Here is a 57171-nt window from a genome sequence, read left to right on the forward strand (position 1 = left end):
AACAAGCCGAACAGCAGCACCAAGAAAACGAAAGCCGCGAATAGTCCCAGGCCACGACGCACAGGTTAAAGATCAAGCTAGCTGAGGCAGCCGAGGAGTCCCCGGTAGGCCTCGTCCACCCTGCCGTGCTCGCTGCGCACCACCCTGGTCCCGGGCCGGGCGGCGACGACCGCGAGCAGGCGGTCGTACATCGCCGCCAGCTCGGTGGTCCCGCCGTGCCGGTCGAGCAGGCGCTGGGCGTCGAGATGCGCCGGATCCGTGGAGGTACGGCTGCGTTCGGCGAATCGCCGCAGCGCGTTCTCCCTGCCGTCGAGCAGGACGATCTCGTGGAACCGGGCGCCGGTGTCGTGGGCCACGCGCTCGGCCTGTTCGATGAACTCAAGACGGCCGAGGAACTGCGGGACGATCACGTCGTGGTGGCCGGCCAGGTGCGCCCGGGCCGCTGCCAACGCGACGGCGCGGGCGAGCAGACCGGCGGGACCGGCATGGTCACGCCACTGCCCGATGAGATCACGGATCCGGTCGATGTCGAGGTCGAGCGCGAGAGGGTGGTCCTCGACGTACCTGCGGGCCAGCGTCGACTTGCCGCACCCGGGTGGCCCGTTGAGCACGATCAGGCGCGGCGCCGACGCGTCAGCCGGCTGAGCCTGTGTCACGACACGCCTCCTCGGTCGGCCCGGCGCCGCCGGCAGGCGCCGCCCGTACGGACGCCCACGATGGTACGTCCACGACCCGGAGCCCACGTGCGGCGCGGGCCGCCCCGGGGTTCGGGGGACGGCCCTCGCCGCACGCGCCGGCTCAGGAGGATTCGGGCTTCGTGGCGGCCGGTGGCGCGCCGGCGGTCACGAGGGCCCGCAGTTGCGGGGCCATCGTGGCGCTGTCGGGCTCGCGACGCAGCTCGCGTAGCAGCCCGACGACCATGCCGACCATCACGAACAAGAACGGCAGCGCGGCGAGGATGGTCAGCGACTGCAGGGCGGACAGCCCGCCGGCGAGCAGCAGCACCGCGGCCACCAGGCCGGTCAGGACGCCCCACATCGAGACCAGCCAGGCCTTCGGCTCCAGGTTGCCGCGCGAGGAGAGCGTGCCCATCACCACCGAGGCGGCGTCGGCGCCGCTGACGAAGAAGAGCGCCACCAGCACCATGACCAGGATCGCGGTGACGGTGAAGAACGGGAACTCCCGCAGGACCGCGAAGAGCGCCGCCTCCGGGCTCTCCTTCACCGCGGCCGACAGGTCCGTGCCGTTGAGTTGCAGGTTGATGGCGGTACCGCCGAACACCGAGAACCAGACGAAGCTGACGAGGCTCGGGATGGCCACCACACCGAGAACGAACTGGCGGATGGTGCGGCCCTTGGAGATGCGGGCGATGAAGGCGCCGACGAACGGGGTCCAGGAGATCCACCACGCCCAGTAGAAGATGGTCCAGCCCGCCATCCACTGCTCGCCGCCGAAGGCGCCGGTGCGGAAGCTCATCGGGATCAGGTCGTAGAGGTACCCGCCGGTCGACGCGGTGAGCGTGTTGAGGACGAAGACCGTCGGGCCCACCACGAGCAGGAAGAACATCAGCGCCACCGCGAGCACCATGTTGGTGTTCGACAGGAACTGGATGCCCCGCTTGACGCCCGTGACGGCGGAGACCACGAACGCCACGGTGAGCACCGCGATGATGCCGATCGCCAGCGGGGTGGACTTCGGCACGTCCCAGAGGTTCGTCAGGCCGCTGTTGATCTGCAGGGCGCCCAGACCGAGGGAGACGGCCGACCCGAACAGCGTCGCGAAGATCGCGAAGATGTCGATCGCCCGGCCGGGTCCACGGTCGGCGCGCTCCCCGATGAGCGGGAAGAAGGCGCTGCTGATCAGGCCGCGCCGACCCTTGCGGAAGGTGAAGTAGGCCAGCGCGAGGCCCACCACGGCGTAGATCGCCCACGGGTGCAGCGCCCAGTGGAAGAAGGAGTACTCCATGGCCACCCGCGCGGCCTGAGGTGAGTTCGGTTCGTTGAGGCCGCGCGGCGGGGTCGCCAGGTGCGACAGCGGCTCGGCGGCGCCCCAGAACATCAGGCCGATGCCCATGCCGGCGCTGAACATCATCGCCACCCAGGAGACGGTGGAGAACTCGGGTTCGTCGTCGTCGCGGCCGAGCTTGATCCGTCCGTACCGGCTGAGCGCCAGCCAGGCCGACAGCACCACGAAGCCGGTGCTGGCCAGCACGAAGACCCAGCCGAACGACCGGACCACCCAGTCGAGCGCGGTGCCGGTGACCGAGGCGAGGTTGTCGGTGGCCAGGATGCCCCACGCGACGAAGAGGACGGTCACCGCGGCGGCGACGCCCAGTACCGTCCGGTCGATGCCCTGCGCGGGGCGGCCCGGCCGGGGTGGCGCGTCGCCCGGCGGGGTGTTGTCGTCGGTTGCCGGACCTGTCGCGGACACGGTCATGGTCTGTGGACCTCCGTGGGCTGCCGGGCCCGCAGGCCGCGTTCCCGGCTCCGCGCGCGCCGGTCGGCCCGCATCTCGGGTTGTCCCCGCACCCCTTCTGGGCGCCCGGGAACTCGGAAAGTTGTCGCTGACGGTGCCGACGTCGTTCCGGCGGGCGTGTAGGTCCACCGGAGCTCGGCTGCCGCGGACGTCGGCGACGACCGGCGATTACTCTCGGCGTCGATGTTGGAGGGGACCCTGCGGTTTGATGACAGTCCGGTGACAAAACCGGCGGTCCGGCGATCTCCGGTTCCCGTTCCCGCTGAGTAGTCGTACTCAGGACCACGCGTGACGGTTGCGGAATTCTGACTCCATGATTCCGGTCGATGACATGGAGTGCCACGGGTCCGGGGCATCGACGACGCGACGGCCTCCTGTCCGACCGGAGTCGCCGGCCGGGCCCCGGATCAGGTCTGCCGTCGTCCGCCTCGCCCGGCAGGCGAACATCATGACCGCGGCCCGGTCCGCCCGGCGCCGCGATCGCGTGTACAGGGCCGTCACGCTGACCCTGGCGGTGGTGCTCCTGCCGGTGGCGTTCGTCGTCGCGCGCGGCCGGGCGAAGCATGTGGCCTGCCAGTGGGCACTGGCGGCGCGCTTCCCGGCCGAGGACCTGGCCGGCCTCACGCCCGCCACGCGCGCGGCCTTCGAGGCCGCCCGCGCGCAGGCCCTGTGGCGCGACGGCGAGTTGATCGGGCTCACCTCCGGGCACCGGACCGCCGAGGAGCAGGCACGCCTGTTCGCCGAGGCGGTCCGGCGCGCCGGTTCCCCGGAGGCGGCCCGGCTGCGGGTGCTGCCGCCGCACGAGTCGCGGCACGTGGCGGGCACCGCCCTCGACGTGCGGCCCACCGAGGGCGCGCGCTGGTTGGAGACGTACGGCCCGCGCCACCATCTGCACCGGGTGTACGACAACGAGTGGTGGCACTTCGAGTACCGACCCGGTCGTCGTCCCGGGCGGCTGCCCCACCCGGGTGCCTCGACGCCCCCGACGGTGGCCCACGCCCGGCCGTCGCGGCTGGTGCGGGCCGCCGACCGACAGGTGGTGAGGACGACCCCCGAGCGGGCACAGTGAAGCGGTGACGACCGACATCCGTACCCCCCTGGCCCGCTACGCCGACCGCCTGCACGCCGTGATCGGCGACGGGCACCACGTCGCCTCCCCGCTCGGCGCGTGGCTGCTGCTGGCGCTCGCCGCGCCGGCCGCCACCGGCCCGACCCGCGCGACGTTGGAGGAGGTGCTCGGCACCGACGTGGCGGCCGCCGCCGAGGCGGCGCACGGCCTGCTGGCGGCGCCGCACCCGCTGGTGCCCTCGGCGACCGCGTTCTGGCACCGGCCCGGCGTCGAGACGCCCGGGCTCGACGGGTGGCGGGCCGCCCTGCCCGCGTCGACCGGGACCGGGCCGCTGCCGGACCAGGCCGGGCTCGACGCGTGGGCCCGCGAGCACACGCTCGGCCTGATCGAGTCGTTCCCGCTGACGGTCACGCCGCAGGTGCTGCTGGTGCTGGCCAGCGCCCTGGCCACCCGGGTCTCGTGGGCGACTCCGTTCGAGGTGGCGCCGGCCGACGCGCTCGGGCCCGGCAGTGCCTGGGCCGGCGGGCTGCGCCGGGCGCTGCGCAGCCCGGAGCACGGCCACCGCTGCTGGATCGCCGACACCGCGCGGGCCGGCACCGTCGCCGCGCACGCCGCCCCCGCCCAGCCGGCGCGGACCGCCGACGGGGCGGCCGGGCTGCTGGTGGTCTCCGTCGTCGCGGCACCCGACGTGCCGGCCGGGGACGTCCTCGCGGCGGCCCACGAGCTGGCGACGGCCGCCGCCGACACGCCCGAGCGTGAGCTGCCCGCACGGCGGCGTTCCCTGTTCGACGTGCCGTTGGGCGAGGGCCCGCTGTGGACGCTGCGCGAGGAGCCGACCCGGACGTACGCGCCAAACGGCCGGGAGGAGCGGGCGACGGCGGTGCTGCCCTGCTGGTCGGCCCGCAGCCGGCACGAGCTGACCGCGCCCGGGCTGGGCTTCCCCGCCGTCGCGCGGGCGTTCGGCGAGTTGCTGGATTCGCCGGGGCTCGAGTTCGAGGCGGCCCAGGCGGCCATGGCCCGCTACGGCCGGTACGGCTTCGAGGCGGCGGCCGTCACCGCCTTCGGCGCGACGCTCAGCCTGCCGCCGGAGGGGGTGGCCCGGGTCGCGGAGCTGCGCTTCGGCCACCCGTACGCCGTGGTGGCGGTCGCCACCGACGAGCGGACCGGCGACGGCGCGGCCGGCCCGTGGCACGCGGTGCCGGTCTTCTCCGCCTGGGTCGCCGACCCGGAGGAGCTGCCGGAGGCCGACGTCGCGGACCGCTACGAGGTGTAGCCCGGCCCGGGACGCGACCCGGATCAGGGGGTGTGCGGCTCGGCCATGGCGACGGCGATCTTGCGGGGGCCGGTGAACGGCTCCCGCCCGTGCGCGGCGGTCATGTTGTCCACGACCAGCACGTCGTCGCGCCGGTAGTCGAAGCGGACACTGGCCGCCCGGTACGCGGCCCGCAGGTGGTCCACGACGTCGGCGGGGATCTCGCCGCCGTCGCCGTAGTACGTGTTGGCCGGCAGCCCCTCGGTGCCGAACATGGCCAGCAGCCCCTCCTGGAGGTCCTCGGCGAGGGTGCTCACGTGGAAGAACGTGGCGTGGTTGAACCAGCGCGGGGTGTCCGAGCCGGGCCGGTGGTGCACGACGTCGCGCACCGCGCGGGTACGCAGCCCGTCGGCGCCCCGCCACTCCAGCTCGATCCGGTTCGCCGCCGCGTACGCCTCGACCTCGGCACGGTCGTCGGTGCCGAAGACGTGCTGCCACGGGGTGCCGAAGTCACCGTGGAAGTTGCGCACCAGCATCCAGCGGCGGCGGACGAACTCCTCGCGTACCGCCGGATCGATCTCGGCGTACACCCGGCGGACGTCGGCCAGCGGGGTGGCGCCCCGCGTCTGCGGCGGGGTGAGGCAGTAGAAGAACAACGTCAGCGGCCAGCGGGCCTGGTACGAGTTCTCGTTGTGCAGGAAGATCTCCTCGTTCGGCGGGTAGTCGGTCGAGGTGTAGACCCGGCCGGCGATGGCGTGCCGGGGCGACGAGCGCTCGGTGTAGACCAGCGGCTCACCGGACAGCGCCCGCACCGCCCGGTCGAAGCCCTCGACGCCGCCGACGTCGAACCCGCGGAACAACAGCCCGCCGTGCTCCACCAGGCTCGCCCGCAGCTCCGCGCGGCGGGCGGCGATCAGCTCGGTCAGCTCGCGGCCGTCGTTCTCGACGACGACCGGCAGCGTGGCGGTCCGGTCACTCATGCTCTCACTCCTGTCGTCGCCCGCCGTCGCCGCGGGCGGTCGCGGGACAGCGGGATGGCTGCCCCGACGGCGGCCGGGGCGGGCGGCTCACCCGTTGTGGCGGGTGGCCGCGTCGGTGCGGGCGGCGGTGAGGTCCGCCCGGATCACGGCGAGCAGATCGGGCAGCCGCTCGTTGAGGAAGAAGTGCCCGCCGTCGATCTCGTGCAGGGTGAAGCCGGCGGCGCTGTGCTCCCGCCAGCCGTCGCTGTGCTCCCGGCTGACGGTGTTGTCGCCGCGGCCGCTGAACGCCACGATCGGCATCGGCAGCGGCTCCTCGGGGGTGTAGCGGTAGTCGTCCACCTGGGCGAAGTCGGCGCGCAGCAGGGGTAGCAGCAGCTCGACCAGCTCCGGGTACTCCAGCAGCCCGGCCGGCATCCCGCCGCCGGCCTCCAGGCGGCGCAGCAGCTCGTCGTCGTCCACCCGGGACAGCCCGTCGAAGTGGCTGGGCGCGTGGACGTGCGGGGCGCGGGCGCCGCCGACGTAGAGCCGCAGCGGCAGTGGACGTCCGGCGCGGCGCAGTTCGCGGACGACCTCGAAGCCGACCCGGCCGCCCATCGAGTGACCGTAGATCGCGTACGGGCCACGGATCCGTTCGGCGATGGCGTACGCGACGTCGACGACCTCGAACACCGGGCTCTCGCCGATCCGGTTCTCGCGGCCGGGCAGTTGCACCGGCAGCACCTCGATGTCGGGGCCGAGCCCGTCCTGCCAGCGCCGGAAGACGGTCGCGCCTCCGCCCGCGTAGGGCAGGCAGAACAGTTGGACCGGCGCCGGGTGCCGGCCGCCGGCGGAGAGGAACCAGGTCACCGCGCGCCTTCCGTCGAGGGGGACCGCTCCGGTGCCGCTGCCGCCGGAACGGGTGACGGGTCGGTCCGGCGCGCCGGACCGACCGAGGTGCGGCGCCCTCCGAGACATCGGCGGGCCGACCGCGATCGGGCCGCTCGCCATGCTCCACGAGGGGCCTCATGGTCTGCCTATACCTTCACGTCGGAAGCAGCATAGGGCTCGATGCCAGCGCCCCGCGAGGATCCGCGTGGCATCCCGCGGCGACGGGTGAGCGGACGGTGACGGGGTGGCCGGTCAGGCGTCGTCCGGCCGGGGGATCGGTTGGGTCATGCCGTCGAAGTCCCGGGGCAGCCGGGCCACCATCTCGCGGAACTCGTCGACGGTGACCGCCTCCCGCAGGGTGGCGAAGACGGCACCGGTTCCCGCCCGGGCGGTGGCCTCGTCCGTCCCGGCCCGCTCCCCCACCCGACGCACGAAGTCCGCGGGACCGGGCGCGCTGCCCGGGCCGCCGCCGGAACCGGTCCCCGCGAGATAGCCGTCGAGTTCGTCGGGGAGGCGGCCGGCCGCACCGCCGCTCATCCGCTCCACCATGGTCTGCAACACGGCACGGGCGATCGTGGCGGCCTGGGCGGTGGGCAGTCCGGCGCGGCGGGACACCGCATCGACGAATAGGGGAAACCGCACGGCAGGCTCCTGTCGTCACCGGGCCCGCGCTTACCCGCCCCCGGTGCCGGCAAACGGCCTCCCCGCCGGGGCGGGCGTCGCGCGTACGGAAAGGTGCGCCGCGCCACCGCCGCTTGACACCGACCGAATAGATCAGCGATGGTTGAGTCAATGAATGCTGAAGCTTCCCTGGCTGCGCGCGCCCGGATCCACGCCGCCCTCGGCGACCCGGCGCGCCTGGCGATCGTGGACGCGCTGCTGCTGGGCGACTCCTCCCCCGGCGAGATCGCCCACGCCCTCGACCTGCCCACCAACCTGGTGGCCCACCACGTCAAGGTGCTCACCGACGCCGGCCTGGTCACCCGCACGCGTTCCGAGGGCGACCGGCGCCGCACCTACCTGCGGCTGTGCCCGGCGGCCCTGTCGACGCTGGCCCCGCCGCCACTGGCCGAGGCGGGCCGGGTGGTCTTCGTCTGCACCCACAACTCGGCCCGCTCCCAGCTCGCCGCCGCCCTCTGGACGCGGCGCACGCACGCCCCGGCCGCGTCGGCGGGCACCGACCCCGCCCCCCGGGTGCACCCGCGCGCCGTGGCGGTGGCCCGCCGCCACGGACTGCGCCTCGACCCGGTCGGCACCGCCCACGTCGACGACGTCGTCCGCGCCGGGGACCTGGTCGTCGCCGTCTGCGACAACGCGCACGAGGGCTTCGGCGGTGCGGCCCGGCCCCGCCTGCACTGGTCGGTGCCAGATCCCGTCCGCGTCGACACCGACGAGGCGTTCGAGGCGGCGTACGCCGAACTCGAGGCCCGGGTCGACCGGCTCGCCCCCGCCGTCACCGCCGGAGCGCCGAGCTGACCGCCGGCCGCCCGCACCACCCGACCGCCGCACGCACCGACGACCCGAACGGGAGCCCCGTGAGCACCACCACCCACGACGATCCGGCCGACGTGGCCGTGGTGGGACGCCTGTCCCGCCTCGACCGGTTCCTGCCGCTCTGGATCGGCCTCGCGATGGCTGCCGGCCTCCTCCTCGGCCGGCTGGTCCCGGGCCTGGACGCCGCGCTGGACGCGGTGCGGATCGGCGGCGTCTCGCTGCCCATCGCCCTCGGGCTGCTGATCATGATGTACCCGGTGCTGGCCAAGGTCCGCTACGACCGGCTCGGCGCCGTCACCGGCGACCGGCGGCTGCTGCTCTCCTCGCTGGCGCTGAACTGGATCGTCGGGCCCGCGCTGATGTTCGCGCTGGCCTGGTTCTTCCTGGCCGACCAGCCGGAGTACCGCACCGGCCTGATCATCGTCGGGCTGGCCCGCTGCATCGCCATGGTGGTCATCTGGAACGACCTGGCCTGCGGCGACCGGGAGGCCGCCGCCGTGCTGGTCGCGCTCAACTCGGTGTTCCAGGTGCTCGCGTTCGGCGTGCTCGGCTGGTTCTACCTCGCGGTCCTGCCGGGCTGGCTGGGCCTGGAGGGCGCCGAGCTGACCGTCTCGGGCTGGGACATCGCCCGTAACGTGCTGATCTTCCTCGGCGTCCCGCTGCTCGCCGGCTACCTCACCCGCCGTCTCGGCGAGCGGGCCCGGGGCCGCGACTGGTACGAGCGCCGGTTCCTGCCGAGGATCGGCCCCACGGCGCTGTACGGGCTGCTCTTCACCATCGTCGTCCTGTTCGCCCTCCAGGGCGAGGCGATCACCGACCGACCGCTGGACGTGGCCCGCATCGCCCTGCCGCTGCTGGTCTACTTCGCGGTGATGTGGGCCGGGTCGTACGCCCTCGGCCGGGCGGTCGGCCTCGGCTACGCGCGCACCACGACGCTGGCCTTCACCGCCGCCGGCAACAACTTCGAGCTCGCCATCGCCGTCGCCATCGGCACCTTCGGCGTCACGTCCGGGCAGGCCCTGGCGGGCGTGGTCGGGCCGCTGATCGAGGTGCCGGTCCTGGTCGCCCTCGTCCACGTCTCGCTGTGGGCACGCCGCCGGTTCTTCCCGTCGCCCGCCCCGGGCCGGCCCACCGTCCCCGTCGCGCGCTGAGAAGGAGCACCTTCCATGACCACGAAGCCCACCGTCCTCTTCGTCTGCGTACACAACGCCGGCCGTTCGCAGATGGCCGCCGGCTGGCTGCGGCACCTCGCCGGCGACGCCGTCGAGGTGCGCTCCGCCGGGTCGGCGCCGGCCGGGACCGTCAACCCGGCCGCCGTCGAGGCGATGCGGGAGGTCGGCATCGACATCAGCGCACAGACGCCGACCCTGCTGGAGTACGCCACCGCCGAGTCCTCCGACGTCATCGTCACGATGGGTTGCGGCGACGCCTGCCCGGTCTTCCCCGGCCGGCGCTACGAGGACTGGCAGCTCGACGACCCCGCCGGCCGCAGCGTCGAGGACGTCCGGCCGATCCGCGACGAGATCCGGGCGCGGGTGCAGCGGCTGCTGCGGGAGCTGGTCCCGGCCGGCTGACCGGGCGGGTGGGCTCAGCCGGCGGGGACGGATCGACCGACCCACCGGGAACGGGTCGGCTCAGCCGGCCGGGTCGTCGGCGAGGACGTCGAGCAGCAGCGCGGCCGTCCAGCCGAACGCCGGCGAGCCCAGCCCGGCCCCGGAGTCCGGGTGGAAGTACTCGTGGCAGCCGGAGCGGGCCACCAGCTCGATCATCGAGTCGCGCAGGCCGGCCGCCAGGTCCGGGCGGCCGTGGCGCAGCAGCCCCCGGCGCACCAGCCAGTTGACGTTCATCCAGCTCGGCCCGCGCCAGTAGCGCAGCGGCTCGAAGTCCGGGGCGGTGCGGTCGTGGCTGGGCAGCGGCCGGTCCATCCGGGCGGCCAGCCCGAAGCGCGGTGAGCACGCCTCGGCGACCAGCGCCGACACCTGCCGGGCGGGCAGGTCGGGCAGGATCAGCGGGGCCAGGCCGAGCACCGTCCGGGCCGGCACGAGGCGGTCGGCGCGCAGGTCCCGGGGGTGGAAGGTGCCGGTCGTCGGGTCGTACAGCCGGCGCACCAGGGCCTCGGTGATCCGCGCGGCGCGCTCCCGGTGCGGGCCGGGGTCGGCGCCGACCAGCGGCGCGATCCGGACGAGCGCGTGCTCCGCGGCGCCCATGGCGGCGTTGACCAGCGGGCACTCCACCAGGAACGGGTGCCGGCCGGCGAGGTCGTCGTCGCGGTAGCGGCGCTCGCGGTAGGCCGCCACGATCGCGACGTAGCGCGCGTAGTCGAGGTCCGTGGGGCGGTGCGCGGCGTCGGCGTGCGCGGTGTCGTGCCGGCGGTACGCGCGCATGACGGCCACGTCGGCGGGCACCGCCGCCATCGACGCGTCCCAGGCGGGGCTGTTGTCCAGCCCGGACTCCCACGGGTGGACGATGCAGGCCAGCCCGCCCCCGCCGACGTCCCGGCGGGTGGCGAGGTAGCGCTGCTGGCCCACCAGCCGGGGATAGAGCCGGCGCAGCGCCGCCCGCCCGGCCCCGGAGGGGGACCGCCGGTACGCCAGCCAGGCGGCGGGCGCGTGCACGGGCGGCTGGATCAGCCCGGAGGTGGCGGCCGCCGGGGCGCCCTCGGCGAGCCCCGACTCCCAGAACTCCGGCCCCGGGAAGTACGAGCCGACGCGCAGCTCCGGGTTGAAAACGATGTGCGGCACCCGCCCGTCGACCCACTGGGCCCGGAACAGGCTGGCCAGCTCGCACCAGGCGCGGTCGGGGCGGACGTGGGACCAGCCGATGGCGATGAACGCCGAGTCCCAGCTCCACTGGTGCGGGTAGAGGGTGCGCGAGGGCACCGTGTGGTCGTGTTCCCAGTTGGCGTCGAGGGTGGCAACGGCGAGGCGGCGCAGGGCCCCGACGTCGCGGGCCCCGGCGGTGGTGTGCGGGCCGCCGGCGGTCCCGGTGCTCACGCCGCCGCCTGCCGGGGCTGGGCGTGGCGCAGCACGGTGGCCGCCTGGTGCAGGGCGCGGACGGGGTCGCCGCGCAGCCGGCACTCCAGCGCCAGCCAGCCCCGGTAGTCGATCTCCAGCAGGGTGCGGACCAGCGCCGGCCAGTCGAGGTGCCCGGCGCCCGGCTGGAGCCGGTTGGAGTCGCTGACCTGCACGTGCCCGAGGTACGGCGCGGCGGCGCGCAGCGCCCGGTGCACGTCGTCCTCCTCGATGTTCATGTGGAAGGTGTCCGCCACCACCCGCACCGAGGGCAGCCCGACGGCCGCGCAGAGGTCGACCGCGTCGGCGAGCCGGTTGACCATGTGGTCCTCGTACCGGTTGAGCGGTTCCAGGAAGAGGATGACCCCCTCGGCGCGGGCGTGCTCCCCCAGCTCGCCGAGGGCGTCGACGAGCACCTGCCGGTCGGCGGCGGGTGAGCGGGGCGGCTCGAACGGCGGCAGCCGCCGGGAGAACATCCCCCACGCGGCCGGGGTCATCGCGCCGACGCCGCCCAGCTCGGCGATCACGGAGAGCTGGGAGCGGAGGTTGCGCACCGCGTCGCGGGAGCGCCCGGGGTCGAAGTCGCCGATGAAGTGGTCCATCTCCACGCAGACGGTGGGCATGACCACCCCGGCGGCGCGGGCCCGGCGCAGCTCGGGCAGCCGGCGGGCGAGGCCGAGGTCGCCGGAGCCGCGCAGCTCGATCGCGTCGTAGCCGAGCGCGGTGGCGAGCGCGTACTTCTGGATCAGGTCGGTGCCCGGCAGGAGCTGCTCCTGACAGGCCAGGGGAATCGTCATCAGAACCTCAGCACCACTTGGAGGACGTCAGCGTCACCGCGGTCGAGCAGCGCCAGCGCGTCGGCCACCGCGCTCGCGTCGACGACGTGGCTCACCAGCGGCAGCGGGTCGACGCTGCCCTCGGCCACCAGGTCCATGAAGGTGTGTGCGACGCGGGCCCCGGTCCACCGGCCGGCCATGCCGGGCGCCGGGGTCGGCCCGGAGACCTGGGCCGCCACCAGCTGGATCCGGTTGTGGTGGAACTCCTCACCCAGGCCGAGCCCGTCGGCCTGTCCCTGGTAGAAGCCGGCGGCCACGACGCGGCCGGCGTGGGCGGTGGAGCGGATCGCCTCGTGCAGCGCCGGGTACGCCCCGGACAGTTCCAGGCAGACGTCCGCGCCCCGGCCGCCGGTGGCCCGGCGCAGCACGGCCGCGGCCGACTCGGCGCCCGCGTCGACGACGGTCCGGGCGCCGAGCCGGCCGGCGTGCGCCAGCCGGGCGGGCACCCGGTCGACGGCGACCACCCGCGCGCCGGAGAGGACGGCGAGCCGGGTGGCGAGCAGCCCGATGACGCCCTGCCCGAAGACCGCGACCCAGTCGCCCAGGTGCAGGTCGCCGGCGAGCACGGCGGTGAGGGCGATCGCCCCGGGGCGGGCGAAGACCGCGGCGAGGGGGTCCAGCCCGGCGGGCAGCGGATGCACCGTGCCAGCGGGCACGACCGCCTCGGCGCGGTGCCCCCAGATGCCCCAGACGACCTGCCCGGCCCGGCGGTCGGCCACGTCGGGCGCGACCTCGACGATCTCGCCGACCTCCTCGTAGCCGAAGCCCACCAGCGGGTACGGCACGGCGGTCTGCCGGGGCACGAACATCCGGCTGACGTCGTCCCAGTCCTTGCTCAGCCGGGGGTTGCTGCCCCGGTAGAGGGTGAGCTCCGTGCCGGCCGAGATGCCGGAGTAGCAGGTGCGGATCCGGACCTGGCCGGGGCCGAGCGGATCCGGGGGGCAGGGCTCGAGGCTGATCCGTCGGGGCCCGGCGAGTGAGACAACCCAGTTGACCATGAGTCACATCCCGGTAGCACTGGGCTCCATCGTAGGCAGAAAATCGGTATATGTCTTGTAATTGATCAATCCAACGCGTTGAATCCCTTCTATACCCTTCGAGAGGAGTGCCACCGATGTCAGCACCTCCGATGCGGATACTCGCCGCCACCCTGATCATGGCAGTCACCGGGACCGCCCTGCTGGCCTGCGGCGACGAAGAATCCGACAGCAACAGCAAAAAGATCACCGTGTGGAGCCTGGAGGACGTGGCCGACCGGGTCACCGCCACCAAGGCGATCATCGCGGACTTCACCGCCAGCACCGGCATCGCCGTCGACCTGGTCACCGTCAACGAGGACCAGTTCCCCGCCCTGATCGCCTCCAGCGCCGCCGCCGGTGAACTGCCCGACGTGGTCGGGTCGGTGTCGCTCGCCGGCGTGCGCACCCTCGCCGGCAACGAACTGCTGCACTCCTCGGCGAACGCGGAGGTCGTCGAGAAGCTCGGTCGGCAGACCTTCTCGTCGCGGGCCCTCGAGCTGACCGCCGACGACGGCCGGCAGCTCGCCGTGCCCAGCGACGGCTGGGGCCAACTGCTCGTCTACCGCAAGGACCTGTTCGCCGCCGCCGGACTGCCCGCCCCCGACACGTACGAGAGGATCGCCGCCGCCGCCACGAAGCTCAACACCGGCGGCGTCGCGGGCATCACCGCCGCCACCGCCCCCGGCGACGTGTTCACCCAGCAGACGTTCGAACACCTCGCGCTGGCCAACAACTGCCGGCTCACCGACGACTCCGGGGCCGTGAAGCTGGACTCACCGGAGTGCGTCGAGGCGTTCCGGTTCTACGGCGACCTGATGCGCACCAGCTCGGTCAAGGGCGCGCAGGACGTCGACACCACCCGGGCCACCTACTTCGCCGGCAAGGCGGCCATGCTGGTCTGGTCGCCGTTCATCCTCGACGAGCTGGCCGGCCTGCGCAACGACGCCAAGCCGACCTGCCCGCAGTGCCAGGCCGACCCGACGTTCCTCGCGAAGAACAGCGGCTTCGTCACCGCGATCAAGGGCCCGAACGGCGTCGAACCCGCCCAGTACGGCGAGATCAGCTCCTGGGCCGTGCTCGACGGCGCCGCCGCCGACCCGGCGAGGTCCTTCGTGGAGCACATGCTCGGCGACGGCTACCCGCGCTGGTTCGGCATGTCCCCCGAGGGGCGCTTCCCCGTCCGCAAGGGCACCGCCCAGGAGCCGGAGAAGTTCCTCACCGCCTGGAACACCAGCCAGGCCGGCGTGGACGCCAAGAAGCCGCTCTCCGAGGTCTACGGCGACGAGGTGCTCGCGGCCCTGCGCCGCAGCCCCGACACCTTCCAGCGCTGGGGCCTCACGCAGGGCCAGGGCAAGCTCGTCGGCGCGATCCTCGGCGAGCTGCCGGTGCCCAAGGCCCTCAACGACGTGGTCGCCGGCAAGACCGACGCCGCCGCGGCCGCCGGACGGGCGAAGAAGGACGTGGAGGCGATCAAGGCGGGCGTCAATTGACCACCGCCCCACCGGACACCGGCCGCTCCCCCGCCCGGGAGCGGCCGGCCCCGGCCCGCCGCCGCAGACCACTGACCCTGCGCCGCCGCGAGTCCCGCGCCGGGCTCGCGCTGGTCGCCCCGACCCTGCTCGTCGTGGTCGCCGTGATCGGCATCCCCATCGTCTGGACCGTCGTGCTGGCTTTCCAGCGGGTACGCCTGGCGACGCTGCGGCGTACCGGGCTGTTCGGCGAGTTCACGATGGACAACGTCCAGCGGGTGCTGAACACCCCGGGCTTCGCCGACACGCTGTGGACCACGCTGGTCTACGCCGTGGCCAGCACCGTCGGCTCGATCGTGCTCGGCCTGGTGGCGGCGCTGGTCGTCCGCCGGCCGTTCCGGGGCCGCACCCTGGTACGCGCGTCGATGCTGCTGCCGTACGTGGCGCCGGTGGTCGCGGTCACCTTCGTCTGGCAGGTGATGCTCGACCCGCAGCTCGGCATCGTCAACGACTGGGGCCGGCGGTTCCTCGGCTGGGACACCCCGGTGCCGTTCCTGTCCCAGGAGTCGACCGCCCTGGCCACGGTCGTCGCCTTCGAGGCGTGGCGCTACTTCCCCTTCGCCTTCCTGTTCCTGCTCGCCCGGCTCCAGGCGGTGCCAGGGGAGCTGGAGGAGGCGGCCCGGGTCGACGGGGCCACGCCCAGCCAGCGGTTCCGGCACATCCTGCTGCCGCAACTGCTGCCGGTGATCGGCCTGCTGGGGGTGCTGCGGTTCATCATGACGTTCAACAAGTTCGACGACGTCTACCTGCTCACCGGCGGGGCCGCCGGCACCGAGGTGGTCAGCGTCCGGGTCTACGAGTTCCTGACCGCGCGTACGGACATCGGCGCGGCGGCGGCGCAGGCGGTCGTGCTCGCCGTGGTGCTCATCGTGTTCGTGGTGGTGTACCTGCGCTTCTTCGGCGGACGGAGGGACGGCTGATGGACCGGGACCGGATCGAGACGGTGGGCCTGCGCTGGCTGCGCCGGCTGGTGATCGCCGCGTTCCTGCTGATCACCGTCTTCCCCTTCTACTACATGCTGGTGCTCTCGGTGCGCCCCATCGAGCGGCTGCTGCTCGACCCCGGCTCGCTGGTGGTGGGCCTCGGCGAGCTGACCTTCGACACGTACGCCGAGGTGGTGAAGGCCGTCGACGACGGCGGCCAGGGTTTCCTCACCTTCATGCGCAACAGCGGCCTGGTCGCCGTCGCGGCGACGCTGCTGACGCTGGCCGTGGCGATCCCCGGCGCGTACGCGGTCGCCCGGCTGCGGTTCTTCGGCCGGCGGCAGGTCGACTTCCTCTTCCTGGCGGTCTACCTGTTCCCGTCGATCGTCATCGCCATCCCGCTCTTCGTGGTCTTCACCCGGGCCGGGCTGCGCGGCTCGCTGCTCGGCCTGGTGCTGGTCTACATCTCGCAGACCCTGCCGGTCTCGGTCTACATGCTGCGCAACTACTTCGAGACCATCCCGGTCAGCCTGGAGGAGTCGGCCGCGATCGACGGCGCCGGGCGGCTCGGCATCATCCGCCGGGTCAGCCTCCCCCTGGCGGCGCCGTCCATCATGGCCGTCGCCCTGTACGACTTCATGATCGCCTGGAACGAGTTCCTGTTCGCCCTGCTGTTCCTGGTCGACAAGCCGCACCGGTGGACGGTGTCGCTGGGGCTGGCGCAGCTCGCGGACGGCGTCGAGGTGCCGAAGACGGTGCTCATGGCCGGCTCGGTGATCCTCACCCTGCCCATCGTGATCCTCTTCTTCGCCAGCGAGCGCCTGCTCACCGAGGGGCTCACCAGCGGCGCGGAGAAGGGCTGAGGCCGTGGGCGGGGTTGCCGCGCCGTGGGCGCCGACGGAGGATGTGCCGGGTGGATTCCTCCCCCGACGCGCTCCCCGACGCCCCGTCCGCGGCTGCCCCGCCCGCTGCCGGGGTGCTGCTGCGCGACGTGCAGCCGGACGACCTCGACGTCTACGTACGCCTGCGCTGCGATCCGGCCGTGATGGTGGAGCTGGGCGGCCCGCAGCCGCGTGACCGCGTGGCCGCCCAGCTTCGGCGTGACCTCGAGACCGTGCGGGACGGCAGCGCCTGGATCAAGATGATCATCCCCGACGGCGGCGCGGAGGCGGCCGGAACGGTGACGTTGTACCCCCACGGGGGCGTCTCGGAGATCGGCTGGATGGTCGTGCCGGAGCACCAGGGCAGGGGCCTGGCAGGCAGGGCCGTCCGCGCCGTGCTCGACCTGGTCCGGGCGGACGGCCGGTGGGGCCTCGTCCACGCCTTCCCCGCCACGACGAATGCGGCGTCGAACGCCATCTGTCGGTCGGGCGGCTTCGTCTTCGTCGGCGAGGAGCAGACGGAGTTCGCCGGACGCCTCTTCCGCACCAACCACTGGGTCGTCGATCCGTCGGCCCGCTCCGGCGGCCCGCCGGCAGGACGCCCCGGCGGCGTCCTGCCGACCTGAGCAGGCCCGGCCTGACCGGCCCGCGGCACCGCCAGGGCGTTCCCGTCGTCCGCCCCGCCGCCGCGGGAGCACCGGGGACCCGGCTACGGTGGCGGCATGGGAAACCCGACCCGATGGGAGACCGAAACCGGTCCGGAGCACTCGCAGTGGTACATCGACCGGTTCCGCCGGCTGGCCGCCGAGGGGGCCGACCTGGCCGGCGAGGCCCGGCTGCTGGACGCGATGGTCGCGCCCGGGTCCCGGATCCTCGACGCCGGCTGCGGCACCGGCCGGGTGGGCGCGGCCCTGGCCGACCGGGGCCACAGCGTGGTCGGGGTGGACGCCGATCCGGCGCTGGTCGAGGCCGCCCGCGCCGATCACCCGGGCCCGCGCTGGCTGGTCGCCGACCTGGCGGAGCTGGACCTGGCGGCGGCCGGCGAACCGGAGCCGTTCGACGCGGCGGTCGTGGCCGGGAACGTGCTGGCCTTCGTCGCTCCCGGCACCGAGCGGGAGGTGCTCCGTCGCGTCGCCGCCCACCTGCGGCCCGACGGCGTGCTGGCGGTCGGCTTCGGCACCGACCGGGGCTACCCGCTGACCGGGTTCGACGCCGACGCGGTCGCCGCCGGCCTGCGGCTGGAGCACCGCTTCGCCACCTGGGACCTGCGCCCGTGGCGCGACGACGCCGACTTCGCCGTCACCGTGCTGCGCCGCCCCGCCGACTGAACCCCGCGCCGGACCGGCCGGCGGGGCCGGTCGAGCCCGGGCGGGCGGCGCGCTCAGGCGGGGGCGGCGACGACCCGCGCGGCGGCCGGGTCGAGCGTGGCGCCGGCGGGGACCAGGGCGACCAGGCTGGCCGGCAGCCGCACCGGCCGCACGTCGCGGTAGCCGAGCGTGCCCAGCACCTCGCCGCCGGCGAGGACGTAGCGCCGGCCCAGGTCGGTGACCACGGAGACCGCGCCGCCGGTCGCGCCGGGCGCCGCGACCGCCTCGACCACCGCGCCGCGGCCCGGCTCCACCACGACGTGGTCGGCGCGCACCCCACCCCCGGCCGCCGGGGCGGTGCGCGGCGCGGCGGCGAGGTCGGGCAGCCGCACGCCGAGCCGGACCTCCGCGACGCCGCCGTCGTCGCCCACCCGGGCGCAGAGCCCCGTCCCGTCGGCGGCGGCCAGCCGGGGCGGCGCGGTCGGCGGGGCGGTGGGGCCCGTCGGGGCGAGGTCGGGCAGCTTGGGCAGCGCCGCGAAGCGCCCGAGCGTGATCGGCTCCGGCTCGCGCTGGCCGGTGCGGGCCAGCAGCAGGCCGGCCTGCAACTCGGTGATGCCGGCCAGTCCGTCCCGCAGCGCGACGGCGTACTGCCGGCCGCCGCCGGAGTTGCGCACCAGGTAGACGTCGCCGATCCGCGCCCCCGACACCCGCGCGGAGCGCTCCCCCTCGGCCGGCAGGGCCAGCGGGGCGAGGTCGGCGCCGGCGGGCAGGCTGTTGAGCAGGGCCGGGGCCGCCGGGACCGCCCGGGCCCGGGTGGCCGCCAGGGCGGCCAGCACCCGGTTGGGGTCGCGTACCAGGTAGCGGTGCTGGTGCCAGACGAGGTGCAGCCCGCCGTCGGGGTGGCGCAGCAGCAGCGCGTCGTCGCCCAGGGCCCGGCCGCCGCCGGCGGTCGCGCCGATCAGCAGCGCCGAGCGGGGCGTCGTGCGGTCGGCCTCGGCGGCGACCGAGCAGACCGTCCACGGCGCGGTGGAGAGCCGGCCCCTGGCGGGCAGCGAGTCGGGGGCGTCGGCGATGCCCAGCGGCAGCCCGCGCGGCACCCCGTCGATGGCGCGCCGGGAGACGAGCACGGTCTTCGGCCGGTCCGCGCCGATGATCAGCAGGGCCGACGCGTAGTTGAGCACCGGGTGCAGCTTTTCTTCCCGGTAGACGAACCGGGCGCCGGACTCCTTCTCCACGATCACCGCGCCCGGGTCGCGCCACGTGCTGCCGCCCCCGGTGAAGAGGCCGTAGAGGGCGAAGCCGCCCAGGCCGATGGCCGCGACCAGCACGCTGGCCAGGCCGGCGCCGGCGAGCCGCCGGAACGGCGACTGCGCCGGGTCGGTCTCCCGCATCACCAGGGCGGCGACGGCCCGCTGGACGGTGAACTGGTACGAGTGCAGCTGGTCCTGCCGCGACGGCATCGCATCCCTTCCCGTGGGGCGGTCGGGGCACAGGATAAGCGTTGCGTCGATGCCCCGAGGACCCTGCGTCGCGGCGGCACCGGGATTCCGGTGTCGAGCCCCGGTGGTGCGAGCAGGATCACCGCGCGGACGCGGACGCCTCTCGCCGGAGGGGATAGCATGGGCATGTACGGGTACCCCCCGGGGTATGCGGGGAGAGAGCGAGGAGGCGCGCGGTGAAGCTGCGACCCGAGATGACGAGCGAGGCTCTGACCCGCCTGAAGCGGGCCCGGGGCCAGCTCAACGCGGTCATCGAGATGATGGAGACCGGCCAGGACTGCCGCGAGGCGCTGACCCAGCTCGCCGCGGTGTCGAAGGCGATCGACCGGGCCGGCTTCAAGATCATCGCCTCCGGCATGCGGCACTGCACCGCCGCCCGGGAGCGGGGCGACTCCCCGGAGATGACCGAGGAGGAGCTGGAGAAGCTCTTCCTCGCCCTCGCCTGACCGCCACCGAAAGAAGCGCATCGCACACGTTGCGTGACAGCGACGTGTGCGGGTAGACAGAGTGCACACGTCCACACACCCGACGTGTGTCCGCCGCATACCCCCCGGGGTATTTGATCCCACAAGGAGTTCGGCAATGGCAGTTGAGGTGTCCGTCATCGCGACGTCCTCGCTCGGCGACCGCAGCTACCTGGCCTCCGACGGCACGGTGGCGATCGTGGTCGACCCCCAGCGCGACATCGACCGGATCCTGTACCTGGCCGGCGAGAAGGGCGTGCGCGTCACCCACGTGGTGGAGACCCACATCCACAACGACTACGTCTCCGGTGGCCTGGAGCTGGCCCGGCTGACCGGGGCCCGCTACCTCGTCGCCGCGGACGACGAGGTCGACTTCGACCGGACGCCGGTCGCCGACGGCGACACCGTGCCCGTCTCCGGCGCGCTGCGGCTGCGGGTGCTCGCCACCCCCGGGCACACGTTCCACCACCTGTCATACGTGCTCGACGAGGCCGACGACTCCGGCTGGCGCCCGGTCGGCGTCTTCACCGGCGGCTCACTGCTGTTCGGCACCACCGGGCGCACAGACCTGCTCGGCGAGCAGCACGCGCACGAACTCGCCCACCACCAGCACGCCTCGGCCCGGCGCCTGGCCGACCTGCTGCCCGACGGCGCCGAGGTGTGGCCCACCCACGGGTTCGGCAGCTTCTGCTCGGCCGGCCAGTCCGACGCGTCCGAGTCGACCATCGGCCGGGAGAAGCGGGCCAACCCCGTGCTGCGGCTGGCCGCCGACGAGTTCGTCACCGAGACCCTCGCCGGGCTCGACGCCTACCCGGCGTACTACGCCCACATGGGCGTGGCGAACCTCGCCGGCCCGGCGCCGGTGGACCTCACCCCGATCACCCGGGCCGACGCCGCCGAGCTGCGGGAGCGGGTCGCCGCCGGCCAGTGGGTCGTCGACCTGCGCCACCGCAAGGCGTACGCCACGTCGCACCTGGCGGGCACCGTCGCCCTCGGACTCGACGGCCCGATGTCGACCTGGCTCGGCTGGCTCATCGACTGGGGCGCACCGCTCACCCTGCTGGCGGAGACCGAGGAGCAGGTCGCCGACGCCCAGCGCGAGCTGGTCCGCATCGGCATCGACCGGCCGGCCGCCCGGGCCACCGGCGACCCCGACCGGTGGTCCACCGAGCCGGGGCAGCTCCGCGAGCTGCGCATGGCCGACTTTCCCGCGCTGGCCGCCGCCCGGGCCGGCGACACCCCGGCGGGGCTGCCCGCCCCGGACGTGGTGCTCGATGTCCGGATGACCAACGAGTGGACCGCCGGTCACGTCGAGGGCGCCGTGCACATCCCCCTGCCCGACCTGCCCGGGCGCCTCGCCGAGGTGCCCGCCGGCACCATCTGGGTGCACTGCGGCTCCGGTTACCGGGCCACCGCCGCCGCCTCGCTGCTGGCCAACGCGGGCCGCGAGGTCGTCGTGATCGACGACAAGTTCGGCCGGGCCGAGGCCGCCGGGGTCGCCATGAGCCCCGGCGACGCCTGACCGACGCCACACCGCCGGCCCCCTCGCGTACGCGCCGGGCCGCCACCGGTCGTCCGCACGGCGACGCGCGCTCGCCGCCGATCGACGGCGGTCCGGCTCACCCTGCCCTTCCACGGGCGAGCCTTTGCTGAACGAGGAGAAATGACCACTTCACCGAACGCCCCGCCCACCACCCTCGACGCCGCCACGCTGCGCGAGCTGGTCGACTCCGGCCGCGCTCCCCGCATGCTGGACGTGCGCACCCCCGCGGAGTTCGAGACGGCCCACGTCCCCGGCGCCTACAACGTGCCGCTCGACGTGCTCAGGGAGCACCGCGAGGAGCTGCGGCGACACCTCGACGAGACCGTGGTGCTGATCTGCCGCTCCGGGGCCCGCGCCGCCCGGGCCGGGCAGGCCCTCGCCGGCGTCGGGCTGCCCGACCTCAGGATCCTCGACGGCGGGATGACCGCGTGGCAGGCCGCCCAGGGACCGGTCCGACGGGGCACGCCCCGCTGGGAGCTGGAGCGGCAGGTCCGCCTCGTCGCCGGCTCGATCGTGCTGCTCAGCATCCTCGGCTCGGTCTTCGTACCCGGCCTGAAGTGGGTCGCCGGCCTCATCGGCGCCGGGCTCACCTTCGCCGCCGTCACCGACACCTGCGCGCTCGGCATGCTGCTGGGCAGGCTCCCCTACAACCGGGGCGCGAGCTGCGACGTGGAGACCGTCGTCGGTCGGCTCGGGGCCCACCCGACGCCCCGGCCCCTGCCGTGACCGGCGACCTCGCGCTGACCGTCGCGCTGGCCGTCCTCATCGGGGTCAGCCTCGGCCTGCTCGGTGGCGGCGGGTCCATCCTCGCCGTACCGCTGCTGCTCTACGTCGCCGACCTGCCGGCGAGGGAGGCGATCGCCACCTCGCTGCTCGTCGTCGGGGTGACCAGCGCCGTGGGCGCGCTGCCGCACGCCCGGGCCGGCCGGGTGCGGTGGCGCACCGGCCTGCTCTTCGGGATCGCGGGCATGGCCGGCGCGTACGCCGGAGGCCGCCTGGCCGCGTTCGTCCCGGCCGCGCTCCTGCTCGCCGGCTTCGCCCTGATGATGCTCGCCACCGCGGCGGCCATGCTGCGCGGCCGGCGCGACGACGCGGGGCGGGAACGGCGCGAGCCCTCGACACCGCGGGTGCTCCTCGACGGCGTCGTGGTCGGGCTGGTCACCGGGCTGGTCGGCGCCGGCGGCGGGTTCCTGGTGGTGCCCGCCCTCGCCCTGCTCGGCGGCCTGCCGGTGCCGGTCGCCGTCGGCACCTCGCTCGTGGTCATCGCGATGAAGTCGTTCGCGGGGCTGGCCGGCTACCTGTCCACCGTCGACATCGATCCGGGCCTGGCCACCGCCGTGACCACCGCCGCCGTGGTCGGCAGCCTCGCCGGCGGCCGGCTCGCGGGGCGCGTCCGGGAGGACGTGCTGCGCCGCGCGTTCGGCTGGTTCGTGGCGACGATGGGCGTGCTCGTCCTGGCCGGGCAACTGCCCGCGCACCTGCGGACGGACCCCCGGCTGTGGACCGTCGCCCTGGCGACGGCGGCGACGGCGGTCGCGGTAGCGGTAGCGGGGGTGCGACGCCGGCGTCCCCGCCGGCCCGATGATCGGAGCCGGCCCGACCGCCGGAGCCGGCCCGACCGGACGTAGCGGGACCGCTCAGGGGCGCAGGATCAGCCGGATCGGGTCGCCCTGCTTGGTGTGCACCCGCCGCACCGCCTCCTCGGCGTCGGCCAGCGGCAGCACGTCGCTGATCGACGCCGACAGGTCGAGCCGGCGCTGCCGGGCCAGGGACACCAACTGCTCGACGTGCTCGGGCTCCGAGCCGTAGTGGCCGAGCACCGCCTGCTGGAAGTAGTTGAACGGGCTGTCCGAGGCGATCGTCACCGGCTTGTTGGCGATGCCCGCGAGGACCAGCCGGCCCCGGCGGGCGAGCACGGTCAACGCCTGCTCGCGTACGGCGGTCACCCCGGCGAAGTCGAACGCGACGTCCAGCCCTCGCCCGCCCGTCAACTCCAGCACGGTCTCGCGGAACGCGGCGTCGGCCGGGTCGAGCACCGCGTCGGCCCCCAGGGCCGACGCCCGGTCCCGCGCCGCCGCCAGCGGTTCCACCGCGATCACCGGGGCCGCGCCCACCAGGCGCAGCAGTTGGACGGCGTGCGCGCCCAGCCCGCCCACGCCCCACACCCCGACCGCCTCGCCGGGGCGGGTCCGCGCGGTGTCCGTCACCGCCGCCCAGGGGGTGGAGACCGCGTCGGGAATGATGCAGGCCTGCTCGAAGGGCAGGTCGTCCGGGATCGGCACCACCGTGTCCTCGCTGGCGACGACGTACTCGGCCCAGCCGCCGTCGTAGTCCACGCCCCGGGTCAGCACGGTGCCGCGCCGGTCCCGCTCCCCCGCCTGGAGCAGCACCCGCTGGCCGGGCTGCCAGCCCTCGACGTCGTCGCCGAACGCGTCGACCACCCCGGCGACCTCGTGCCCCAGCGTCACCACGTCGCCGGGCAGGTACAGCGGCGTGAGGGTGCCGTCGATCAGGTGCACGTCGGACAGGCAGACGCCCGCCGCCTCGACCCGGATGCGCACCTGCCCGTCCTGCGGCTCGGGCACCGGCACCGACTCCATCCGCAGCGCCCGTTCCGTCAGGTGCAGCCGTCCGGCCAGCATGTCCGCCACCGTGCGCCTCCTGCCCGGCCCCCCGGTGGGGTGGCCCTCGACGGGTAGGCATACCCGGCCGGGCGGGAGGAATGCGCGTGCCGGCCGCCGGGGCCCGGGGCGGCGGCGGGTAGCATCCGGGCCCGTGGGCGTGCGATTCGAGGAACTGGCCTGGCGGGAGACCCCGATCGGCCTCATCAGCCTGCGCCGGCGCCGCGACCCGTCGCTCGACGTCGAGGTGTACGAGGTCAAGCTCGACGACGAGTTCCTGATGTCCAGCCTCTTCCCCGTCGCGGAGATCGAGCTGGCCCGGCTGGGCCTGGCTCCCCTGTCCGGGCAGGGGCTCGACGTGGTCGTCGGCGGCCTCGGTCTCGGCTACACCGCCCGCACCGCGCTCTCCGACGACCGGGTCGGCTCGCTGCTGGTGGTGGAGGCGATCGAGGACGTCATCGACTGGCACCGCCGGGGGCTGCTGCCCTTCGCCGCCGGGCTGGCCGCCGACCCGCGTACCCGGTTCGTGCGGGCCGACTTCTTCGCCGCCGTGGCCGACGGCACCGGCTTCGACCCGCAGGAGCCGGGGCGGCGGTTCCACGCCGTGCTGCTCGACGTGGACCACTCGCCGCGCCACGTGCTGCACCCCGGCCACGCCCCCTTCTACACCGCCGACGGCCTGCGCCGGCTCGCCGCCCACCTGCACCCGGACGGGGTGTTCGCCCTCTGGTCGGACGACCCGCCCGATGCCGACTTCGAGGCGGTCCTCACCGCCGTGTTCCGCACCGCGCGGGCGCACGTCGTCCCGTTCGCCAACCCGCTGACCGGCGGGCAGTCGGCCAACACGGTCTACGTCGCCCAGCGCTGACGCGGCCCTGCGGCCCGTCGGGCCCGGGCATCGGGGTCGCGGCGGCATGGCCCGGGACGGACCGGGAAGGCGGGCCCGGAGGCCGCGCCACTGCGGCCGGAGTCACGGGAGGTGGACATGCGGAGCATGCTCTGGGTCGTCGGCGTCATCGCCGGCGCGCTCGTCCTGCTCGGGCTGCTGCTGGAGGCGGTCCGCTGGCTGGTGATCATCGGCGCGGTGGCGCTGGCCGTGGTCGTCGTCCTGGCGGTGGTCAAGGGACGGCAGGCGATGCGCCATTCCGCCGGGCGCCGCTGACGACGCCTGAGCGCCTGCTCGAGGCCGAGCCCCGGCGTGCCCGCGACCGGTGCCGCCCGGGGACCCCGGCCGCTACCTACGCGACCGTAGGTTACCGTGGGGTAGGCGATCGTACGCACGGGCGGAGGAGAGACATGGACCTGAGCGCGGACAGGCCCTGGCTGCGCAGCTACGCCCCGGGCGTACCGGCGACCGTCGCGCCGTCCGACGAGTCCCTGGTCGACCTGCTGCGCGACGCCGCCCGCCGGTTCGGCCCCCGGGTCGCCCTGGACTTCTTCGGCGCCGGCACCACGTACGCCGAGCTGGACGACCAGGTGCGCCGGGCGGCCGAGGCGCTGCGCCGGCTCGGCGTCGGCCGGGGCGACCGGGTGGCGCTGGTGCTGCCGAACTGCCCGCAGCACGTGGTCGCCTTCTACGCCGTGCTGCGACTCGGCGCGGTGGTGGTGGAGCACAACCCGCTCTACACCGCGCAGGAGCTCACCCGGCAGCTCGCCGACCACGGCGCCCGGGTCGCGGTGGTCTGGGACAAGATCGTCCCCCTCGTCCGCGACAGCGCCGGCGCGACGGCCGTCGAGACGGTGGTCGCGGTAGACCTCACCCGGGCGCTGCCCCGGCGCAAGCGGTGGGCGCTGCGGCTGCCGCTGGCCCGGGCGCGGGCCACCCGCGCGGCGATGACCGGGCCCGCGCCCGGGGCCCTGTCCTGGGAACGGATGGTCGCCGCGACCACCCCCCTCGACGCCGCGCACCCCGCCCCCGGCCCGGACGACACGGCGCTGTTGCAGTACACGGGCGGCACCACCGGCACGCCGAAGGGCGCCATCCTGAGCCACCGCAACCTGCGGACCAACGCGGCGCAGGGCCGCGCCTGGGTGCCGGGCCTGCGCGACGGCGAGGAGACGGTGTACGCGGTGCTGCCGCTGTTCCACGCGTACGGGCTGACGCTCTGCCTCACCTTCTCGGTGGGCATCGGCGCCACGCTGGTGCTCTTCCCCCGCTTCGACCTGGACCAGACGCTGGAGGCGGTGCGCCGCCGGCCGCCGACCTTCCTGCCCGCCGTCCCGCCGATCTACGAGAAGCTCGCCACGGCCGCCCGGGAACGCGGGGTCGATCTCTCCTCGGCCCGGTACGCCATCTCCGGCGCCATGGCGCTGCCCCCGGCGACGGTCGAGCTGTGGGAGTCGGTCACCGGCGGGCTGCTCGTCGAGGGCTACGGCATGACCGAGACCTCCCCCGTCGCGCTCGGCAACCCGGTCTCCCCCGCCCGCCGGCCGGGCACGGTCGGCGTGCCGTTCCCGTCCACCGACATCCGCATCGTCGACCCCGAGGACCCGTCGCGCGACCGCGCCCCCGGCGAGGCGGGCGAGCTGCTGATCCGGGGGCCGCAGGTGTTCGCCGGCTACTGGAACCGCCCGGCGGAGACGGCGGCGGCGCTGCTGCCCGACGGCTGGCTGCGCACCGGGGACGTCGTGGTGGCCGACGCCGACGGCTTCGTCAGCGTGGTCGACCGGATCAAGGAGCTGATCATCACCGGCGGGTTCAACGTCTACCCGTCGGAGGTGGAGGACGCGCTGCGCCGCGTCCCCGGCGTCCGCGACGCCGCGGTGGTCGGCCTGCCCGGCGAGCACGGCGGCGAGGAGGTGGTGGGGGCGGTCGTCCTGGACGAGGGCGCCGAGCCGCCCGACGAGGCGGACGTCCGGGCGGCGTGCCGGCGACACCTGGCCGGGTACAAGGTGCCCCGCCGCGTGGTCGTCGTCGAGGACCTGCCCCGCTCCCAGATCGGCAAGGTCCTGCGCCGCGAGGTCCGCGACCGGCTGCTCGCCGACGGCTGACACCGCCGCCGCCCGGCCGTCCGTGGTGGGCGACGCGGTGTCGGAGGTCAGGCGGTGCAGCCGCGGGTGGTGCGGTTCGGGGCGGCCGGCACCCCGTCGGGCGTCATCGCGGTTGCCCCGGCCGCCGCCCGGTCAGGCGACGGGTGGGCCGGCCCGCAGGACGCGCCGGGCCCGGCGGCGGTCGAGCCACCGTGGCTCGGGCGGGTCCGTCGGATCGACGCCGGTGGTCAGGTCCAGCAGGATCAGCACCCAGAAGCCGGCCGCGCTGAGCATGTTGCGGGCCCGGCCCGGTTCCGGCGCTCCCGGCGGCAGCACGACCTGCGCCCACCGCCAGGCCACCCAGGCGATCTCCCGGTCCGGGTGGTGCCGTCCGGAGCGGCTGAGCAGCCGGACCTCGCGTCGCGCGGGAGCCGGCAGCCGCCACCAGCGCCGCAGGATCTCCAGCCGTTCCTCGGCGCCGTCGGCGGGCGGTGGGGCGGTCACGTCACCGGGGTTCATGGCTGGCAAGGATAGGCGGGCCGCGCACCGGCGGTCCCGACGGGCGGCGGTCAGAACCAGTCGTCGCGCATCTCCAGCGTGGTCCGGTCGAGGCTGTCCAGCAGGTCGAACTGCGGGCCGGTGCGGGGCAGCTCGTGTCGGAAGAAGTACCGGGCGGCCTGCCGCTTGCCGGCGTGCAGGTCGGCGTCCGGGCCGTCGCCGGGGCCGCCGGCCGCCTCGACGACGAGCAGCTGCTCCAGCCACATCCACGCGATCACCACGTGGCCGACCGCCTCCAGGTAGACGCTGGCGTTGGCCAGCGCCACCTCCGGGTCGCCGGTGCTCCACAGCCGCCGGGTGACCAGGGCGACCCGGTCGAGGGCGGCGCCGAGCGAGGCGGCCAGCTCGGCGGCCTCGCCCCCGGCCTTCCACGCGCGGGCGGTCGTGGCCCGGACCGTCTCCACCAGCAGCGCCAGCCCGGCTCCGTCGCGCATGGTGACCTTGCGCCCCAGCAGGTCCAGCGCCTGGATGCCGTGGGTGCCCTCGTGGATCGGGTTGAGCCGGTTGTCCCGCCAGTGCTGCTCGACGTCGTAGTCGCGGGTGTAGCCGGAGCCGCCGTGCACCTGGATGGCCAGGTCGTTGGCGGCCAGGCACCACTGCGACGGCCAGCTCTTCGCGATCGGGGTGAGCACGTCCAACAGCAGCCGCGCCCGCTCCCGGTCCGCCGCCTCCGGCGCGGTGTGCTCCTCGTCGAGCAGCCGACCGCAGTAGAGGACGAGCGCCAGGGCGCCCTCCACGTAGCTCTTCTGCGCCAGCAGCATCCGTCGTACGTCCGGGTGGGCGACGATGGGCACCTGCGGCGTGCCCGGGTCCTTGTCGGCCAGCGGGCGGCCCTGCGGCCGCTGCCGGGCGTACGCGAGGGACTTGAGGTAGCCGGTGTAGCCGAGGGCGGTGGCGCCGGCCCCCACCCCGATGCGCGCCTCGTTCATCATGTGGAACATCTGCGCCAGTCCCTGGTGTGGCTCGCCGACCAGGTAGCCGACCGCGCCGGGGCGCCCGCCGGGCCGGTGCACGCCCTCGCCGAAGTTGAGCAGCGTGTTGGTGGTGCCCCGGTAGCCCATCTTGTGGTTGAGGCCGACCAGCACGACGTCGTTGCGGGCGCCGAGCGCGCCGTCGTCGCGCAGCAGCACCTTCGGGACGATGAACAGCGAGATCCCCTTCACCCCGGGCGGGCCGCCGGGGATCCGGGCGAGCACCAGGTGGACGATGTTCTCCGACAGCTCGTGGTCGCCGCCGGAGATCCACATCTTGGTGCCGTGCAGCCGGTACGTCCCGTCGTCCTGCGGCTCGGCGCGGGTGGTGATGTCGGCCAGCGAGCTGCCGGCCTGCGGCTCGGAGAGGCACATCGTGCCGAAGAAGCGCCCCTGCACCATCGGCCGGACCCAGGTGTCGATCTGCTCGGGGCTGCCGTGCGCCAGCAGCAGGTTGGCGTTGCCGAGGGTCAGCAGCGGGTACGCGGAGGTGCCGACGTTGGCGGCCTGGAGCCAGGCGAAGCAGGCGGCCCGTACGACGTGCGGAAGCTGCATGCCGCCGACCGACGCGTCCATGCCGGCGCCCAGCAGCCCGGTCTCGGCGAAGACGTCGAGGGCCTGCTTGACCTGCGGGATGGTGTGCACCCGGCGGCCGTCGAAGGTGGGCTCGGCGAGGTCGGCGGCCCGGTTGTGCGGGGCGAACCGCTCGGCGGCGACCCGCTCGGCGAGTTCCAGCACGGCGTCGAAGGTCTCCCGGGAGTGCTCGGCATAGCGGTGCCGCTCGGTCAGCCGGGTCACGTCCAGCCAGTCGTGCAGCAGGAAGCGCAGGTCACGACGGGAGAGCAGGGTGGACGACACGGGTCTCCTTCCGTCGACGGGCGGGCCGTCGGCCGCGGCGCGGCCCGGCATGCCCTCGCGCAGGTCATCCTGACTGATCCGGCCGGCCGCCGCACCACCCGACGCCGGTGGCCGGCGGGCGGGGCGCGGCGACCGCCGCCGGCCGCCGGGGCGGGCGGATCAGGTCATAACACCATCATCCGGATAGGTTCTTGCCATAGCGATAGACAGGTCCCTATCCTCGCTGGAAAGCGCTTTCCGGGACACGGGCGACGGCACCACCACAGGCGGAACGGGCGGAAGCACGGTCAGGGCGGCCTCGCGGTCGACGCTGCCGACCTCGACGGGTCGAGGCCGGAGCGGAACCGCCGACCCGATCCACATCGAGAAGAGCACCCCCACAGCCGGGTCGACGAGCGACCCGTCCGGCGACCGGCGACACGTCGGCAGCCACGACGGCGCCGCCGGCAGGACACGGCTCGTGGCAGCAACACCCGGCATTTCACACGAAGGTGAGGCGAAGATGAGACGACCAGTCGCACTGCGACTCCAGGTGGCACTGGCCACGACAGCCGTCGGGGCCGCGATCGGCGTGGCGGTCCTGCCGACGCAGGAGGCGTCGGCGGCCGCCGGCGCCGCCACCGGTTACGCGACCCAGAACGGCGGGACCACCGGCGGCGCGGGCGGACAGACGGTACGGGTCAGCACGGGCACCGGGATCCACACGGCCCTGTGCACCCGGGCCAGCAGCAGCACCCCGATCATCATCGAGGTCCAGGGGACCATCAACCACGGCAACACCACCAAGGTGTCGGGCGCCAGCTGCAGCACCGCCGACGGCGTGATCGAGCTCAAGCAGATCAGCAACGTCACGATCATCGGGGTCGGCACCGGAGCCGTCTTCGACCAGCTGGGCATCCACATCCGCGAGTCCCGCAACATCATCATCCGGAACGTGACCATCCGGAACGTCAAGAAGTCCGGCTCGCCCACCTCCAACGGCGGTGACGCCATCGGCATGGAGAGCGGCGTCCGCAACGTCTGGGTGGACCACGCCACCCTGGAGGCCTCGGGCGGGGAGTCGGAGGGCTTCGACGGCCTCTTCGACATGAAGGACAACACCCAGTACGTCACCCTGTCGTACAGCATCCTGCGCAACTCCGGCCGCGGCGGCCTCATCGGCTCCAGCGAGAGCGACCGCTCGAACGGCTTCGTCACGTTCCACCACAACCTGTACGAGAACATCGACTCCCGCACGCCCCTGCTGCGCGGCGGCATCGCCCACATCTACAACAACCACTACGTGAGCCTGCACGAGTCCGGCATCAACTCGCGGGCCGGGGCCAAGGCCAAGGTGGAGAACAACTACTTCCGCAACTCCAAGGACGTCCTGGGCACGTTCTACACCAGCGAGGCCGGCTACTGGCAGGTCGCCGGCAACGTCTTCGACAACGTGACCTGGTCCAGCCCCGGCACCGACAACAACCCCGCCGGGCCCAACCCGCAGTCCAACACCAGCGTCAGCATCCCGTACCCGTACAGCCTGGACGGGGCCGCCTGCGTGCCGGACGTCGTGCGCCAGACGGCGGGCGCCAACACGGGCCTGCGGGAGTCGAACGGCAGCTGCTCGCCGCAGACCCCGGCACCGACGCCGACCACCCCCGCGCCGGGGCCGACCACCCCCACGCCGGGCCCCACCAGCCCGACGCCGGCGCCCACCAGCCCGACGCCGGGACCGACCCAGCCCGGTGGCACCAACCTCAGCATCGGGGCCGGCTCCGACGGCTCCAGCAAGGCCGACGGCACGAGCTATGGCAACGTGCGCGACGGCAGCCTGAGCACCCACTGGTCGCCGGCCGGCGCGACCGGCGACATCTCGATCAAGTGGGGTTCCGCCACCACGGTGTCCCGGGTCGTCATCCGTGAGCCGTCGGGCACCCAGGGCAGCATCGGGTCCTGGCAGCTCGTCAACCACGCCAACGGCGCCGTCCTGGCCGCCGGCAGCGGGGCGGGCGTCATCGCCTTCCCCGCGACGTCACTGACCAAGATCACCTTCAGGGTCACCAGCTCGGGCGGCGCGCCGAAGGTCGCCGAGTTCGAGACCTACGCCGGGTAGCGGCCGTCTCCCGCTGCCGTCCGGGACCGGTGACCCCGGTCCCGGACGGCAGCGGCGGCCCACCGGGCGTCGGCACGGCGCGGGCAGCACCCGCCACCGTCCCGGACGGCAGCGGCGACCCGCCCGGCGTCGACACGGCGCGCACCGCCCGCCACCGGTGCGCCGCGACGGGCGACGCGGTCAGGCCACCTCGGCCAGCAGGCCGTCGACGAGCTCGCGCGGCAGCCCGTGGGTGTCGTGCAGGTCGCGGTAGTCCTCCTCGGTCAGCGGTCCCCGGGACCGGCGCCGGGAGACCACCGGCCGCCCGCGCCGCAGCAGCTCCCGGAACCGCCGTTCCTCGCCGGAGAACACGTCCCGCACCTCGTCGACGGTGACGGACTGCCGGAACCCGTCGAGGGTGTGCCGTACCGGCCCGGTCGGCAGGTCGGACAGGGTCCTGGACGCGTCGTCGCGCCACAGCGTGGTGAGCGTGCGGCGCAACAGCCGGCGCAGCACGTAGCCGCGGCCGGTGTTCGAGGGCCGTACGCCGTCGCCGACCACCACCACGCCCGTGCGCAGGTGGTCGCCGACCAGGCGCAGCGCCCCGTCCCGCAGGCCCCACACGTCGGACACGCCGCGCGCCCACGGCACGAGGCCCTCGCCCTCGTGGACCGAGCGGTGCCCGCGCAGCACCATCTCCAGCCGTTCGAGGCCCATCCCGGTGTCCACGTTGGGCTGCCGCAGCGGCGACAGCCGACCGTCGGGGTGCCGGTGGTAGCGCATCCCCACGTGGTTCCAGACCTCCATCCACCGGTCGTCGGTGCCGGGGGTGCCGTGGGGCGGGCCCTCGCCGGTCCAGAGGAAGATCTCCGTGTCGGGCCCGCACGGCCCGGTCGGCCCGTTGGACCACCAGTTCTCCTCCCCGGTCAGCTCCACGGGCAGGCCCAGCTCCCCCCACGTGCGCAGCGACGGCTCGTCCGGGCCGACCTGGTCGTCGCCGCCGAAGACCGTCACGTGCATCCGGTCGTGCGGCACGCCGAAGCCGTCGCGCAGCAGCTCGTAGCCCCACCGCAGGCTGCGCGGCAGGTCGTAGTCGCCGAGCGACCAGGAGCCCAGCATCGAGAACAGGGTCAGGTGGGTCGGGTCGCCCACCTCGTCCAGGTCGGTGGTGCGCAGGCAGCGCTGCACGTTCACCAGCCGCCGGCCCAGCGGGTGGGGCCGACCCTCCAGGTAGGGGGTCAGGGGGTGCATCCCGGAGGTGGTGAAGAGCACCGGGTCGCCCGGCGGCGGGATCAGGGAGCCGTCGGGCACGAGTTCGTGGCCGCGCTCGCGGAAGAAGTCGAGGAAGGTGCGGCTGATCGGGTCGTACGTCATGGCGGTGGCCTTTCCGGGTCAGACGACCGGAAAGGGTCCGCCGCCGGGGACCGGCGGGCCGACGGATACGAAGAAGCCGGCGGACCGTTTCCGGTCGCCGGCGGGTGTTGGTGGGGTCAGGCGGCGGCGACCGACGAGCGCGAAGCTCGCGCGGCCGCGGCGGCGAAGAGGTGCCTGATCTCCATGCCCCGACTGTACGCGGACGCCGGCGCCGCCGCCCAGCGCGTTTCGTGGCGGGCGGCGGCGCCGGCGGCGGGTCAGACCCCGGACGCGGCGAGGGCCGGCGCGGGGCGGTCGTCGACCCGGCGGGGCGCCTTCCGGTTCGGCAGCGACAGCCGGACGACCTTCTTCCAGGCGGAGAAGACCTGCCGGGGCAGCGAGCCGGTGGTGTACTTCAGCCCGTAGCGGTCGAACAGGGCCCGCACCTCGGGGGCGATCTCCTGGTAGCGGTTGCTGGGCAGGTCCGGGAAGAGGTGGTGCTCGATCTGGAACGACAGGTTGCCGGTCATGATGTGCATCAGCCGGCTGCCGCTGATGTTGGCCGAGCCGAGCATCTGCCGCAGGTACCACTCGCCGCGGGTCTCGCCCTCGATCGAGCGCCTGGAGAAGGTCTCCACGCCCTCCGGGAAGTGCCCGCACATGATCACGGAGTGGCTCCACAGGTTGCGCAGGAGGTTGGCGGTGAAGGTGGCGGCCAGCGTGTGCAGGAACGAGGGCCCCGACAGCAGCGGGTGCACCACGTAGTCCTTGAGCACCTGACGGCGGATCTTGCGGCCCACGGCGCGCGCCCGGGCCCGGAACTCCGGCTTCTTGTGCCGGCCCTTGCGCAGGTTGCGCCCCAGCTCCAGGTCGTACGCGGCGATGCCGTACTCGAAGAAGCAGGCGTTGATGAAGTTCCACAGCGGCTGGCCCAGGTGGAACGGGTGCCACCGCTGGTCCTCGTCGACGCGCATGATGCCGTAGCCGAGGTCGTTGTCCTTGCCGAGGACGTTCGTGTACGTGTGGTGCAGCTCGTTGTGCGAGTGCTTCCACTGGTCGGCGGGCGAGACGTGGTCCCACTCCCAGGTGGTGGAGTGGATCTTCGGGTCGCGCATCCAGTCCCACTGGCCGTGCAGGACGTTGTGGCCGACCTCCATGTTCTCCAGGATCTTCGCCACCGTCAGGCCGGCCGTGCCCACGATCCAGGCGGGCGGGAAGAGGGAGAACAGCAGCACGACCCGGCTGCCCAGTTCCAGCTTGCGCTGCGTCGAGATGACCCGGCGGATGTACGCGGCGTCCCGCTCGCCCCGGTCGGCGACCACCCTGGCGCGGATCGCGTCGAGTTCCCTGCCGATGGTCTCGATGTCCTCGGCGCTCAGGTGGGCGATCGGGTTGTCGGGCTTGTTCTGGATCACGGTCACGTCGGGTACTCCGGTCAGTGGTCGAGGTCGCAGGGGCCGGCGGCGGCCGACACGCAGGTCTGGATGCGGACGCCGTCACCGGGCACCGCCGTGGTCAATTCCCCGTTGCGCAGGTCCCGAACCGCGCCCTGGCGCAGCGGCAGGACGCAGCCGAAGCAGATGCCCATCCGGCAGCCCGAGGGCATCAGCACCCCGGCGTTCTCGCCGGCGTCGAGCAGCGGGGTGGCGCCGTCGGCGTCGACGGTGACGCCCGAGCGGGCGAAGGTGACGGTGCCGCCCTCGCCGGGCGAGATGACGGTCGGCCGGAACCGCTCGGTGTGCAGCCGGTCGCCGTGCCCCGCGGCCGTCCAGTGCGCCTCCAGGGCGTCGAGCAGGCCGAGCGGGCCGCAGGCCCAGGTCTCCCGGTCGAGGTGGTCGGGCACGAGACGGTCGAGGTCGGCCACGGTGAGCAGCCCGTCGGTGTCGGTGTGCCGCTCCACCAGCCGGATCGCGCCCCGCGCGGCCAGGTCCCGCAGCTCGGCGCCGAAGATCACGTCGGCCGGGGTGGGCGCCGAGTGCACCACGACGACGTCGGCGTCGCCCGGCACGCCGGCGCGCAGCATCCCCATCACGGGGGTGACACCGCTGCCCGCGGTCACGAAGAGCACCCGGGCCGGCGGCCGGCCCGGCAGCACGAAGTCGCCCTGGGCCTGGTCGAGCTGGACCAGCGTCCCGGGCCGGGTCCGGCGGACGAGGTGGTTGCTGACGACCCCGTCGGGGATGGCCTTCACGGTGACCGAGATCGGCGCGCCCCGGCGGGCGGGGGCCGAGGTGACCGAGTAGGCCCGCCACTGGCGTACGCCGTCGACGTCGACGCCGAGGCGGACGTACTGCCCGGGGGTGTGCCCGCGCCAGTCGCGGCCGGGCCGGATCACCAGCGTCGCCGCGTCGGCGGTCTCGGGGCGCACGGCGAGGATCCGGCCGCGCAGGTCCGCGCCGGAGCGCAGCGGGGCGACCATGTCGAGGTAGTCGTCGGGCAGCAGCGGGGTGGTGACCGACGCGGCCAGCCGAAGGATCCGGCCCCGCAGGGCCGCCTTCCCGGAGGGGTTCGGGACGGTGGTGGTCATGATTCGATGGTCGCCCGCAGAATGGCATAAAATCTTGACCTGCGAAGGTGAACCGGACGAGGCTTTTTGTGCGGAGGGAACAAACGTGTCCGAACGCTCCGAGGCCACGCGGCGCGCGGCCCGCCTCGAGTTGGACGCCCGGGTGGCCGGCGCGCTGCACGACCGGCTGCCCCTGCTCGCCGAGCGCACGGTGACCGCCATCACCGCCGAGGTGCCGAGCTACTCCGGCGCCCTGACCGGCCAGATGCGCGAGAAGATCGAGACGGCGGTGCAGATCGCGCTCGGCACGTTCCTCCAGCTCATCGGGCGTACCCAGGGCGGCGACCCGAGCACCCCGCTCGTCGGCGCGCTGGAGGCCGCGTACGCCCTCGGCAGCGGGGAGGCGCGCTCCGGCCGCAGCATGGACGCCCTGCTCGCCGCGTACCGCGTCGGCGCCCGGGTCTCCTGGCGGGAGATGTCCACCACCACGGTGCAGGGCGGGTCGTCGGCCGCCACCGTCGCCGAGTTCGCCGAGCTGATGTTCGCGTACATCGACGAGCTCTCCGCCGCCAGCGTGGCCGGCCACGCCGACGAGCTGGCCAGCGCCGGCCGGGCCCGGCGACGCAACCTGGAGCGGCTCACCCAGCGGCTGCTCGCCGGGGAGCCCGAGGAGGCCCTGCTGCGCAGCGCCGAGCGGGCCGACTGGCCGCCGCCGCAGACCCTCACCGTCGTCCTGCTGCCCCGGGCCAACCTGCGCGCGGCGCTCGCGCGGCTGCACCCGCACACCCTGGAGAGCGGCGACGACCTTCCGGCGGGCGGGGCGGGCGATGACCTTGCGGTGCTGCTGGTGCCCGACACGCACGGCGACCGGCGGCGGCAGCTCGCCCGGGTGCTGCACGGCCGCCGCGCCGTGCTCGGCCCCGCCCGGCCCTGGGCCCTGGTCGCCTCGTCCTACCAGCGGGCGGTCCGGGCCCTGTCGCTCGGCCTGCGCCCGGCCGACGACGGGCCGGCGCTGGACACCGAGGAGCACCTCGCCGAGCTGGTGCTGAGCACCGACCCGGAAGGGCTCGCCGACCTGCGCGCCCGGGTCCTGGCGCCGCTCGCGGCACTGCCGCCCGGCACCGCCGACCGGCTCGCCGAGACCCTGCGCTCCTGGCTGCTGCACCAGGGCCGGCGCGACGACGTGGCCGCCGACCTCTTCGTGCACGCGCAGACCGTCCGCTACCGGATGGGCAAGCTCCGCGAGCTGTACGGCGAGCGCCTGACCGACCCGGCGACCGTCCTCGACCTCACCCTCGCCCTGGCCTTCCCGCCCCGGACCGTGGCCGACGACCCACCGCCCTGACCGGACCGGCCGCTTCATGCCGTGGTCGGACGGTGACGCTGAGGTCAGATACCGGACATACGCGTGCCACCCGTGCACCCCGGATGCCACCCTGGTCCTCCCCCGCCCGCGCTCACCCACCCGGCTGCCGGCCTGCGCCGAAGGCCGCCGGTGTGACCGCCCGGCGGGGCGGACGGGGCCGTCTCCGGTACCGCGACGCCTTCCGCCAGGAGGCCGCCGGAGGGCCCACGGCGAGCGGGAGGACGGGCATGGCGTCGCACACGGGGGACGAGGCCGGGGTCGACCGGCCGGCTCCGGCCAGCCGGCCGACACGCTCCGGTGGCACGGGCCGGCTCCGCGACGCGCTCCGGACGACCCCGGCGCTGATCGTGCTCAGCGGCGCCGTACTGGTCGCCGCGCTGGCCGCCACCGCCGCCGTCGCCGTGCAGTCCCGCGCGTCGGCCACCACGCTGGGCGAGCGGTCCGCGGCGACCGCCGTGGGCACCAGCACGACCGCCCGGCAGATCTACCAGGGCCTCGCCGACGCCGACGTCGCCGCCAGCGCCGTCTTCCTGCTGCCGCCCGCCGAGGACCGGCGGGCCCCGCTGGTGGCCGCCTACGACGCGTCCGTGCACGAGGTGGAACGCACGCTGACCGACTCGATGGGCAACGCCGTCGGCGACCCGGACCGCCTGACCCGGCTGGCGACCATCGCCGCCCGGTTGCAGGTCTACCGCGACGTGGTGTGCTCCGCCCTGCGGGTCGCCGGTCCGCTCTCCGCGGCGACCACGGGCAACCGGCAACCCTGCCCGCCGGCCGGGGCGGCGGAGCAGGCCGGGACGGGCAGTCCGGCGGCCCGCGCGGTGCTCGCCTCGGCCTACGCGCGGGAGGCGTCGCACTACATGTCGACCGAGCTGCTCACCGCGGCCCAGGGCCTGTGGAACTACGACACCAGGCTGCTGCTCGACGCCCGCGCCGACGCCCGACGCTGGCTGGCCGCGTCCGTGCTGGTGCCGCTGGGCACCCTCGCCGCCCTGGTGGTGGTGCAGGTGTGGCTGCGCCGGCGGACCCGGCGCCGGCTGAACGCGGGCCTGCTGCTGGCCTCGGTGGGCACCACCGCCGTCCTGGCCATGCTGGTCTCCTCGTGGTGGCACTGGCCGGACGCCGACCGGGGCTTCCCGGAACTGGAACGGGCGATCGACGCGCAGAGCGCCACCCAGCAGCGGCTCGGCGCCCTGCTCGCCGGCCGGGCCGACGTCTACCTGGGGCTCGGCGCGAGCGTCGACCCGGCCGGGCACAAGGCGGACTTCGACGGCCGGGACCTCTGCTTCGACCCGGCCGTCGGGCGGGAACCGCCGAAGGACCGGATCGACTGCACCGCCCTGACGGAGGACGTCTGGCCGGCCCGGCAGATCAAGACGCCCAACGCGTTCCGCGCCGCGGTCGACACCGTGCTCGCCGAGGGATCGGCGGGCCGGGCGTTCGTCGCCGCCGAGGGGCACCTGCTGACCGAACTGACCACCCGCAACGAGGAGGTCTCCCGGATGGTCGCCGACCTGCCCGAGGCGCGCCGCCACCTGGGCGGCCCGGCCGCCTGGGTCACCCTGCTCGCCGCCGCCAGTGTGGTGGCCGGGCTGCGCCAGCGCCACCTGGAGTACCAGTGACCGTGTCCCGGCGGACTCCGAGGCGGACCCGACGCCGGGTCGCGTCGCTCGCGCTCCTGGCGGCGCTGGCCGGGTGCGCCGCGCCCGCGACGCCCGCTCCCGCGCCCCCCGCGCGGCCACCGGGGGTGGCCACGACGCCGACCACCGACGCGACCGGCGGGGTCTGCCCGGTGCGCAGCAGCCTCCCGCCCAATCCGACGCCGCCGCGCCGGATCCTCGACAGGGGCGCACTGGTCGCGGGCGTGGACCCGTCCGACGCCACCATGAGCCACTGGGACGCCAGCACCCAGCGGTTCGAGGGTTTCAACATCGAGCTGATGCTGGCGGTGGCCCGCGCCCTCTGGCCGGCCGACGACCCGCGCAACCGGCTCACCTTCAAGGCGGTGCCGCCCGGTCAGGGCGCCTTCACCATGCTCGACAAGGGTGAGATCGACGTCGTCGCCACGTCGCTGACCGCGTCCTGCGAGCGGGCCCGGCGGGTGCTGTTCTCCAACGACTACCTCGACTCCGGGCAGACGGTGCTGGTCCGCAGGCACGCCGACGGCACGCCCGAGTTCGCGGGCATGGAACAGCTCGGCGGCCGGCGGGTCTGCGCCGCCACGAACACCACCTCGCTGGCGATGATCGCCGGCTACCGCACCACGGGAGGCCTGCGGCCGGTCCCGGTGCACGCTCCGCACCCGGTCGACTGCCTGGTCATGCTGCGTCAGGGCCAGGTCGACGGGGTCAGCACCGACGACAACATCCTGCTGGGCTTCGCCCGGATGGCCCCGGACACGACGCTGGTGACCGAGGCGCCCCGGTCGGAACGGCGGTCCTGCGCGTACCACCGCGACGAGAACTGCACGTGGTTCACCGACGAGCCGCACGCCTTCGCGTTCCGCCTGACCGACGGCCGGGACCTGGTCGCGTTCGTCAACCACGTGCTGGCGCAGCCGCGTACGGCCGTGGTGTGGCAGCAGGCCCACGACCGGTGGCTCGCCGGCCACCGGGACCGGGGCATGCCGTCGCCGGGGCCGGTCACCACCGTGTGGCCGCCACCGGACCCCGCGCCGGCCACCCCCCGGCCGGCCGACTGATGGGCGGTGGGCGAATGGCCGTGCGGGAGAGTCTCGACGCCACCCTGGCCGCGCACGCCTGGGTCTGCGAGCACCTGCTCGACGTGCAGCAACTGGTGACGGACGCCTTCCGGCAGCCCGACGGTCCGGCCGCCGCGCCCGCGCAGGAGGCCCGGGAGCTGCTGCACCGGCTCGGCTGCCTGTCGCTGGCCCTCGACCGGCTGGTGGACGACCTCGACGGGATCGACCGGTCGACGGACGCGGGCGAGCAGGCCCTGGCCCGGCTGCTGGCCGACCCGTGCCAGGTCCGGTTCACCGCGGCCACCGGCGAGCCGGTGCAGGTGCAGGCGATGGGTGTCCAGGAGATCCTGGTCGCGGCCCGCGAACACGTGGCCCGGATCCGCCGGATCGTCGACGCGTACGGCCGCGACCGACTGGCGGTCCGGGCCCAGCGGCTGCGCTCCTCCGTCGAGCGGCTCCGGCAGCTCGCGACGGAGGCCGCCGGCGAAGGGCTGGGCGACGGGACGGATCCCCTGGCGGCGCTCGCGGTCGACGGGCTGCTGGACCGGCTGACCGCCGCCGAGGCGGCGGGCCGTGGCCAGTGGTGGCGGGGGGACGTCCAGCCGGAACACGACGACGGGTCCCTGCGGGCCGCCGTCGACCGCGCGGTCGAGCGGACCGACACCGCGCGGCGCCGGCTGCGCCGGGGCTGCCACGCGGAGCTGACCGGCCGGCTGGAGGCGTACCGGCAGAAGGCCGCCGACGAGGGCCGGGCCGAGCATCCGCAGGTCGAGCGGGCCTACCGGGAGGCGCTCGCCGCGCTGCGCCCCGACGCCTTCGCCGTCACCGCCGCGAGCCGGGCGGTACGGGCCTACCAGCGGACCGTGAACGGGGGTACGCGATGACGGCGAGCCGCGGCTGCGCGGAACGCAACTGCCCGGGCACCGTCGACCAGGACGGGTTCTGCCGGCTGTGGGGGCACGAGTGCGTCGGGGCCGGCGCGGGTGCCGGGCCCGGCGCCGTCGGCGGGCCGGTCCGGCTCGCGGAGGCCGACCCACGGCCGCTGCGGACGACGTCCCGGCCGTGGGAGCGACCGGCCGTGCTGCCGACCGCGCGGCCCCACGACCCCCTGACGGCGGTGGTGTCGCAGCCGGTCGTGCCCGAGCACTCCCGCTACTGCGGCAACACCAGGTGCCCCCGCCACCGCGGTCCCCGGCTGCCCCGAGTCGCCGGCTTCTGCCCCGACTGCGGCACCCGGTACTCCTTCACCCCGCCCCTGGCCGACGGCGACCTGCGCGCCGGGCGCTACCGGATCGAGGGCTGCCTGGGCAACGGCGGGGTCGGCTGGGTGTTCCTCGCCCGGGACGAGGACATGGACGGCGCCTGGCGGGTGCTGAAGGGGCAGCGCAACCCGGAGGACCGGGAGGCCATCGCGGCGTTCGTCGCCGAACGGCAGGCGCTGATCGCGCTGAACCACCCGAGGATCGTCACCATCACCCACGCGCTGCGGCCCGAGTCCGACCGGGACGCCGGCTACCTGGTGATGGAGTACGTCAACGGCGGCACCCTGGAGGAGGCGCGCAGCGCGGCCGGCCCGGGCGGCGGGTCCTGCGCCGTGGACGCGGCGCAGGCGCTGGGCTACGCCGTGCAGATCCTCGACGCCTTCGAGTACCTGCACGACCAGGGGTGGCTGTACTGCGACCTGAAGCCCGAGAACGTGATGCGGGTCGGCGGCCAGGGCACCAACGACCCGATCAAGCTGGTCGACTTCGGCGCGGCCCGCCGGATCGACAACACGGTGAGCCCGGCGTGGGGCACCGTGGGCTACACCGCGCCGGAGGTGGAGCGGCTGGGACCCGCCGGTCCGAGCGTGCGGTCGGACCTCTACACCGTCGGCCGGACGCTGGCCGCGCTGACCCTGGTGCCCCGCTCCACCGAGGTGACCCGGATCCCGCCGGGGCAGGACGTGCTGCGGCTGCCCGTGCCCGCGCGGCTCGACCCGTTCCTGCGGCTGCTCGCCCGCGCCACCGCCGCCGAACCGGAGGACCGGTTCGCCTCGGCGGCCGAGATGCGCGAACAGGTCCGTGGGGTACGACGCCAGGTCAGCTCGGCGACCGACGGCGTGCCCCGGCCGACCCGGTCCACCCTGTTCAGCCCGTCCGCGTGCGCCTTCGCCCTGCACACCGACCGCGACGCCCTGGACGTCGTGGAGATCATGCTCGGCCTGCCCGTACCCCTGGTCGACGGCGCCGACCCGGCCGCCGGGTTCCTCGCCTCGCTCGGCTCCGCCGACCCGGCTGAGCTCATCGAGCTGTTGCGGACCGCCCCGGAACGGACCGCCCAGGTGACCTACCGCGCCGTCCGGGCCCACCTCGCCACCGGGCGGGTGGACGAGGCCGGCCCGTTGCTCGCCGACTTCCCCGAGGAGTTGCGGGACTGGGCACTGTGGTGGCACCGCGGCCTGGTGGCCCTGGTGGGGCGGGACGGCGCCACCGCCCGACGCTGGTTCGGACAGGTCTACGGCTGGCTGCCCGGCGAGGTGTCCACGCGGCTCGCGTACGCGGTGGCCTGCGAACTCGACGGTGACCCGCGCACGGCGGCCGACCACTACCGGGGGGTGTGGGACGCCGACCCGGGCGTGGTGGGCGCGGCGTTCGGGCTGGCCCGCTGCCTGCTGGAGACGGCGGACGCGCGCAGCGCGGCGGACGCCCTGCTGCGGGTGCCGGAGTCCTCCCGCGCCTCGACGGCGGCGGTGACCTGCGCGGTGCGGATCCTGCTCGACGCGCCGGACGACGGGCACCGGCTCGACACGGCGCTCGACGCCGCCGCGATCGTCGACAAGCTGCCCCCGTTCGGCGAACGCGAGGAGGTGGAGGCGCACATCCTGCGGATCGCGCTGGACTGCGACCTGACCGAGGGTCGCCACGGCGGCCGGCGGCTGTTCGGTCACCGGCTCGACGAGGACGCCCTCCGCCGCGCCTTCGAGCGCCGCTGCCGCTCCCGCGCCCGGCGCACCGCCGACCGGCGCGAACGGATCGCGCTCGTCGAACTGGCCAACGCGTACCGGCCGGTGACGTGGTGGTGATCCCGGCCGCCGGCCCCGACGGAAAGAGGTCACCCGTGTCCCCCGCCAACGATCTGCCGCTGCGGCTGCGTGTGCACCACACCGAGTGCGTCTCCGCCGACGGGGCGGTCCTCGACGTGGTCGCCACCGTCCGGGGCGAGGAACCCGTCCACGCGGACGTCCGGCACGACGACCTCGCGGAGGTGATCCTGCTCGACTCCTCGGGCTCGATGGGCGCGCCCCAGGCCAAGATGCGCGCCGCCCGGCAGGCCACCGCCGCGGCCATCGACGCCCTGCCCGACGGGGTCGCGTTCGCGGTGGTGTCCGGCACCGCCCACGCCACCATGGTCTACCCGGGCGACCGGCGGCTGGCGGTCGCCGACGAGACCACCCGGGCCGCCGCCCGCAACGCGCTGCGGCACGTGGCGCCGCACGGCGGCACCGCCATCGGCACGTGGCTGCTGCTGGCCCGTCACCTGCTGGCCACGCGACCGGACGCGATCGGGCACGTCATCCTGCTCACCGACGGGCGCAACGAGTCCCAGCGCCCCGCCGACCTGCGGGCGGCGGTCGACGACTGCGTGGGCCGGTTCACCGTCGACTGCCGCGCCATCGGCTCCGCCGACGGCGTGCACGACTGGGACGCGGCGGAGCTGCTCGGCATCGCGGAGGCGTTGGGCGCCAACCCCGTCGTGCCGGTCGAGGACCTCACCGGGCTCGCCGCCGACTTCCGGGCGGTGCTGACCCGCGCGATGTCCCGGCGGGTCCCCGACGTCCGGCTCCGGGTGCGCACGACCGGGCTGGCCCGGGTCCGCTTCGTCAAGCAGGTGCACCCGGCACTGGCCGACCTGAGCGGGCGCGGCGAGCCGGCCGGCGAGCTGGGCACCGACTACCCGGTCGGCGCGTGGAGCCCGCACGACCAGCGGGACTACCACATCGCCCTGGAGGTCGACGCGATGGCGCCCGGGGCCCGGCGGCGCATCGGCTGGTTGAGCGTCCACGCGGGGGCGGACACCACGCCGGTGGAGGCGCCGCTCGACGTGGAGTGGACCGAGGACGCCCTGCGCTACTCGGAGATCAACGAGAGCGTCGCGTACTACACCCGCCAGCAGGACTACGCGGCGGCGGTCCAACGGGGGCTGGCGGCCGCCCGGGCGGGCCGGGTCACCGAGGCGGAGGAGCACCTCGGGCGCGCGGTGGCGCTCGCCCACGCCTCGGGCCGCGACGACGACGTCGCCCTGCTCGCCCGCGTCGTGGACGTCCTGGACGCCGCCGGCGGCCGGGTCCGCCTCAAGCCCGACGTCGACGCCCGACTCACGCAGTCCTCCCTGGTCGTGGCCCACCACACGTCCCGGTGGGGACCGCAGGAGCCGCCGGCGCAGCGGGACAAGCCGGCCGGACCGCCCGCGCCGTGGCGGCACTGCGGCGAGGAGCAGAGCGGCGCGTACTGCGAGGGATGCGGCGCCCACCACCTGTCGGCGGACCGGCCCGCCGGGCGGTCCTGACCGCCGATGGACCTGGACGTCTCGGACAAGGTCGCCAGCGTCGTCAGCGGCACCCTGGCGCTCGCCACCGCGGTCGTCGCCGTGCGCCGCCACACCCGGGGCCGGCGCGGCTGGTGGACCTCGTTGCGCCCGGTCTGGCGCGGCGAGGCGGACGCCGGCATCGTCCACCCACACCGCTTCGGGGGGTACGTCAAACCGCTGTCCGAGGTGTACGTGCCGCGCCGCGCGGTGCCGCGACTCGCCCCGTCCGGCGACGGCGTCGACGTGGCGGACCTGCTCACCGGCACCGGCAACGTGCTGCTGATCGGGGAGCCGGGCAGCGGGAAGACGGCGCTCGTCCGCTACGAGAGCGCCCGGTCGGCGCGGCGGTGGCTCGCCGGGCGCGGCCGACGCCGGCGCTCGCCGCCCGGTCCGGTGCTGGTGAGCCTGCCGGCCACCGCCCTGGTGCACCAGACGCTGCCCGCGGCGCTCGCCGAGGCGTACCCGCGGGAGGGCGTCCCGCTCGACGTCGAGCAGGCCCCCGCCCCCGGCCGGCGGTGGCTGGTCTGCGTCGACGCGCTCGACGCCGTCGCCGACCCGGACGAGCGGGCCGTCGTCCTCAACCGCCTCGCGGAGCTGGCCCGCTCCCCCGGCCCGTCCGGTCCGCCGAGGCCCTGGCGGGTCCTGGTGACCACGCGGCACCTGGCGGAGGACGAGCTGGCCGTGCTGGGCGACGGCTATCCGGCGTACCACCTGGCGCACTTCACCGACGCGGACGTGGCGCTGCTGGCGGCCCGCTGGTTCCCCGACGGCGCCACGGCCCGCAGTTTCCTGGACTGGACCCACGCCCAGCGCATCACCGAGCCGGTGCACAATCCGCTCACCGCCACCGTCGCGGTGCTGGTCTGGGAGGGCGGGCAGGCGGAGGCGGCCACGCGGCCGGGCCCGGCCGCCCTGCTCGACGAGTTCGTCCGCGCCCTGCTGCGCGGCGGCCGGACCAGCCTCGACGCCGCCTGCGCGGCGCTGCGGCGCAGTCCGCCCGAGGGCGCGGCCGTCGCCGCCTGGCTGGACACCCGGCACACCGACCTCGTCGAGGTGGCAGCGACCGCCGCCGTCGCCGGGCGCGACCCGGTGGCGGCGGTCGTGGACTGGTCGGCGGCCCACGCCCCGGCTGCCCCGGCGACGGTGCTGCCCGACTGGCCCGCGCACGTACGGCAGATCCTGCTCGCCACCGACCTCTTCCGGGCCGACCGCCACGCCCTGGCGTCGGTCTGGCCCAGCCTGGTGGAGTACCTTGCCGCCGGGCCGCTCGCCCGCGACTGGCGGCCGGACGAGTGGGTGACGCTGATGAACACCGGCTCGGCGCGGTTCGTCGCGTTGCAGGCGATCAGCCGGGCCGCCGTCACGCCGGCCTTCCTGCGTGCCCGGCTGACCGAGCCGGTCGGGGCGATCGCCGCCGGTCACCTGCTCGCCGGCCGGGGCACGGCCGCCGCCGGCGCGCCGTCGTTCCGGGCGGACGTGCTGGCGGCGCTGCTCACCCACTGGTCCGGCGGTGCGGACGGTCCCGGCGGCCGGGACGCCGCCCGGGAGTGCTTCTCGCTGTTGACGACGCTGGCGGCGGACCGGGCCGACCGGGACCTGCTGCACGAGATCGCCACGGATCCGCGGCGACCGGGTGAGGTCCGCCGGGCCGCGGCGCTCTTCTTCGCCCTGCGCACCCGCAACGCCCACCGCTCCCGGCCGGCGGGATGACCGCCGGCCCGCCGCAGCGGTGGGCGTTGCGGGCGTTCGCCTACGCCGCCCGCTGCGGGCCGACGACGGCCCAGCACAGGCCGGCGGGATCGCGCAGCGTCACCTGGCGCGACGGATCCGCCGGGGTCTCCACGCGGGCACCGGCGGCCACCGCCCGCCGCAGCACCGACTCGGGGTCGGTCCGCTCGATGGTCAACACGTCGTCGCGGCCCTCGGCCGTCGACGGCGTGCCCGCCTCGTACCACTCGCTGACGGTCAGGCGGTGGCCGCCGACGGCCAGTTCCGCGTGCAGTACGCGCCCGTCGAGCAGGCACTCCCGCTCGATCGCGACGGCGTCGAAGACATCCGTGTAGAAGGCGATGGCCTCGTTCGTGTCGCTGACCGTCAGGTGGGGACCCGGCCGGTGGTTCTGTGCCCTCATGTGACTGGTGCCGCCCTTCCCCTACTCGGCGATCCGGGTCCGACCGGTCCAGCGGAAGACCACCGGAAGGTCGACCGCCGGCGGGGTGGCGCCCCGTTCGAAGTGCTCGTACCCGCCGTAGTGCAGGACCTTGATCTTCTCCTCCGCCCGCGCCACCTGGCGGCTGCGCAGGTCGGCCGGCAGATCGACCGGACCGCCCTCCAGGACGACGTCGATGACGCCGACTGCGTCCCGGGTGACCGGATCAGCTTGCGAAACGTCCTTCATGGCACGACCTCCGTCGCATTCCGCACACCTCGGACGAGCCGCCGCACGGCGGCGGACGCGTCCACACAGGCCTGACGACACCCGTTGCCGGGTGAACGGACGCTTCGCGCTCGAACGTCCTTGTCCGGTGACCGGCCGCCCGTTCTGCTCCGAACGTAATCCAGATCACATTTGGCGGACACCCTTAGGGCACCCCTAGGAACGGCCCTGGGCAGCCACGACATCCCCCGCACCGACCACGAGAGTGCGGAGGATCACTCCCAGCGGAAGAACCGGGTGGCCGCCACGGAGCCGACCACGGCCGTCACCGCCAGGGCGATCAGCTGCGGCAGCTCCGGATTGGCGCCCGCCCACGCCGCACCGAGCGTGTCCACCGTGGCACCCAGCGGCGAGTAGTCGGCGATGGCGGCCAGCGCGCTCGGCATCCGGTCCCGGGGCAGCCAGGCACCGGCCAGGAAGAGCAGCGGGAAGAACAGCGCGGGGCCGATCGACTGCGCCGCCCTGGCGGACGGCGCCAGCGCCGCGATCAGCAGACCGACGGCGAAGAGGCACGCCACCCCGAGAAGGAAGGCCAGCACGAACCCGGGAACGTTGGCCGGCGCCGGCTGGTCCAGCAGGAAGCGTACGGCGATCGCGGTGACCACCGCCCCGAGGACGCCCATCACGAGGTTGACCACCACCTGGGCCACCAGCAGGAGGCCGGGCTGCACCGGGGTGGTCGCCAGGCGGCGCAGCACCCGGCGTTCCCGGTAGATGCCCAGCGCCATCGGCAGGGTGAAGAGCGCGAGCATGCCGATGGTCAGGGCCAGCGCCAGGGACGGCAGGAAGGTCTGCTCGGCGTGCTGGCCGGTGTCGGCGGCCGTGCCGGCGCGCTGCGGCAGCCCGAAGACCAGCATCAGGCCGATCGGCAGGGCGAAGACGAAGAACAACGACACCGGCTCCCGGAGGAACAGCTTCGTCTCCACGGCGATCAGCTTGGACAGGGCGCTCACGACGACCTCCCGTCGGTCGGGGACTGCGCGGCGGTCCGGCCCGAACGGCCGGTGAGGGAGACGAACGCGTCGTCGAGGGTGGGCTGCTCGACGCGGAGCGCCGTGTACTCGATCCCGCGCCCGTTGAGCACGGACATGACCGACTGGAGCACGTCCTTCGTGCCGGTCACCGTCACCTCGTCGCCGTGGCGGGACACCCCCGTCACGTCGGGCGCCGCGAGCAGCAGGGCGTCCTCGACCGGCTCGGCGGGACGGAAGTACACCCGGTGCTCGCTGCCGACCCGGGTGAGCAGGCCGGCGGGGCTGTCGATGGCCACCACCCGCCCCTTGTCGATGATCGCGAGCCGGTCGCAGAGGCGTTGCGCCTCCTCCATGAAGTGGGTGACCAGCACGACGGTGACGCCCCGGTCGCGGATCCGCTCGACCAGGTCCCAGGTGTCCCGGCGACCCTGCGGGTCGAGGCCGGTGGTCAGCTCGTCGAGGATGGCGACCTCCGGCCTGCCGACCAGTGCCAGCGCCACCGACAACCGCTGCTTCTGCCCGCCGGAGAGCTTCTGGAAGTAGGTGTTGCGCTGCTCGGCCAGGCCGAGGTCGGTCAGCAGCTCGTCGATGTCGGCGCGGTTACGGTAGAAGGACCGGTACAGGTCCAGCGCCTCCCACACCCGCACCTTGTCCGGCAGCTGGCTCTCCTGGAGCTGGGCGCCGACGCGCTGCCGCACCTCGGTGCGGTCGCGGATCGGGTCGAGCCCGAGCACCCGGATGGTGCCGCCGTCGGCACGACGCAACCCCTGCACGCACTCGACCGTGGTGGTCTTGCCGGCCCCGTTCGGGCCGAGCACGCCGAAGATCTCGCCCTGTTCCACGGTGAAGGAGACGTCGTCGACCGCGATCTTCTCGCCGTACCGTTTCTGCAGATGATCGACTTCGATGACCGGCATGGGGGGTGGTCCTCCTTCACGTGCGGGTTGCCGTCGAGAAGGGCGGGACCCCTCGGCTGATCGCGGCGTCGGCTTGCGGGAACGGGCCGGTGCCGGCCGGAGCCAGGCCGACCGACGCCCGACATCATCCGGCCAACCGATGCGTCGATCAACTGATCAGCTGACAAATCGGGGGTATCGAACCGGGAATCGGCCCGGGACAGGGGTGCCGACCGCGAACGCGGCGCGGGGGCAGGGGTGCCGACCGGTCACCGCAGGTGTCCGTCCACGCGTGCCGGTCACCGACGGGCCGGGCAGAACGGCAGCAGCTCGTCGAGTCGGGTCAGGACGACGTCCGGGCCGGCGGCACGCAGGGTCTCCTCGTCGGACTCGCCCCACAGCGCGGCCACCGCCAGCACCCCCGCCGCCCGCGCGCTGGCCAGGTCGCTGGGCGCGTCGCCGACCATCAGCGCCTCACCGGGCCGGGCCCCGAGCAGCCGCAGCGCCCGCCGCACGATGTCCGGAGCGGGCTTCGGCCGGGGCACCTCGTCCGAGCCCACCACGTGGTCGACCAGCGGCAGCAGACCGAGCCGGCCGAGCAGGTCGCGGGCGCGGACTCCGCTGCGGCCGGTGGCCACGGCCAGCCCGATCCCCCGCCCGCGCAGGGTGCCGAGCAGCTCCGGCACCCCGTCGACGGGGGTGACCCGGTGCGCGAGGCGGTTGCTCTCCCGCACGAAGGGTCCGGCCAGCGCCGCCGGCAGGCCCATCAGCTCCAGCACCTCCGGCAGGTACCGCCCCGGGTGGCGGCAGTACTCCTCGACCGGGGCGACGCCGCCGCCGACCACCTCGGCGTACGCGAGGGCGAACGCCTCCCTGGCCACGGCGAGGCTGTCGACCAGCACCCCGTCGAGGTCGAGCACCACGGCCCGGACACCGCCCGGTACCGCCGTCCACGCCGCCGCCTCCGCGACCACCGACGCCACCTCCCGTCCGACCCGCCCGCGCCCGCCCGTAGGGGTGGCCGGCCCCGGGAGCCCCGACTACGGTCAGGACGTCGTTCCGGGCCCGCCGGCGCGGCGCGCGACCGCCCCGGATCCGCCGCGCCCACCGACCCTACCGGCGTTCCGGGTGCCCACCGTCGGGCGCCGGCGCGCCCGGCCGGGCCCGAGCCGCTGGAGAGGGGTCGCACCATGCCGCTGCTGAGCTGGCTCGCGAGAGGCACCGACGAGCGTCCGGACGCGATCCGGGTCGACGACCGGGCGGTGTCCTGGGTGGAGCTGCGGCGCCTGGCCGCGGCGGTCGCCGACGAGCTGCGCGGCGTCGACCGGGTGGCGATCGAGGCCACCGCCACCCTGGAGACGGTGGTCGGGGTGGTCGGCGCGCTGACCGCCGGAGCGGCGGTCGTTCCGGTCCCGCCGGACGCCGGGCCGATGGAGCGCGACCACATCCTGCGCGACTCGGGGTCGACGGCGCTGCTGGTCCCGGCCGGCGCGGAGCCTGCCGCCGGGGACGCGGGCCGGGCCGTCGTGCCCGTCGACCTGACCCGGCGCTCGGACACCGTCCACCCCGAGCCGGACCCGGCCCGCACCGCGGTGATCCTCTACACCAGCGGCACCACCGGCGCCCCGAAGGGGGCCGTGATCTCCCGCCGTGCGGTCGCCGCCTGCCTGGACGGCCTCGCCGACGCCTGGGCGTGGACGCCGGACGACCTGCTGGTGCACGGCCTGCCGCTGTTCCACGTGCACGGGTTGGTGCTCGGCGTGCTCGGGCCGCTGCGGCTTGGCAGCCGGCTGCACCACGTGGGCCGGCCGCGACCCGAGCGGTACGCCGCCGCCAACGGCTCGATGTACTTCGGCGTGCCGACCGTGTGGTCCCGGATCGCCGCCGACCCGGACGCGGCACGGGCGCTGCGCCCGGCGCGGCTGCTGGTCTCGGGCAGCGCGGCGCTGCCGGCGGCGGTCTTCGCGGACCTCGCCACCCTCACCGGGCACCGGCCCGTCGAGCGGTACGGGATGACCGAGACCCTGATCACGGTGAGCGCCCGGGCGGACGGCCCGCGCCGCCCGGGCACCGTCGGGCTGCCGCTGCCCGGGGTGCGTACGCGGCTGGTCGACGAGAACGGCGCCACGCTCCCCGCCGACGGGGCGGCGATGGGCGAGCTCCAGGTCGACGGCCCCACCCTGTTCGACGGGTACCTGAACCGCCCGGACGCCGACGCGGCGAGCCGCACCCCGGACGGCTGGTTCCGCACCGGGGACGTCGCCACCGTCGACCCGGACGGCTGGCACCGGATCGTCGGCCGGGCGTCCACCGACCTGATCAAGAGCGGTGGCTACCGGATCGGCGCGGGCGAGGTGGAGGACGCCCTGCTGGCGCACCCGGGGGTCCGCGAGGCAGCCGTGGTGGGCACCCCGCACCCCGACCTCGGTCAGCAGGTCACCGCGTACGTGGTGGGCGACGGGGTGGACGGCGCCGAGCTGATCGACTTCGTGGCCCGGCACCTGTCGGCGCACAAGCGGCCCCGCGAGGTGCGCCTGGTCGACGCGCTGCCCCGCAACGCCCTCGGCAAGGTGCAGAAGACCAGACTGACGGCGGACTAGGGCTGGACGGCCGGGATGCTGATCGCGGTGGCCAGCAGTCCCCGGTCGACCAGGAACCTGCCGGCGAAGGCCGTCACCTCGGCCCCGCCGAGGACCGGGCCGGGCACCAGCAGCCGGGCCTCGAACGTGCCGGCCGGATCGATCACGATGTCCGCCTCGGAGAAGTCCAGCCACCGGCCGGTGAGCGGGAACCACGCCTTGTACACCGCCTCCTTCGCGCTGAACAGCAGGCGGTCCCAGCAGACGGCGGGGCGGGCCGCGCCCAGCGTGGCGGTGCGCTCCCGCTCGGCCGGCAGGGCGATCGCGTCGAGCACCCCGTCGGGCAGCGGCGCGTGCGGCTCGGCGTCCACGCCGAGGGTGGCGAAGGCGGTCGTACGGCCGAGGACCGCCGCCCGGTAGCCGTCGCAGTGCGTCATGCTGCCGACCACCCCGGCCGGCCAGACCGGGGCACCACGGGCGCCGGAGACGATCGGCGCCGGCGCGAGGCCCAGCTCGCCGAGGGCGGTGCGGGCGCAGTGCCGCACGGTGGTGAACTCCCGGCGACGCTTCTCCACCGCCCGGGCCACCAGCGCCTCTTCCTCGGGGAACAGGGTCACGCCGGCGGGGTCCGTGAAGGCCTCGGCCACCGCCACGGCGGGGGGCAGGATCTGCTCGATCACGTCCGCCGATGCTAGGCGCTGTGGCAACCCTCGCCGCCCCCGCACCGGCGGTACCGTGCACCATAGGGGTCGGGTACGGGTGCCGGGCCGCGCGGGCGGCTGCCAGTCTGGGGGCGGGCCCCGGTCCCACGGGCGGGGTACGCGGATCTTGGTCGGATGGATGCGGGAAAGCGATGCTCACTGGCAAGGTGGTGCGGTTCGACGAGGTGCGGGGCTACGGGTTCATCGCCCCGGACGACGGCAGCGACGACGTGTTCGTGCACGCGAACATGCTGGACGGCGACAAGTGGGCGCTGACGCCCGGTGTCCCGGTGGAGTACGAGGCGGTGGGGACCGATCGTGGCCCCAAGGCCGTGCTGGTGCGGGTGGTCGGCGCTGCCGCGGAGCGGACCGGCCCGGCCGGCGCCGCGGGGCCCTCCCGGGCCGCCGGGTCGCTCGCCGGCGGGCGCGGGAGGGACAGCGGGCAGGGCGCGGAGGACGACGAGGGCCTGTGCGACGTGCTCTCCGAGCGGGCCTTCTGCACGGAGACCACCGAGGCGCTGGTGACCTCCGTGTCGGACCTGACCGGGGCGCAGATCGTGGCGGTGCGCGCCCGGATGCTGGATCTGGCGCGGCGGCACGGCTGGGTGGAGGGCTGAGCGCGGGGCGGAGGCCGACCGGGCCCCGCCCACGGCCGGGTCGGCTCAACCGGCGGCGATCAGCAGGGACTTCCTGATCCGGCCGAGCGGGCTGCGCGGCAGCTCGTCGACGAAGTGCACCCGCCGGGGCCGTTGACCCGCCGAGAGGTACCGGCCGACGTGGTCGATGACCATCTGCGCGGTCAACCCCTCGGCGACGACGTACGCGGTGACCTGCTCGCCGAGCGCGTGGTGCGGTGTGCCGACGACGGCGGCCTCCCGGACCCCGGGATGGCTCAGCAACGCCTCCTCGATCTGCCCGGCGTGCATCCGCCGGCCCCGGCTGTGCACCACGTCGAGCCCGCGCCGCCCGATGATCCGGTACGAGCCGTCGGCGGCCACGGTGGCCAGGTCGCCGGTGGCGTGCCAGTCACCGGCGGCAGAACCCCGCCCGCCCCCGACGTAGCCGCTGAACAGCGTCGGCCCGCAGATGCTCAACTCGCCGACCGACTCGCCGTCGGCCGGCACCGGTCGGGCCTCACGGTCCAGCACCCGGGTCTCCACCCCCGGCAGGGGGGTGCCGACGGCACCGGCGGCCGTGGGGTCGCCGGCCCGCCCGGTCAGCGCGATGAGCGTCTCGGTGGTGCCGTACGCCTGGACCGGTGTGTGCGAGGTGAGCAGCCGGAGACGTTCGGCCACGGCACAGGCCAGTGGGGCGTCCGCGGAGACCAGGATCCGCGCCGCCGACAGCGACCGGGCCCACCTGGCGTTCAACGCGATCTTCGCCCACTGTTCGGGCAGCCCCAGATACATGGTGCCGACCGGTCCGGCGGCGGCGTTCCGGTCGAGGTGGACGAAGCGGCTGCCGACCCGCAGCGCGCCGAGCAGGCCGACGACCAGGCCGTACGCCCGGAACAGCGGCGCGCCCTGGACCACGACGTCCTCCTCGCTCCACCGCCACGCGTCGGCCAGCAGGTCGAGGTCGGCGGCGATGGCGCGGCGCGAGATGCGCACCCCGCGCGGCGGCCCGCCGGCGCCCCCTGTGTAGAGGATGACGGCGTCGGTGCCCGGTGCCGGCTCGGGGTGCGGGGTCGAGGAGCGCTGGCGCAGGTCGACCGGGACGGTGGGGAGCCGGTGGGTGTCGGACCGGCTACGGCCGAGGAGCACCGTCGCCCCGGACTGCCTCAGGATGCGGCCCCGTTCGCACTCGTCGGCGTCGGGGGGCAGCGGTACGAGCGGGACGCCCGCGTGGACGGCGCCGAGCATTCCGACCACCGTCTCCAGGGTCGGCGTGCCGTCGACCGCGACCGCGACCGCGCCCCTGATCCGGTCGGCGACCGCGGTGACGCAGCCGAGCAGGGCCTCGCTGGAGAGCGTGCCGCCGGCCACCGTGACCGCATCGGCCCGGTCCGCGCCGAATCCCCGCAGCGCCGGCAGCAGTGTCATCTGCGCTATCCCCTGCGGAGGGCGGCAACGAGTCGCGGCGGCAGGTGGGACATCACGACGGCCACAGAACCCTTCAGGTCATGGGGCACGCGCGGCCCCATATCCGGCTATCCCGATGTTGGAAACGGGTGCCCCGAAATTAGGCCGGGCTATCGGCCCGGCACAACCCCTAGCCGCCCGGCCCGGGGCCCCCTGCGAGGCCGACAGGCCAGGTAGGACAGGATCTCGTCCGGTTTTCGGCGGCGGCAGGCCCGGCCGCCCTTTCCCGTGGCCGACACTATGGATGGACGACAAGCCGTCCGGAGTGGCAGACATTGGAGTCGACTTTTGGCGCTAAATTGTCGGCCGGCGCGATGGAATCGTGGATGCATTGATGCCGGTCACCATTGTCCGATCGCATTTCGTCGGCTACCCGGCGCCGCCAACGTCCGGCGACAGATTGCTGGGCGCATAATTCTTTTTTAACAACATAATCGGCGAATTTCCCAAAGGTCCGAATCAGTGGCGCGCCGACGGCGGGCACCGAGTCCCGATCCCCGGTCTCGACCCGGCGGTCCGCAGTCGCACTCGGACCGACAATGTTGCACTCCGCAACAATCGGGAACCCTTAACAATTGTCGAGCCGCCCGCCAGGGATCGGGGCGGCTCCCTGCCGGTCCGCCCCGACAGGCGGGACGCGTCGGCGCCCCCACGCCGGGCCGAGCCGCGCACATGGTCGCCGGACCGGCCGTCGGCCATGTTGACACTGAGTTGAGCAGCGCTTACGCGGGATGACCTCCGGGGCTTCCGGCCTACCCCGCGGCGGGACGGCCCTGGGACGCCGCCAGCGGGAGGCGGCCCGCCGCCGACGGGTCGACGACCGGAGCCCCCTCGCGGCGACGCCCGCGGAAGCGCACCGGACACCTAGCACGCAAGAACGCGTCCGCCAATCGTCGAGCGGGTCGGAAAGGCGTGCCCAATGGGCCGCAACGGCATGCTGTCACGTTACGGGACCGCCCGGCGACTTTCCGCTGTCAACCGTGCACCGAAGGCCCGGTCGGGCGGCGGGACACAGAACCGATGTTTGCCCATCCTTTACAAACCTCGGCTTGCCGCCCAATTGCCGAACTGCCATACTCCCACCATCACGGCGGTCGATAGGGGAGGCCGACCCGGAGGCCCGGGGAATACCGCCGACACTGATGGGAGCGCGACTCGGAGTCATCCAGCAGGTCAAGTCGGTCGATGGTTCACGGGCCATGTTCGACGGTCGTCTATATTTGCTAATAATGGAATGGGTCAAGAATTGCCGGTCTCCGATTTCGTCGAGCTCCAGGGGCGCGCAGGGCGGGCGGCCCCTCCGGTGACCGCGGACCGCACGCTCCTCCGGGGGCCGTGTCGATGGAGCTGACCGAGCGGTCGTGCCTGCTCAGCATGCTGGAACGCCGGCTGACGGACCTGTTCCGGAGCGACGCCTCCCCGACCAACCGGACCGTGACCGTGCTGACCGGTCCGGTCGGCTCCGGCAAGACCACGCTGTTGCAGGCCTTCGCCCGGCGGGCCTGCGACTCCGGGGCGCGTGTCCTCGGCGCGAGCGCCTCCCGCGCCGAACGCACCGTCCCGCTGGAGGTCGTCCGGCAGCTCGTCCGGGCGGCGCCGTTGAGTGGGGCCGGCAGTCCCGACATCTGGGCCCGACTCGGGCGGCTGCTGGACGCGGGCGCCCTCACCTGGGCCGACGCCGACGACACGGACGGCGAGGACACCGCCCTGGCCACCGCCGCGATCGGTGGGGCCCTGCTGGAGATGACCGCGCAGGGGCCGCTGGTCATCGCGGTCGACGACGTCCACCACGCCGACGTGCCGTCACTGCGTTGCCTCGACTACGTGGCCCGCCGAATCTCCGGTCTACCCGTGCTGATCATCCTGACAGAGGCGCCGCGCACCCGGCCGTGGCGGCCCGACGTACACGCCGAGCTGCTGCAACCCGCGAGACTCCAGCGCATCCGCCTGCCGCTGCTCACCGCCGACGGGACGTTCCAACTGCTCGCCCAGCGACTCGGCGTTCCGGTCGCCCGGACCATCGCCGAGGAGAGCCACCGGATCAGCGGCGGCAACCCGCTGCTGGTGCAGGCGCTTGCCGAGGACCAGGCGGCCGCGCCCCGGCCCACCGACCGCCCGGTGGTCGGGGAGTCGTTCCGGGAGGCCGTGCTGAGCTGCCTGTACCGCTGCGACCACCTGGTGCTCGACGCCGCCCGGGTACTGGCCGTGACCGGCGAGCCGCTGCACGGCAACCTGCTGCCCCACCTCGTGGACGCACGGTCACGGACCGCGCTCGGCGCGATCGACGAATCGACCAGCGCGGGGCTCATCACCGAGCAGGGGTTGCGCCATCCGGCGGTGAGCCAGGCCGTGATCGACGGGATGACCGCCGAGGAACGCGCACGGCTGCACCTGGAGGCGGCCTGCCTGCTGCACGACGACGGCGCGGTCCCGGCGCGGATCGCGCCGCATCTGGTCGGGATCGACGAGCTGGCCGAGCCCTGGATGGCGCAGACCCTGCTGGACGCCGGCGAGCAGGCGTTGGGCGACGGAGAGGTGGAGACCGCGCTGCGATACCTGCGCCGCGCGCACCGGGGCTGCGCGGGCGAGTGCCTGCGGGCGCGGATCCGTTCCGCGCTGGCCCGCGCCGAGTGGCGCCTCGACCCACAGGCCGCGATCCCCCACCTGGTCGACGTCGTCACCGCCATCCGCGCCGGGCACCTCGGCAGCCAGCAGGCCGCCGGTCCCATCCACTACCTGCTCTGGCACGGCGAGATCGACAAGGCCGTCGAGCTGGTCAACCACCTGAGCGAAGGAGCGGACACGAGGTCCGCCGCCGAACTGCTCGTCACCACGGCCTGGATGTCGACCCTCTACCCCGGTGTGATGGTCGACCGCCCGGCGACCAGCGTGGCCGCCCGGGACCCGCTCACGCTGGCCAAGGTCAAGCGCGGGATCGAGGGCGCCACCCTGCTCTCCGCCGTACTCGACCGCGGTGACGCCGGCGCGGTCGAGCAGGCCGAGCGGGCGCTGTCGACCACCGGGCTGGACGACGAGCCGAACATGTGGACCGCCGTCTGCGCCCTCATCGCCATGATCTACGCCGACCGGCTGGACCTGGCCGACGACTGGTGCGACCGGCTGAACCGCAACCCGGCCACCCTGCGCTACCCCACCCCGTCCGCGACGCTCGCGGCCCTGCGGGCAGCCGTCGCCGGACGGCTCGGCGACCTGCCCCGAGCGGAGAAGCTGGCCGACGAGGCGCTGAACCAGCTCTCACCGAAGGGCTGGGGGGTGGTGATCGGCATACCGCTCGCCGTCCGGGTACGGGCCCTCACCTTCATGGACCAGCTCGACGCGGCGGCGGCCTCCCTCCAGGTGCCGGTGCCCCCGGCGATGTTCGAGACCCCGATCGGGCTGCACTACCTGCAGGCCCGCGGGATGCACGCCCTCGCCGCCGGGAGTCCGGAGGCCGCACTGGCCGACTTCCAGCTCTGCGGGCAGCTGATGAACCGTTGGCGGCTGGACTTCTCGGGCCTCGTCCCGTGGCGGACCGAGTCGGCGCGGGCATTGCTCCGGATGGGCCGCCGCCAGCAGGCCGGCAGGTTGGTCCGCGACGAGCTGGCCCGGCTGCGTCCCGTCCACGTCCGGTACCGGGCCGCCGCCCTGCGGGTCCTGGCCGCCACGGAGGACGGGCCGGACCGGATCCCGCACCTGCGCAGCGCTGTCCGCCTGCTGCGGCAGTGCGGTGACCGGATGGAGCTCGCGCACAACCTGGCCGACCTCGGTCAGGCCTACCAGCAGGTCGGCGACCGGCGGCAGGCCCGC

At 74.7% G+C, this 57171-nt stretch carries 50 protein-coding genes (1 of these 50 only partly in view); 28 read left to right on the top strand and 22 right to left on the bottom strand.

Features of this window, described 5'->3' with window-relative positions; translation table 11 throughout:
* Positions 1 to 77: 77 nt before the first annotated feature.
* Positions 78 to 656: an AAA family ATPase gene (locus ACLQ22_RS21940; RefSeq protein WP_425693961.1), complete on the bottom strand. Its 579-nt coding sequence runs from the start codon at positions 654 to 656 to the stop codon at positions 78 to 80.
* Positions 657 to 798: 142 nt separating this feature from the next.
* The gene (locus ACLQ22_RS21945) at positions 799 to 2436 is read right to left on the bottom strand and encodes a BCCT family transporter (protein ID WP_425693962.1); all 1638 of its coding nucleotides are present in this window, start codon (positions 2434 to 2436) and stop codon (positions 799 to 801) included.
* 523 nt (positions 2437 to 2959) lie between these two features.
* Here ACLQ22_RS21945 and ACLQ22_RS21950 point away from each other — a divergent pair.
* Both ACLQ22_RS21950 and ACLQ22_RS21955 read left to right on the top strand, forming a co-directional pair.
* Entirely contained in the window at positions 2960 to 3544 is a 585-nt protein-coding gene (locus ACLQ22_RS21950; RefSeq protein ID WP_425693963.1) for a D-alanyl-D-alanine carboxypeptidase family protein, read from the top strand.
* 4 nt (positions 3545 to 3548) lie between these two features.
* Positions 3549 to 4817, top strand: a complete 1269-nt coding sequence (locus tag ACLQ22_RS21955; protein ID WP_425693964.1) for a hypothetical protein — start codon at positions 3549 to 3551, stop codon at positions 4815 to 4817.
* A gap of 23 nt (positions 4818 to 4840) precedes the next feature.
* Here the strand turns inward: ACLQ22_RS21955 and ACLQ22_RS21960 are convergent, their stop codons facing one another.
* The 3 genes from ACLQ22_RS21960 to ACLQ22_RS21970 all read right to left on the bottom strand — a co-directional run bounded on the left by ACLQ22_RS21960 (position 4841) and on the right by ACLQ22_RS21970 (position 7285).
* Positions 4841 to 5776 (bottom strand): TauD/TfdA family dioxygenase, encoded by a 936-nt coding sequence (locus ACLQ22_RS21960; RefSeq protein ID WP_121397852.1) that lies wholly within the window; start codon positions 5774 to 5776, stop codon positions 4841 to 4843.
* An 87-nt stretch (positions 5777 to 5863) separates the two neighbouring features.
* Positions 5864 to 6622 carry a thioesterase II family protein gene (locus ACLQ22_RS21965; RefSeq protein WP_425693965.1) on the bottom strand — a complete coding sequence of 253 codons (759 nt, stop codon included), beginning with the start codon at positions 6620 to 6622 and terminating at the stop codon, positions 5864 to 5866.
* 273 nt (positions 6623 to 6895) lie between these two features.
* Complete coding sequence (locus ACLQ22_RS21970) at positions 6896 to 7285, bottom strand: DUF2267 domain-containing protein (protein WP_425693966.1); 390 nt, start codon at positions 7283 to 7285, stop codon at positions 6896 to 6898.
* A 150-nt stretch (positions 7286 to 7435) separates the two neighbouring features.
* Here ACLQ22_RS21970 and ACLQ22_RS21975 point away from each other — a divergent pair, with 150 nt between their 5' ends.
* Genes ACLQ22_RS21975 through ACLQ22_RS21985 form a run of 3 tightly spaced genes read left to right on the top strand, consistent with a single transcriptional unit; the run spans position 7436 to position 9711 of the window.
* Complete coding sequence (locus ACLQ22_RS21975; protein ID WP_425693967.1) at positions 7436 to 8119, top strand: helix-turn-helix domain-containing protein; 684 nt, start codon at positions 7436 to 7438, stop codon at positions 8117 to 8119.
* Positions 8120 to 8178: 59 nt separating this feature from the next.
* Positions 8179 to 9288: an ACR3 family arsenite efflux transporter gene (arsB, locus tag ACLQ22_RS21980; protein WP_425693968.1), complete on the top strand. Its 1110-nt coding sequence runs from the start codon at positions 8179 to 8181 to the stop codon at positions 9286 to 9288.
* Between the two features lie 15 nt (positions 9289 to 9303).
* Positions 9304 to 9711, top strand: coding sequence for an arsenate reductase ArsC (locus tag ACLQ22_RS21985; RefSeq protein ID WP_366642592.1), 408 nt, complete (start codon positions 9304 to 9306; stop codon positions 9709 to 9711).
* 60 nt (positions 9712 to 9771) lie between these two features.
* On the opposite strand, the gene ACLQ22_RS21990 is transcribed toward ACLQ22_RS21985, so the two are convergent.
* The 3 genes from ACLQ22_RS21990 to ACLQ22_RS22000 are packed head-to-tail and all read right to left on the bottom strand — an operon-like array spanning position 9772 to position 12982.
* A complete protein-coding gene (locus ACLQ22_RS21990; protein WP_425693969.1) occupies positions 9772 to 11130 on the bottom strand; it encodes an MGH1-like glycoside hydrolase domain-containing protein in 1359 nt (452 codons plus the stop codon).
* The gene (locus ACLQ22_RS21995) at positions 11127 to 11945 is read right to left on the bottom strand and encodes a TIM barrel protein (RefSeq protein ID WP_425693970.1); all 819 of its coding nucleotides are present in this window, start codon (positions 11943 to 11945) and stop codon (positions 11127 to 11129) included. Before ACLQ22_RS21995 ends, ACLQ22_RS21990 begins: the two co-directional genes overlap by 4 nt.
* Positions 11945 to 12982: a zinc-binding dehydrogenase gene (locus tag ACLQ22_RS22000; RefSeq protein ID WP_425693971.1), complete on the bottom strand. Its 1038-nt coding sequence runs from the start codon at positions 12980 to 12982 to the stop codon at positions 11945 to 11947. Before ACLQ22_RS22000 ends, ACLQ22_RS21995 begins: the two co-directional genes overlap by 1 nt.
* Before the next feature lie 116 nt (positions 12983 to 13098).
* On the opposite strand from ACLQ22_RS22000, the gene ACLQ22_RS22005 reads away from it, so the two are divergent.
* The 5 genes from ACLQ22_RS22005 (at position 13099) to ACLQ22_RS22025 (ending at position 17664) form a co-directional block, all read left to right on the top strand.
* Positions 13099 to 14493 carry an ABC transporter substrate-binding protein gene (locus ACLQ22_RS22005; RefSeq protein ID WP_425693972.1) on the top strand — a complete coding sequence of 465 codons (1395 nt, stop codon included), beginning with the start codon at positions 13099 to 13101 and terminating at the stop codon, positions 14491 to 14493.
* On the top strand, positions 14490 to 15452 hold the full coding sequence (locus ACLQ22_RS22010) for a carbohydrate ABC transporter permease (protein WP_425693973.1): 963 nt from the start codon (positions 14490 to 14492) through the stop codon (positions 15450 to 15452). Before ACLQ22_RS22005 ends, ACLQ22_RS22010 begins: the two co-directional genes overlap by 4 nt.
* Entirely contained in the window at positions 15452 to 16318 is an 867-nt protein-coding gene (locus tag ACLQ22_RS22015) for a carbohydrate ABC transporter permease (RefSeq protein WP_425693974.1), read from the top strand. The genes ACLQ22_RS22010 and ACLQ22_RS22015 overlap by 1 nt, the downstream gene beginning before the upstream one ends.
* A 50-nt stretch (positions 16319 to 16368) precedes the next feature.
* The gene (locus ACLQ22_RS22020; protein WP_425693975.1) at positions 16369 to 16962 is read left to right on the top strand and encodes a GNAT family N-acetyltransferase; all 594 of its coding nucleotides are present in this window, start codon (positions 16369 to 16371) and stop codon (positions 16960 to 16962) included.
* 96 nt (positions 16963 to 17058) lie between these two features.
* The gene (locus tag ACLQ22_RS22025; RefSeq protein WP_425693976.1) at positions 17059 to 17664 is read left to right on the top strand and encodes a class I SAM-dependent methyltransferase; all 606 of its coding nucleotides are present in this window, start codon (positions 17059 to 17061) and stop codon (positions 17662 to 17664) included.
* 53 nt (positions 17665 to 17717) lie between these two features.
* Here the strand turns inward: ACLQ22_RS22025 and eccB are convergent, their stop codons facing one another.
* Complete coding sequence (gene eccB, locus ACLQ22_RS22030) at positions 17718 to 19103, bottom strand: type VII secretion protein EccB (protein WP_425693977.1); 1386 nt, start codon at positions 19101 to 19103, stop codon at positions 17718 to 17720.
* 215 nt (positions 19104 to 19318) lie between these two features.
* On the opposite strand from eccB, the gene ACLQ22_RS22035 reads away from it, so the two are divergent.
* From ACLQ22_RS22035 to ACLQ22_RS22050, 4 genes are all read left to right on the top strand, one after another.
* Positions 19319 to 19588, top strand: coding sequence for a metal-sensitive transcriptional regulator (locus ACLQ22_RS22035; protein WP_089000744.1), 270 nt, complete (start codon positions 19319 to 19321; stop codon positions 19586 to 19588).
* Between the two features lie 136 nt (positions 19589 to 19724).
* On the top strand, positions 19725 to 21128 hold the full coding sequence (locus ACLQ22_RS22040; protein ID WP_425693978.1) for an MBL fold metallo-hydrolase: 1404 nt from the start codon (positions 19725 to 19727) through the stop codon (positions 21126 to 21128).
* 141 nt (positions 21129 to 21269) lie between these two features.
* Entirely contained in the window at positions 21270 to 21875 is a 606-nt protein-coding gene (locus ACLQ22_RS22045; RefSeq protein ID WP_425693979.1) for a rhodanese-like domain-containing protein, read from the top strand.
* Positions 21872 to 22777 carry a sulfite exporter TauE/SafE family protein gene (locus ACLQ22_RS22050; protein ID WP_425693980.1) on the top strand — a complete coding sequence of 302 codons (906 nt, stop codon included), beginning with the start codon at positions 21872 to 21874 and terminating at the stop codon, positions 22775 to 22777. The genes ACLQ22_RS22045 and ACLQ22_RS22050 overlap by 4 nt, the downstream gene beginning before the upstream one ends.
* A 9-nt stretch (positions 22778 to 22786) precedes the next feature.
* On the opposite strand, the gene ACLQ22_RS22055 is transcribed toward ACLQ22_RS22050, so the two are convergent.
* On the bottom strand, positions 22787 to 23791 hold the full coding sequence (locus ACLQ22_RS22055; protein ID WP_425694021.1) for a zinc-binding dehydrogenase: 1005 nt from the start codon (positions 23789 to 23791) through the stop codon (positions 22787 to 22789).
* 133 nt (positions 23792 to 23924) lie between these two features.
* Between ACLQ22_RS22055 and ACLQ22_RS22060 the strand changes: the two genes are divergently transcribed.
* The 3 genes from ACLQ22_RS22060 (at position 23925) to ACLQ22_RS22070 (ending at position 26761) form a co-directional block, all read left to right on the top strand.
* Entirely contained in the window at positions 23925 to 24638 is a 714-nt protein-coding gene (locus ACLQ22_RS22060; protein ID WP_425693981.1) for a spermidine synthase, read from the top strand.
* Positions 24639 to 24755: 117 nt separating this feature from the next.
* The gene (locus ACLQ22_RS22065) at positions 24756 to 24932 is read left to right on the top strand and encodes a hypothetical protein (protein WP_425693982.1); all 177 of its coding nucleotides are present in this window, start codon (positions 24756 to 24758) and stop codon (positions 24930 to 24932) included.
* A 134-nt stretch (positions 24933 to 25066) separates the two neighbouring features.
* The gene (locus ACLQ22_RS22070) at positions 25067 to 26761 is read left to right on the top strand and encodes a long-chain-fatty-acid--CoA ligase (protein ID WP_425693983.1); all 1695 of its coding nucleotides are present in this window, start codon (positions 25067 to 25069) and stop codon (positions 26759 to 26761) included.
* Between the two features lie 132 nt (positions 26762 to 26893).
* Here ACLQ22_RS22070 and ACLQ22_RS22075 read toward each other — a convergent pair whose 3' ends face one another.
* Positions 26894 to 27259: a hypothetical protein gene (locus ACLQ22_RS22075; protein ID WP_425693984.1), complete on the bottom strand. Its 366-nt coding sequence runs from the start codon at positions 27257 to 27259 to the stop codon at positions 26894 to 26896.
* Between the two features lie 50 nt (positions 27260 to 27309).
* A complete protein-coding gene (locus ACLQ22_RS22080) occupies positions 27310 to 29127 on the bottom strand; it encodes an acyl-CoA dehydrogenase (RefSeq protein WP_425693985.1) in 1818 nt (605 codons plus the stop codon).
* 502 nt (positions 29128 to 29629) lie between these two features.
* Between ACLQ22_RS22080 and ACLQ22_RS22085 the strand changes: the two genes are divergently transcribed.
* Positions 29630 to 31222: a pectate lyase family protein gene (locus ACLQ22_RS22085; protein ID WP_425693986.1), complete on the top strand. Its 1593-nt coding sequence runs from the start codon at positions 29630 to 29632 to the stop codon at positions 31220 to 31222.
* A gap of 180 nt (positions 31223 to 31402) precedes the next feature.
* On the opposite strand, the gene ACLQ22_RS22090 is transcribed toward ACLQ22_RS22085, so the two are convergent.
* From ACLQ22_RS22090 to ACLQ22_RS22100, 3 genes are all read right to left on the bottom strand, one after another.
* Positions 31403 to 32575, bottom strand: coding sequence for an alanine--tRNA ligase-related protein (locus ACLQ22_RS22090; RefSeq protein WP_425693987.1), 1173 nt, complete (start codon positions 32573 to 32575; stop codon positions 31403 to 31405).
* 257 nt (positions 32576 to 32832) lie between these two features.
* The gene (locus tag ACLQ22_RS22095; protein ID WP_425693988.1) at positions 32833 to 33975 is read right to left on the bottom strand and encodes a fatty acid desaturase family protein; all 1143 of its coding nucleotides are present in this window, start codon (positions 33973 to 33975) and stop codon (positions 32833 to 32835) included.
* Between the two features lie 14 nt (positions 33976 to 33989).
* A complete protein-coding gene (locus ACLQ22_RS22100) occupies positions 33990 to 35081 on the bottom strand; it encodes a ferredoxin reductase (RefSeq protein WP_425693989.1) in 1092 nt (363 codons plus the stop codon).
* Positions 35082 to 35166: 85 nt separating this feature from the next.
* Between ACLQ22_RS22100 and ACLQ22_RS22105 the strand changes: the two genes are divergently transcribed.
* From ACLQ22_RS22105 to ACLQ22_RS22135, 7 genes are all read left to right on the top strand, one after another.
* Complete coding sequence (locus ACLQ22_RS22105) at positions 35167 to 36405, top strand: PucR family transcriptional regulator (RefSeq protein ID WP_425693990.1); 1239 nt, start codon at positions 35167 to 35169, stop codon at positions 36403 to 36405.
* 248 nt (positions 36406 to 36653) lie between these two features.
* A complete protein-coding gene (locus ACLQ22_RS22110) occupies positions 36654 to 38048 on the top strand; it encodes a hypothetical protein (RefSeq protein WP_425693991.1) in 1395 nt (464 codons plus the stop codon).
* Between the two features lie 170 nt (positions 38049 to 38218).
* Positions 38219 to 39127 carry a transporter substrate-binding domain-containing protein gene (locus ACLQ22_RS22115; protein ID WP_425693992.1) on the top strand — a complete coding sequence of 303 codons (909 nt, stop codon included), beginning with the start codon at positions 38219 to 38221 and terminating at the stop codon, positions 39125 to 39127.
* A 14-nt stretch (positions 39128 to 39141) separates the two neighbouring features.
* Complete coding sequence (locus ACLQ22_RS22120; protein ID WP_425693993.1) at positions 39142 to 40011, top strand: hypothetical protein; 870 nt, start codon at positions 39142 to 39144, stop codon at positions 40009 to 40011.
* Complete coding sequence (locus ACLQ22_RS22125; protein ID WP_425693994.1) at positions 40008 to 42191, top strand: tetratricopeptide repeat protein; 2184 nt, start codon at positions 40008 to 40010, stop codon at positions 42189 to 42191. Before ACLQ22_RS22120 ends, ACLQ22_RS22125 begins: the two co-directional genes overlap by 4 nt.
* Before the next feature lie 35 nt (positions 42192 to 42226).
* The gene (locus tag ACLQ22_RS22130; RefSeq protein ID WP_425693995.1) at positions 42227 to 43675 is read left to right on the top strand and encodes a VWA domain-containing protein; all 1449 of its coding nucleotides are present in this window, start codon (positions 42227 to 42229) and stop codon (positions 43673 to 43675) included.
* A gap of 6 nt (positions 43676 to 43681) precedes the next feature.
* Complete coding sequence (locus tag ACLQ22_RS22135) at positions 43682 to 45406, top strand: hypothetical protein (RefSeq protein WP_425693996.1); 1725 nt, start codon at positions 43682 to 43684, stop codon at positions 45404 to 45406.
* Positions 45407 to 45446: 40 nt separating this feature from the next.
* Here the strand turns inward: ACLQ22_RS22135 and ACLQ22_RS22140 are convergent, their stop codons facing one another.
* The 5 genes from ACLQ22_RS22140 to ACLQ22_RS22160 all read right to left on the bottom strand — a co-directional run bounded on the left by ACLQ22_RS22140 (position 45447) and on the right by ACLQ22_RS22160 (position 48986).
* On the bottom strand, positions 45447 to 45827 hold the full coding sequence (locus ACLQ22_RS22140) for a VOC family protein (protein ID WP_366642620.1): 381 nt from the start codon (positions 45825 to 45827) through the stop codon (positions 45447 to 45449).
* Positions 45828 to 45848: 21 nt separating this feature from the next.
* Entirely contained in the window at positions 45849 to 46094 is a 246-nt protein-coding gene (locus ACLQ22_RS22145; RefSeq protein ID WP_421449133.1) for a DUF5988 family protein, read from the bottom strand.
* 254 nt (positions 46095 to 46348) lie between these two features.
* Entirely contained in the window at positions 46349 to 47086 is a 738-nt protein-coding gene (locus ACLQ22_RS22150; protein ID WP_366642622.1) for an ABC transporter permease, read from the bottom strand.
* A complete protein-coding gene (locus tag ACLQ22_RS22155; protein ID WP_425693997.1) occupies positions 47083 to 48024 on the bottom strand; it encodes an ATP-binding cassette domain-containing protein in 942 nt (313 codons plus the stop codon). The genes ACLQ22_RS22150 and ACLQ22_RS22155 overlap by 4 nt, the downstream gene beginning before the upstream one ends.
* 278 nt (positions 48025 to 48302) lie before the next feature.
* Entirely contained in the window at positions 48303 to 48986 is a 684-nt protein-coding gene (locus tag ACLQ22_RS22160) for an HAD-IA family hydrolase (protein ID WP_425693998.1), read from the bottom strand.
* 207 nt (positions 48987 to 49193) lie between these two features.
* Between ACLQ22_RS22160 and ACLQ22_RS22165 the strand changes: the two genes are divergently transcribed.
* Entirely contained in the window at positions 49194 to 50603 is a 1410-nt protein-coding gene (locus ACLQ22_RS22165) for an acyl-CoA synthetase (protein WP_425693999.1), read from the top strand.
* Here ACLQ22_RS22165 and ACLQ22_RS22170 read toward each other — a convergent pair.
* Positions 50600 to 51262 carry a 4'-phosphopantetheinyl transferase family protein gene (locus tag ACLQ22_RS22170; protein WP_425694000.1) on the bottom strand — a complete coding sequence of 221 codons (663 nt, stop codon included), beginning with the start codon at positions 51260 to 51262 and terminating at the stop codon, positions 50600 to 50602. The genes ACLQ22_RS22165 and ACLQ22_RS22170 overlap by 4 nt on opposite strands.
* A gap of 173 nt (positions 51263 to 51435) precedes the next feature.
* Between ACLQ22_RS22170 and ACLQ22_RS22175 the strand changes: the two genes are divergently transcribed.
* Entirely contained in the window at positions 51436 to 51900 is a 465-nt protein-coding gene (locus tag ACLQ22_RS22175; RefSeq protein WP_425694001.1) for a cold-shock protein, read from the top strand.
* A 45-nt stretch (positions 51901 to 51945) separates the two neighbouring features.
* On the opposite strand, the gene ACLQ22_RS22180 is transcribed toward ACLQ22_RS22175, so the two are convergent.
* On the bottom strand, positions 51946 to 53325 hold the full coding sequence (locus tag ACLQ22_RS22180) for an AMP-binding protein (RefSeq protein WP_425694002.1): 1380 nt from the start codon (positions 53323 to 53325) through the stop codon (positions 51946 to 51948).
* A gap of 1380 nt (positions 53326 to 54705) precedes the next feature.
* Between ACLQ22_RS22180 and ACLQ22_RS22185 the strand changes: the two genes are divergently transcribed.
* Positions 54706 to 57171, top strand: partial view of an AAA family ATPase gene (locus ACLQ22_RS22185; protein ID WP_425694022.1) — the 5' portion only. The gene runs 381 nt beyond the window's last position; 2466 of the gene's 2847 nt are visible here — the first part of the coding sequence; the start codon lies at positions 54706 to 54708; its stop codon lies off the right edge, out of view.

It is taken from the genome of Micromonospora sp. DT178, assembly GCF_049841695.1.
Lineage (GTDB): Bacteria > Actinomycetota > Actinomycetes > Mycobacteriales > Micromonosporaceae > Micromonospora.

What these genes read in the sequence shown, in the direction of transcription:
- ACLQ22_RS21945 (WP_425693962.1), bottom strand. Translation starts at nt 2,436, where the DNA reads ATGACCGTGTCCGCGACAGGTCCGGCAACCGACGACAACACCCCGCCG.
- ACLQ22_RS21960 (WP_121397852.1), bottom strand. Translation starts at nt 5,776, where the DNA reads ATGAGTGACCGGACCGCCACGCTGCCGGTCGTCGTCGAGAACGACGGC.
- ACLQ22_RS21975 (WP_425693967.1), top strand. Translation starts at nt 7,436, where the DNA reads ATGAATGCTGAAGCTTCCCTGGCTGCGCGCGCCCGGATCCACGCCGCC.
- ACLQ22_RS21985 (WP_366642592.1), top strand. Translation starts at nt 9,304, where the DNA reads ATGACCACGAAGCCCACCGTCCTCTTCGTCTGCGTACACAACGCCGGC.
- ACLQ22_RS21995 (WP_425693970.1), bottom strand. Translation starts at nt 11,945, where the DNA reads ATGACGATTCCCCTGGCCTGTCAGGAGCAGCTCCTGCCGGGCACCGAC.
- ACLQ22_RS22000 (WP_425693971.1), bottom strand. Translation starts at nt 12,982, where the DNA reads ATGGTCAACTGGGTTGTCTCACTCGCCGGGCCCCGACGGATCAGCCTC.
- ACLQ22_RS22005 (WP_425693972.1), top strand. Translation starts at nt 13,099, where the DNA reads ATGTCAGCACCTCCGATGCGGATACTCGCCGCCACCCTGATCATGGCA.
- ACLQ22_RS22015 (WP_425693974.1), top strand. Translation starts at nt 15,452, where the DNA reads ATGGACCGGGACCGGATCGAGACGGTGGGCCTGCGCTGGCTGCGCCGG.
- ACLQ22_RS22025 (WP_425693976.1), top strand. Translation starts at nt 17,059, where the DNA reads ATGGGAAACCCGACCCGATGGGAGACCGAAACCGGTCCGGAGCACTCG.
- eccB (WP_425693977.1), bottom strand. Translation starts at nt 19,103, where the DNA reads ATGCCGTCGCGGCAGGACCAGCTGCACTCGTACCAGTTCACCGTCCAG.
- ACLQ22_RS22040 (WP_425693978.1), top strand. Translation starts at nt 19,725, where the DNA reads ATGGCAGTTGAGGTGTCCGTCATCGCGACGTCCTCGCTCGGCGACCGC.
- ACLQ22_RS22045 (WP_425693979.1), top strand. Translation starts at nt 21,270, where the DNA reads ATGACCACTTCACCGAACGCCCCGCCCACCACCCTCGACGCCGCCACG.
- ACLQ22_RS22055 (WP_425694021.1), bottom strand. Translation starts at nt 23,791, where the DNA reads ATGCTGGCCGGACGGCTGCACCTGACGGAACGGGCGCTGCGGATGGAG.
- ACLQ22_RS22065 (WP_425693982.1), top strand. Translation starts at nt 24,756, where the DNA reads ATGCGGAGCATGCTCTGGGTCGTCGGCGTCATCGCCGGCGCGCTCGTC.
- ACLQ22_RS22070 (WP_425693983.1), top strand. Translation starts at nt 25,067, where the DNA reads ATGGACCTGAGCGCGGACAGGCCCTGGCTGCGCAGCTACGCCCCGGGC.
- ACLQ22_RS22075 (WP_425693984.1), bottom strand. Translation starts at nt 27,259, where the DNA reads ATGAACCCCGGTGACGTGACCGCCCCACCGCCCGCCGACGGCGCCGAG.
- ACLQ22_RS22085 (WP_425693986.1), top strand. Translation starts at nt 29,630, where the DNA reads ATGAGACGACCAGTCGCACTGCGACTCCAGGTGGCACTGGCCACGACA.
- ACLQ22_RS22090 (WP_425693987.1), bottom strand. Translation starts at nt 32,575, where the DNA reads ATGACGTACGACCCGATCAGCCGCACCTTCCTCGACTTCTTCCGCGAG.
- ACLQ22_RS22100 (WP_425693989.1), bottom strand. Translation starts at nt 35,081, where the DNA reads ATGACCACCACCGTCCCGAACCCCTCCGGGAAGGCGGCCCTGCGGGGC.
- ACLQ22_RS22110 (WP_425693991.1), top strand. Translation starts at nt 36,654, where the DNA reads ATGGCGTCGCACACGGGGGACGAGGCCGGGGTCGACCGGCCGGCTCCG.
- ACLQ22_RS22120 (WP_425693993.1), top strand. Translation starts at nt 39,142, where the DNA reads ATGGCCGTGCGGGAGAGTCTCGACGCCACCCTGGCCGCGCACGCCTGG.
- ACLQ22_RS22125 (WP_425693994.1), top strand. Translation starts at nt 40,008, where the DNA reads ATGACGGCGAGCCGCGGCTGCGCGGAACGCAACTGCCCGGGCACCGTC.
- ACLQ22_RS22135 (WP_425693996.1), top strand. Translation starts at nt 43,682, where the DNA reads ATGGACCTGGACGTCTCGGACAAGGTCGCCAGCGTCGTCAGCGGCACC.
- ACLQ22_RS22140 (WP_366642620.1), bottom strand. Translation starts at nt 45,827, where the DNA reads ATGAGGGCACAGAACCACCGGCCGGGTCCCCACCTGACGGTCAGCGAC.
- ACLQ22_RS22145 (WP_421449133.1), bottom strand. Translation starts at nt 46,094, where the DNA reads ATGAAGGACGTTTCGCAAGCTGATCCGGTCACCCGGGACGCAGTCGGC.
- ACLQ22_RS22155 (WP_425693997.1), bottom strand. Translation starts at nt 48,024, where the DNA reads ATGCCGGTCATCGAAGTCGATCATCTGCAGAAACGGTACGGCGAGAAG.
- ACLQ22_RS22165 (WP_425693999.1), top strand. Translation starts at nt 49,194, where the DNA reads ATGCCGCTGCTGAGCTGGCTCGCGAGAGGCACCGACGAGCGTCCGGAC.
- ACLQ22_RS22175 (WP_425694001.1), top strand. Translation starts at nt 51,436, where the DNA reads ATGCTCACTGGCAAGGTGGTGCGGTTCGACGAGGTGCGGGGCTACGGG.
- ACLQ22_RS22180 (WP_425694002.1), bottom strand. Translation starts at nt 53,325, where the DNA reads ATGACACTGCTGCCGGCGCTGCGGGGATTCGGCGCGGACCGGGCCGAT.